50 protein-coding genes and 1 pseudogene (2 of these 51 only partly in view) are annotated in these 56457 nt (G+C 73.0%); 28 read left to right on the top strand and 23 right to left on the bottom strand.

What is annotated here, in order from left to right; genetic code table 11:
• Positions 1–1799, bottom strand: the 5' portion of a protein-coding gene (locus ACIOHP_RS39380; RefSeq protein WP_401895009.1) for a LuxR C-terminal-related transcriptional regulator. Its footprint begins 571 nt before the window's first position; 1799 of the gene's 2370 nt are visible here — the first part of the coding sequence; the start codon lies at positions 1797–1799; the stop codon falls past the left edge of the window.
• Positions 1800–1914: 115 nt separating this feature from the next.
• Here ACIOHP_RS39380 and ACIOHP_RS39375 point away from each other — a divergent pair, with 115 nt between their 5' ends.
• On the top strand, positions 1915–2601 hold the full coding sequence (locus tag ACIOHP_RS39375; protein ID WP_361493188.1) for a triacylglycerol lipase: 687 nt from the start codon (positions 1915–1917) through the stop codon (positions 2599–2601).
• A 72-nt stretch (positions 2602–2673) separates the two neighbouring features.
• Positions 2674–3357 carry a class I SAM-dependent methyltransferase gene (locus ACIOHP_RS39370; RefSeq protein ID WP_401895008.1) on the top strand — a complete coding sequence of 228 codons (684 nt, stop codon included), beginning with the start codon at positions 2674–2676 and terminating at the stop codon, positions 3355–3357.
• On the opposite strand, the gene ACIOHP_RS39365 is transcribed toward ACIOHP_RS39370, so the two are convergent.
• Both ACIOHP_RS39365 and ACIOHP_RS39360 read right to left on the bottom strand, forming a co-directional pair.
• Entirely contained in the window at positions 3358–3732 is a 375-nt protein-coding gene (locus tag ACIOHP_RS39365; protein ID WP_401895007.1) for a fic family toxin-antitoxin system, toxin component, read from the bottom strand.
• 4 nt (positions 3733–3736) lie between these two features.
• The gene (locus tag ACIOHP_RS39360; RefSeq protein WP_401895005.1) at positions 3737–3976 is read right to left on the bottom strand and encodes a toxin-antitoxin system HicB family antitoxin; all 240 of its coding nucleotides are present in this window, start codon (positions 3974–3976) and stop codon (positions 3737–3739) included.
• Positions 3977–4178: 202 nt separating this feature from the next.
• Here ACIOHP_RS39360 and ACIOHP_RS39355 point away from each other — a divergent pair, with 202 nt between their 5' ends.
• The 9 genes from ACIOHP_RS39355 (at position 4179) to mug (ending at position 14510) form a co-directional block, all read left to right on the top strand.
• Positions 4179–5021, top strand: a complete 843-nt coding sequence (locus ACIOHP_RS39355) for an ABC transporter ATP-binding protein (protein WP_401895003.1) — start codon at positions 4179–4181, stop codon at positions 5019–5021.
• Between the two features lie 4 nt (positions 5022–5025).
• Positions 5026–7593 (top strand): ABC transporter permease, encoded by a 2568-nt coding sequence (locus ACIOHP_RS39350; RefSeq protein ID WP_401895002.1) that lies wholly within the window; start codon positions 5026–5028, stop codon positions 7591–7593.
• Between the two features lie 76 nt (positions 7594–7669).
• Positions 7670–8527 (top strand): LLM class F420-dependent oxidoreductase, encoded by an 858-nt coding sequence (locus tag ACIOHP_RS39345; RefSeq protein WP_401895001.1) that lies wholly within the window; start codon positions 7670–7672, stop codon positions 8525–8527.
• Positions 8528–8585: 58 nt separating this feature from the next.
• Positions 8586–9011, top strand: coding sequence for a GNAT family N-acetyltransferase (locus ACIOHP_RS39340; RefSeq protein ID WP_401895000.1), 426 nt, complete (start codon positions 8586–8588; stop codon positions 9009–9011).
• Positions 9012–9182: 171 nt separating this feature from the next.
• Positions 9183–10526, top strand: a complete 1344-nt coding sequence (locus ACIOHP_RS39335; RefSeq protein WP_361547649.1) for a hemolysin family protein — start codon at positions 9183–9185, stop codon at positions 10524–10526.
• Positions 10523–11536, top strand: a complete 1014-nt coding sequence (locus tag ACIOHP_RS39330; protein ID WP_361547646.1) for a hemolysin family protein — start codon at positions 10523–10525, stop codon at positions 11534–11536. Before ACIOHP_RS39335 ends, ACIOHP_RS39330 begins: the two co-directional genes overlap by 4 nt.
• 106 nt (positions 11537–11642) lie before the next feature.
• Positions 11643–12425, top strand: coding sequence for an SGNH/GDSL hydrolase family protein (locus tag ACIOHP_RS39325; protein WP_361547643.1), 783 nt, complete (start codon positions 11643–11645; stop codon positions 12423–12425).
• An 83-nt stretch (positions 12426–12508) separates the two neighbouring features.
• Positions 12509–13951, top strand: a complete 1443-nt coding sequence (purB, locus tag ACIOHP_RS39320; protein WP_401894997.1) for an adenylosuccinate lyase — start codon at positions 12509–12511, stop codon at positions 13949–13951.
• A gap of 13 nt (positions 13952–13964) precedes the next feature.
• Entirely contained in the window at positions 13965–14510 is a 546-nt protein-coding gene (gene mug, locus ACIOHP_RS39315) for a G/U mismatch-specific DNA glycosylase (protein WP_401894996.1), read from the top strand.
• A 4-nt stretch (positions 14511–14514) separates the two neighbouring features.
• Here the strand turns inward: mug and ACIOHP_RS39310 are convergent, their stop codons facing one another.
• The 3 genes from ACIOHP_RS39310 to ACIOHP_RS39300 are packed head-to-tail and all read right to left on the bottom strand — an operon-like array spanning position 14515 to position 16590.
• A complete protein-coding gene (locus ACIOHP_RS39310; RefSeq protein WP_401894993.1) occupies positions 14515–14901 on the bottom strand; it encodes a hypothetical protein in 387 nt (128 codons plus the stop codon).
• Positions 14902–14942: 41 nt separating this feature from the next.
• Positions 14943–15668, bottom strand: a complete 726-nt coding sequence (locus ACIOHP_RS39305; RefSeq protein WP_401894991.1) for an ABC transporter permease — start codon at positions 15666–15668, stop codon at positions 14943–14945.
• A gap of 1 nt (position 15669) precedes the next feature.
• Complete coding sequence (locus tag ACIOHP_RS39300; RefSeq protein ID WP_401894989.1) at positions 15670–16590, bottom strand: ABC transporter ATP-binding protein; 921 nt, start codon at positions 16588–16590, stop codon at positions 15670–15672.
• A 108-nt stretch (positions 16591–16698) separates the two neighbouring features.
• Between ACIOHP_RS39300 and ACIOHP_RS39295 the strand changes: the two genes are divergently transcribed.
• The 3 genes from ACIOHP_RS39295 (at position 16699) to ACIOHP_RS39285 (ending at position 19802) form a co-directional block, all read left to right on the top strand.
• Positions 16699–17868: a sensor histidine kinase gene (locus tag ACIOHP_RS39295; RefSeq protein WP_401894986.1), complete on the top strand. Its 1170-nt coding sequence runs from the start codon at positions 16699–16701 to the stop codon at positions 17866–17868.
• Between the two features lie 14 nt (positions 17869–17882).
• Positions 17883–18545, top strand: a complete 663-nt coding sequence (locus ACIOHP_RS39290) for a response regulator transcription factor (RefSeq protein ID WP_361547622.1) — start codon at positions 17883–17885, stop codon at positions 18543–18545.
• Positions 18546–18644: 99 nt separating this feature from the next.
• Positions 18645–19802 (top strand): ROK family protein, encoded by a 1158-nt coding sequence (locus ACIOHP_RS39285; RefSeq protein WP_361547619.1) that lies wholly within the window; start codon positions 18645–18647, stop codon positions 19800–19802.
• Between the two features lie 190 nt (positions 19803–19992).
• Here ACIOHP_RS39285 and ACIOHP_RS39280 read toward each other — a convergent pair whose 3' ends face one another.
• Positions 19993–20760 carry a GntR family transcriptional regulator gene (locus tag ACIOHP_RS39280; protein WP_401894983.1) on the bottom strand — a complete coding sequence of 256 codons (768 nt, stop codon included), beginning with the start codon at positions 20758–20760 and terminating at the stop codon, positions 19993–19995.
• Positions 20761–20925: 165 nt separating this feature from the next.
• Positions 20926–21807, bottom strand: a complete 882-nt coding sequence (locus ACIOHP_RS39275) for an RNA polymerase sigma-70 factor (RefSeq protein ID WP_361547613.1) — start codon at positions 21805–21807, stop codon at positions 20926–20928.
• A 142-nt stretch (positions 21808–21949) separates the two neighbouring features.
• Between ACIOHP_RS39275 and ACIOHP_RS39270 the strand changes: the two genes are divergently transcribed.
• Complete coding sequence (locus tag ACIOHP_RS39270; RefSeq protein ID WP_361547610.1) at positions 21950–22780, top strand: alpha/beta fold hydrolase; 831 nt, start codon at positions 21950–21952, stop codon at positions 22778–22780.
• Between the two features lie 81 nt (positions 22781–22861).
• Here ACIOHP_RS39270 and ACIOHP_RS39265 read toward each other — a convergent pair.
• A pseudogene (locus ACIOHP_RS39265) lies at positions 22862–23650 on the bottom strand (DMT family transporter); the annotation flags it as partial.
• A gap of 290 nt (positions 23651–23940) precedes the next feature.
• Between ACIOHP_RS39265 and ACIOHP_RS39260 the strand changes: the two are divergent.
• The 5 genes from ACIOHP_RS39260 to ACIOHP_RS39240 all read left to right on the top strand — a co-directional run bounded on the left by ACIOHP_RS39260 (position 23941) and on the right by ACIOHP_RS39240 (position 32775).
• The gene (locus tag ACIOHP_RS39260; RefSeq protein WP_401894981.1) at positions 23941–25320 is read left to right on the top strand and encodes a PLP-dependent aminotransferase family protein; all 1380 of its coding nucleotides are present in this window, start codon (positions 23941–23943) and stop codon (positions 25318–25320) included.
• A 150-nt stretch (positions 25321–25470) separates the two neighbouring features.
• Positions 25471–27042, top strand: a complete 1572-nt coding sequence (locus ACIOHP_RS39255; RefSeq protein WP_401894979.1) for an alkaline phosphatase D family protein — start codon at positions 25471–25473, stop codon at positions 27040–27042.
• Between the two features lie 154 nt (positions 27043–27196).
• A complete protein-coding gene (locus ACIOHP_RS39250) occupies positions 27197–28600 on the top strand; it encodes an SWIM zinc finger family protein (protein ID WP_401894977.1) in 1404 nt (467 codons plus the stop codon).
• Positions 28597–31239, top strand: coding sequence for a DUF6493 family protein (locus tag ACIOHP_RS39245; protein WP_401894975.1), 2643 nt, complete (start codon positions 28597–28599; stop codon positions 31237–31239). The genes ACIOHP_RS39250 and ACIOHP_RS39245 overlap by 4 nt, the downstream gene beginning before the upstream one ends.
• Positions 31240–31380: 141 nt before the next feature.
• The gene (locus ACIOHP_RS39240) at positions 31381–32775 is read left to right on the top strand and encodes a GNAT family N-acetyltransferase (RefSeq protein ID WP_361547598.1); all 1395 of its coding nucleotides are present in this window, start codon (positions 31381–31383) and stop codon (positions 32773–32775) included.
• Positions 32776–32779: 4 nt separating this feature from the next.
• On the opposite strand, the gene ACIOHP_RS39235 is transcribed toward ACIOHP_RS39240, so the two are convergent.
• Positions 32780–33982: a trans-sulfuration enzyme family protein gene (locus tag ACIOHP_RS39235; protein WP_401894973.1), complete on the bottom strand. Its 1203-nt coding sequence runs from the start codon at positions 33980–33982 to the stop codon at positions 32780–32782.
• A gap of 60 nt (positions 33983–34042) precedes the next feature.
• Between ACIOHP_RS39235 and ACIOHP_RS39230 the strand changes: the two genes are divergently transcribed.
• Both ACIOHP_RS39230 and ACIOHP_RS39225 read left to right on the top strand, forming a co-directional pair.
• Positions 34043–34534: an Lrp/AsnC family transcriptional regulator gene (locus tag ACIOHP_RS39230; protein WP_307033663.1), complete on the top strand. Its 492-nt coding sequence runs from the start codon at positions 34043–34045 to the stop codon at positions 34532–34534.
• 33 nt (positions 34535–34567) lie between these two features.
• Complete coding sequence (locus ACIOHP_RS39225) at positions 34568–36256, top strand: DUF885 domain-containing protein (protein WP_401894969.1); 1689 nt, start codon at positions 34568–34570, stop codon at positions 36254–36256.
• A 1-nt stretch (position 36257) separates the two neighbouring features.
• Here the strand turns inward: ACIOHP_RS39225 and ACIOHP_RS39220 are convergent, their stop codons facing one another.
• From ACIOHP_RS39220 to ACIOHP_RS39210, 3 genes are all read right to left on the bottom strand, one after another.
• Complete coding sequence (locus ACIOHP_RS39220; RefSeq protein ID WP_401894966.1) at positions 36258–37091, bottom strand: SDR family oxidoreductase; 834 nt, start codon at positions 37089–37091, stop codon at positions 36258–36260.
• 41 nt (positions 37092–37132) lie between these two features.
• Complete coding sequence (locus ACIOHP_RS39215) at positions 37133–37651, bottom strand: immunity 21 family protein (protein WP_361547587.1); 519 nt, start codon at positions 37649–37651, stop codon at positions 37133–37135.
• A 164-nt stretch (positions 37652–37815) separates the two neighbouring features.
• The gene (locus tag ACIOHP_RS39210; RefSeq protein ID WP_401894963.1) at positions 37816–38298 is read right to left on the bottom strand and encodes a rhodanese-like domain-containing protein; all 483 of its coding nucleotides are present in this window, start codon (positions 38296–38298) and stop codon (positions 37816–37818) included.
• Positions 38299–38433: 135 nt separating this feature from the next.
• Here ACIOHP_RS39210 and ACIOHP_RS39205 point away from each other — a divergent pair, with 135 nt between their 5' ends.
• Positions 38434–38880 (top strand): Lrp/AsnC family transcriptional regulator, encoded by a 447-nt coding sequence (locus ACIOHP_RS39205; RefSeq protein ID WP_361547581.1) that lies wholly within the window; start codon positions 38434–38436, stop codon positions 38878–38880.
• Between the two features lies 1 nt (position 38881).
• Here the strand turns inward: ACIOHP_RS39205 and ACIOHP_RS39200 are convergent, their stop codons facing one another.
• The 6 genes from ACIOHP_RS39200 to ACIOHP_RS39175 all read right to left on the bottom strand — a co-directional run bounded on the left by ACIOHP_RS39200 (position 38882) and on the right by ACIOHP_RS39175 (position 45560).
• Positions 38882–41875: an AAA family ATPase gene (locus ACIOHP_RS39200; RefSeq protein ID WP_401894960.1), complete on the bottom strand. Its 2994-nt coding sequence runs from the start codon at positions 41873–41875 to the stop codon at positions 38882–38884.
• A 34-nt stretch (positions 41876–41909) separates the two neighbouring features.
• Entirely contained in the window at positions 41910–43082 is a 1173-nt protein-coding gene (locus tag ACIOHP_RS39195) for an exonuclease SbcCD subunit D (RefSeq protein ID WP_401894957.1), read from the bottom strand.
• A 51-nt stretch (positions 43083–43133) separates the two neighbouring features.
• Positions 43134–43760: a YigZ family protein gene (locus ACIOHP_RS39190; protein ID WP_401894956.1), complete on the bottom strand. Its 627-nt coding sequence runs from the start codon at positions 43758–43760 to the stop codon at positions 43134–43136.
• 128 nt (positions 43761–43888) lie between these two features.
• Positions 43889–44323: a DUF6210 family protein gene (locus ACIOHP_RS39185; RefSeq protein ID WP_361547569.1), complete on the bottom strand. Its 435-nt coding sequence runs from the start codon at positions 44321–44323 to the stop codon at positions 43889–43891.
• Positions 44320–44862, bottom strand: a complete 543-nt coding sequence (locus ACIOHP_RS39180) for a histidine phosphatase family protein (RefSeq protein WP_361547566.1) — start codon at positions 44860–44862, stop codon at positions 44320–44322. Before ACIOHP_RS39180 ends, ACIOHP_RS39185 begins: the two co-directional genes overlap by 4 nt.
• Positions 44859–45560, bottom strand: coding sequence for a hypothetical protein (locus tag ACIOHP_RS39175; protein ID WP_401894952.1), 702 nt, complete (start codon positions 45558–45560; stop codon positions 44859–44861). The genes ACIOHP_RS39180 and ACIOHP_RS39175 overlap by 4 nt, the downstream gene beginning before the upstream one ends.
• 266 nt (positions 45561–45826) lie before the next feature.
• Here ACIOHP_RS39175 and ACIOHP_RS39170 point away from each other — a divergent pair, with 266 nt between their 5' ends.
• Positions 45827–46234: a CoA-binding protein gene (locus ACIOHP_RS39170; protein WP_401894950.1), complete on the top strand. Its 408-nt coding sequence runs from the start codon at positions 45827–45829 to the stop codon at positions 46232–46234.
• Between the two features lie 17 nt (positions 46235–46251).
• Here ACIOHP_RS39170 and ACIOHP_RS39165 read toward each other — a convergent pair whose 3' ends face one another.
• The 4 genes from ACIOHP_RS39165 to ACIOHP_RS39150 are packed head-to-tail and all read right to left on the bottom strand — an operon-like array spanning position 46252 to position 52114.
• Positions 46252–46830 carry a hypothetical protein gene (locus ACIOHP_RS39165; protein WP_401894947.1) on the bottom strand — a complete coding sequence of 193 codons (579 nt, stop codon included), beginning with the start codon at positions 46828–46830 and terminating at the stop codon, positions 46252–46254.
• Positions 46827–48131, bottom strand: a complete 1305-nt coding sequence (locus tag ACIOHP_RS39160) for a hypothetical protein (RefSeq protein ID WP_401894945.1) — start codon at positions 48129–48131, stop codon at positions 46827–46829. Before ACIOHP_RS39160 ends, ACIOHP_RS39165 begins: the two co-directional genes overlap by 4 nt.
• A gap of 9 nt (positions 48132–48140) precedes the next feature.
• Positions 48141–49994 (bottom strand): hypothetical protein, encoded by a 1854-nt coding sequence (locus ACIOHP_RS39155; RefSeq protein WP_401894943.1) that lies wholly within the window; start codon positions 49992–49994, stop codon positions 48141–48143.
• On the bottom strand, positions 49991–52114 hold the full coding sequence (locus tag ACIOHP_RS39150) for a hypothetical protein (RefSeq protein WP_401894941.1): 2124 nt from the start codon (positions 52112–52114) through the stop codon (positions 49991–49993). The genes ACIOHP_RS39155 and ACIOHP_RS39150 overlap by 4 nt, the downstream gene beginning before the upstream one ends.
• A gap of 204 nt (positions 52115–52318) precedes the next feature.
• Between ACIOHP_RS39150 and ACIOHP_RS39145 the strand changes: the two genes are divergently transcribed.
• The 4 genes in view from ACIOHP_RS39145 to ACIOHP_RS39130 are tightly spaced (each overlapping or abutting the next) and all read left to right on the top strand, a layout consistent with a single transcriptional unit that may run on beyond the window.
• Positions 52319–53212 (top strand): effector-associated domain EAD1-containing protein, encoded by an 894-nt coding sequence (locus ACIOHP_RS39145; protein WP_401894939.1) that lies wholly within the window; start codon positions 52319–52321, stop codon positions 53210–53212.
• A complete protein-coding gene (locus ACIOHP_RS39140) occupies positions 53209–53955 on the top strand; it encodes a hypothetical protein (protein WP_401894936.1) in 747 nt (248 codons plus the stop codon). The genes ACIOHP_RS39145 and ACIOHP_RS39140 overlap by 4 nt, the downstream gene beginning before the upstream one ends.
• The gene (locus ACIOHP_RS39135) at positions 53952–55043 is read left to right on the top strand and encodes a HesA/MoeB/ThiF family protein (protein WP_401894934.1); all 1092 of its coding nucleotides are present in this window, start codon (positions 53952–53954) and stop codon (positions 55041–55043) included. Before ACIOHP_RS39140 ends, ACIOHP_RS39135 begins: the two co-directional genes overlap by 4 nt.
• Positions 55040–56457, top strand: partial view of a ubiquitin-conjugating enzyme E2 gene (locus ACIOHP_RS39130; RefSeq protein ID WP_401894931.1) — the 5' portion only. Its footprint extends 34 nt past the window's final position; 1418 of the gene's 1452 nt are visible here — the first part of the coding sequence; its start codon is at positions 55040–55042; the stop codon falls past the right edge of the window. The genes ACIOHP_RS39135 and ACIOHP_RS39130 overlap by 4 nt, the downstream gene beginning before the upstream one ends.

Genomic DNA, 56457 nt, shown 5'->3' with positions numbered 1-56457 from the left:
TCGGTGCGGACGGCCGCCTCGACGTAGTGCGGGGTGGCCAGGTGGCGGATCGCCCGGTGGCCGTGGCCCGGGCCGAAGCCGGCGAGGGCGCGCAGCCGGGCCGCCGCGGCGGCGAACCGGCCACTGCTGAGGTCGAGGTAGGCGAGCGCCCACTGGGCGAGGGCGGCCGGCAGGCCGAGGCCGTGGGAGCGGGCGTACGACCGTGCGGTGGCGGCGCGTTCCCGGCAGACCTCGGCGTCGCCGGTCAGCGCCGCGAACATGGCGAGGGCGGCCTGCAGATGGCAGGCGCCGTTGTCCTGGCCGGTGGCGTACGCCTGCCGGAGGGCGTCCGTCGCGGCGGCCTCTCCGGCGCGCGGGCGTCCGGTCCAGAAGTCGGCGTAGGCGCGGAACTCCATGGCCTGCGCCACGACGACCGTCGCGCCGCGCATCCGGGCCGAGGCGGCCGCACGGACGGTCGCGGCGGCGGCGAGGGTGTGGTCGCCGAGCAGGAGCGCGGCGATGCCGGCGTGCACGAGGAGGGTGGGGTCGCCACCGGGCCCGCACCGGCCGGCCGCCGCCGCGAGAAGGTCCCGCGCGTCCTCGTACCGCCCCTCGAACGCCGCTGCGAGCCCGCCGAGCGTGCCCGGCGGCACGATCCCCATCCGCCGGGCGACCAGGGCCGCGTCCCGGCATCGACGCAGGTCACCGGTGTAGATGGCGGCCTCGGTGGCGCGGGCGAGGAGATGGAGGGCGGGGTCGGGGACGTCGAGGGTCGTGGTGCGGGGGCGCGGCGCGGGCGAGGGCGTCGGGGCATCGGCGGACGGCGAGGCCGGGACGTTCGCCCGGCTCGGCGTGCGCGGGGGCATCGGGTACGACATCGCGCGAGTGACAGGCCCCGCGCCGCGCAGGAGGGCCTCCCCCGCCCCGGGCTCACCGCCGACCCCGCCCTCTTCCGTCACCACGGCCGTCAGCAGCGCGTCGAACGCCTCCGCCGCGTTGCCGGCCCGCAGCGCGAGCACCCCGGTGAGCGCGTCGCCGTCGGCCGCTGCGGCCAGCCGGCGGGCCCGGTCCCCGTCCCCGGCCTGCCAGGCGTATGCCGCCGCGCGGGCCAGCAACCGGGCCTGTCCGGGGTGGTCGGGGCTCAGCGCGGCGGCGCGTTCGGCGAGGGCGCGGGCCTGGTGGAGGCGGCCCGCGTCGCGGGACCTCGTCGCGGCCGCTCCCAGTTCCGCCGCCAGCCGGGTGCTCGGGCCGAGCGCGCCCGCGCCGCGGTGCCAGGAGCGCAGAGACGTTTCACCACCGGTGCGCAGGACCCGGGCCAGCAGCCGGTGGACATCGCGGCGGTCCGCCGGGGATCCCGACTCGTACGCGGCGATCCTCGTCCATGTGTCGCGGAAGACGACCCCGGTCGCCGAGGCGTGCGCGATCCCGGCCGCCTCCGCGGCCTCCAGGGGCCGGGTGTCGAGCCGGGCGGCGGCGACGGCCCGCAGGAAGGCGTGGGTGGCGACGGGGTACTGATCGGCCGCGGCCAGGAGCAGCAACAGCCGGGTGTCGTCCGGCAGTTCCCTGATCTGCGCACGGTGTGCGCGCAGCAACGCCGGGGCCAGTTCCGCCGGTTCCGTCGGCAGCGGGTCCAGGCCCGCCGACTGACGTGCGCCGAGCAGCCGTACGGCTTCGGCGGCTGCGCGCGGATCGCCGTGCACCGCGCGCAGCAGCCTTACCCGGACGCCCTCCGGGAGTCCGGCGGCCAGGTCCTGCCACGCCTCCGCGAGCCGCGGTGACGACGTGCCCTCGAGGGGCGGTGGGGTTACAGGAGTCAGCACACCTTTGACGTTACTGGCGAGTTAATTGACACGTAAAGACCGGCGAGTTCGCCGATGCGGCGCGCGTAGACCCCGCCTGACACTCCTGGCAACCCCACCCGTTTCAGGAGGCATCATGCAGCGCTCCCGGCGTCGCATCTCAGCGGCCGTCTCGGCCGTCGTCTCATCGCTCCTTCTGGCGCTCCCCCTCTCCGCGGCCCCCGCTCAGGCCGCGACCCACAATCCGATCGTCTTCGTCCACGGCTTGAGCAGTTCCGCGAGCAGCTGGGACGACTGGATCGCCGACTTCAAGGCCGACGGCTACTCCTCCTCCGAGCTGTTCGCCTGGTCGTACGACTGGACGCAGTCGAACGTCACCACCGCCCAGCAACTGTCCGCCAAGATCCAGAGCGTGCTCTCCCAGACCGGCGCCTCGAAGGTCGACCTGGTCGTCCACTCCATGGGCGCGCTCAACTCCCGCTACTACCTCAAGAACCTCGGCGGGACGGCGTACGTGGACGACTTCGTGTCGACCGCGGGCGTCAACCACGGCACGACGACCGCTTCCTGGTGTTCGTGGCTGTACACGTCGTGTTCCCAGATGTACACCGGCAGTTCGTTCCTGACCTCGCTCAACTCCGGTGACGAGACCCCGGGCAGCGTCTCGTACGCCAGCTACTGGTCGAACTGCGACGACGCGCTCACCCCGGACACCACCGCGATCCTGAGCGGTGCGACCAACGTCGAGGTCGGGTGCGTCTCGCACACCGACATGAACAACGACCACGGCGTGTACGAGCAGGTGCGCAACTTCGTCGCGTAGCGCGCGAGCGAGGGTGCGCGGGGCGCATCCGGGGGAGAATCGGGGTGGACCCCGTCCCACCGGGAGGTCGTCATGCCGCTACGGTCCGCCGGTTCCGGCAAGCTGCCGCGCGATCCCGTGCACCACCCGCTCTTCGCCCGCTGTTACGCCCGTGTCAGCGTCGCCGCCGAGACCCGCGTCGGCATGGCCGGCGTGCGGCAACGCCTGCTCGCCGGAGTGTCCGGGCGGGTCATCGAGATCGGCGCGGGCAACGGGTTGAACTTCGCCCACTATCCGCGCACGGTCTCGGAGGTCGTGGCGATCGAACCGGAACGCACGCTGCGCAGGCTGGCGGTGGACGCCGCCCTGCGCTCCGGGGTGCCCGTCGACGTGGTGCCGGGTGCGGCGGAGGCGCTGCCGGTCAAGAGCGAGGCCTTCGACGCCGTCGTGGTCTCGCTGGTGCTGTGCAGCGTGCGGGACCTGCCACGGGCCCTGGCGGAGATACGGCGGGTGCTGCGGCCCGGTGGTGCCGTGCGGTTCTTCGAGCACGGCCGGGGCGGCGGGCAGGCGATGCGTCTCACCCAGCGCGCGCTGGACCGGACCGTGTGGCCGCCCCTGAGCGGGGGCTGCCATCTGTCCCGCGATCCGATCGCGGCTCTGCGGGAGGCCGGCTTCGAACTCGGCCCCTACCGGGAGGTATTGATGCCGGAGAAGGGGCCGAAGCTGCCCTCCTCCTACTGCGTGCTGGGCACCGCGTGGCGCCCCACCGAAAGCTGATCACAGACTCCACTGGCGCAGTTCCTGCGCGATGTCGTGCACGGACGCCTCACCGCGCTTGACCAGTCGGGCCAGTTCCCGGACCTGTTCGGGCGAGGTGACGACCTTGAGGCCGCTCGCCACGAGATAGGCGTAGGCGACGGCGGAGGCGAACAGGGCGTTGGAGCGCTCCAACGCCGGCACGTGGATCAGGAGTTGAAGCAGGGCGGCGGCCCGGGCGTGCGGGCTGTCGTAGACCGGGACGTCGAAGATCTCGGCCTCGTGGCGCGCGACGGCGGCGACGAGGGCGCCCCAGTCGGTGACCTGGGGGTCTCCCGGGGTCTTCTGGTCGGCGAGCATGAGAAGCCAGGCGAGGTCGATCCTGAGGTGGCTCAACGGATCAGCGGCGACCTTCGCGCGTGCCCTCGCGTTCCCCGCCCAGTTCCTCGGCGAAGACGTTCTCGTACTGCTTCATGAAGTCGGCGGCGGCCTCCACGAAGGTGTGGCCGACCTCGCCGGTGTCCTGCTTGACGAGTTCTTCGATGTAGCGGTTGACGCTCATCCCGCGGGCCAGGGCGCGTTCGCGAGCGGCGCGGGCCGTGCCCTCGTCCACTCTCACGTTCAGCTGGGTCTTCGCCATACCTCGACGCTAGCGCCGGAGTGCTAGCAGGGGCAAGGGCGTGTCCGCCGTAGCCCTCCCTTAAGCGTGCCCCTTACACGGAAATCAGGGACCCGACCTGCGATGGAGAGCGACCGGCACCCCAGGGGGATTTCGGATGTGGGGTGGGTCACACTACCCTCGGCCGGGTCCGAGGAGTCGGTACGTCCTTGAGGAGGCGGCCTTGTCCACACCCGCTGCGGAGCACGCCCCGGGCCTTGCGTCGGCCGACGGGATCGCGGCCCGCGCCCACGGTCTGACCAAGGCGTACGGCTCGGGCGAGACATCGGTGATCGCCCTGGACTCGGTGGACGTGGAGATCGCGCGCGGCCGATTCACCGCGGTCATGGGTCCGTCGGGGTCCGGGAAGTCCACGCTGATGCACTGCCTCGCCGGGCTGGACACCGTGTCGGCCGGCCAGGTCTGGCTCGGCGACACCGAGATCACGGGGCTGAAGGAACGTGATCTGACACGGCTGCGCCGGGACCGGATCGGGTTCATGTTCCAGTCGTTCAACCTGATCCCCACCCTGAACGCGGCCGAGAACATCACCCTGCCCATGGACATCGCGGGCAAGAAGCCCGACGAGAAGTGGCTGGACCAGGTCATCGACACCCTGGGACTGCGGGACCGGCTCAAGCACCGGCCCGCCCAGCTCTCCGGCGGCCAGCAGCAGCGTGTGGCGTGTGCCCGGGCGCTGGCCTCCCGGCCCGAGCTGATCTTCGCGGACGAGCCGACCGGCAACCTGGACTCGCGGGCCGGTCTGGAGGTCCTCGGCTTCCTGCGCGAGGCCGTCGACGAACTGGGCCAGACCGTCGTCATGGTCACCCATGACCCGGGCGCCGCCGCCCACTCCGACCTGGTCCTCTTCCTCGGGGACGGGCGGATCGTGGACGAGATGGAGCGGCCCACGGCGGAGGCCGTCCTGGAGCGCATGAAGCGGTTCGACGTGATCCGCGGACACCAGGAGGAGAGCCCGCCGCCGGGAGCCGCGCCCGCGGACGCCCCTTCCCTCGACAAGGACTGAGGCCGTGCTGAAGGCGACGCTCCGCAGCTTCCTCGCCCACAAGGGACGGCTGCTGCTCTCCGCGCTGGCCGTCGTCCTGTCCGTGGCGTTCGTCGCGGGCAGTCTGATCTTCTCGGACACGCTCAGCCGCACCTTCGACCGGCTCTTCGCCTCGACCGCGCCCGATGTCACGGTCAGCCCGCGCGAGGAACTGGACGAGGCCATCCCCTCCGGCATGACGGCCACCCTGCCCGCCTCGCTCCTGGACCGGGTGTCCGGGATCGACGGGGTCGCCGACGCGCGCCTGGAGGCCGAGGTCCAGAACATCACCGTCGCCGACAGCGAGAACGAGGCGGTCGGCTCGACCACCGGCGCCCCCACCATCGGCACCGACTGGAGCCCGGGTCCGCGCAGTCCGGTCGAACTCACCTCGGGGCACGCCCCGCACGGCGCGGGCGAGGCCCTGCTCGACTCGGAGTCCGCCGACCGCAAGAACCTGAAGATCGGTGACGCGCTCAGCGTCATCGGACCGCAGGGCACCTTCAAGGTCCGGCTCGTCGGCATCGCCACCTTCACCACCACCAACCCCGGGGCGACCCTGCTCTTCCTGGACACCCCGACCGCGCAGACCAAGCTGCTGGGCGACGCGGACGCGGCCACCGGCATCTCCGTGGACGCCAAGGACGGTGTGAGCGACGCGCAGTTGAAGCAGCGCGTCGCCGCCGCGATCGGCACCGGCGACTACGAAATCCGGACCGCCGACGAACAGGCCAAGTCCGACGTCGAGTCGCTGGGCGGATTCCTCGACGTCATCAAGTACGTCATGCTCGGTTTCGCGGGCATCGCCGTTCTCGTCGGTGTCTTCCTGATCGTCAACACCTTCTCGATGCTCATCGCCCAACGGACCCGGGAACTGGGCCTGTTGCGGGCGCTGGGCGCCGACCGGCGCCAGGTGCGCCGCTCGGTGCTGACCGAGGCGATGCTGCTCGGTGTGGTCGGCTCGACGCTGGGACTCGCGACCGGGATCGGACTCGCCGCCGGGCTCATCGCGCTGATGAACACCCTCGGCATGAACATCAGGTCGAGCGAGATGGTGATCGGCTGGGGCACCCCGGTCGCCGCGTACGTCGTCGGCGTGGGCGTCACCTTCGTGGCGGCGTACCTTCCCGCCCGGCGCGCGGCCGGTGTCTCGCCCATGGCGGCGCTGGCGGACGCCGAGATCGCGGGCGTGGGGCGTCCGTTGAAGACGCGCGCCCTGGTGGGCGGTGTCGTCTTCGGGGCCGGCGCGGCGGCCCTGCTGGGCTGTGTCCTCTCCTCGGACACCTCGTCGGCGGCGTCCCTGCTGGGCCTCGGTGTCGTCCTGACGCTGATCGGCACCGTGATCGCCGGACCGCTGCTCGTGCGCCCGGTGATCCGTGTCCTCGGCGGGGCGTTCCCCGCCCTGTTCGGCTCGATCGGCCGGATGAGCCAGCGCAACGCCCTGCGCAACCCCCGTCGCACCGGCGCCACCGCGGCCGCGCTGATGGTCGGACTCGCCCTGGTCGGCGGAATGTCCGTCGCCAGCGCCTCCATGACCAAGTCCTTCGACCAGCAGATCGACGACACGCTGGGCGCCGACTTCGTCATCCAGAACAGCAACTTCGTGCCCTTCCCGCAGGAGGTCACCGAGAAGGTCCGCGACACCGACGGCGTGGGGCTCGTGGTCCGCTCGCAGTTCGCCCCGGTCGCCGTACGCCTGCCGGACGGCGACCGCGTCAAGACGACCGCGGCGGCCTACGACCCGCAGCTCGACGACGTCGCCAACATCACGTACGCCCAGGGCGACACCGCGACCGCGCTCGCCGCCGGAAGCATCGCCATGGACGCGGACTTCGCGCGCGACCACGACGTGCGGATCGGCTCCACGATCCCCGTGGAGTTCCAGAGCCGGAAGACGGCCGAACTGACCGTGGGCGCCCTCACCGACCAGGAGTCCGCCGAGGGCTTCGGGACGCAGGGCGGCATCTACTTCGGCCTGGAGACGCTCCAGCGATACGCGCCCGGCGGGCAGGACTCGGGCCTCTACGTGAACGCCGCCTCCGGCACCGGCTCGGACAAGCTGCGCGCCGACCTGGAGAAGACACTCGACCCGTATCCGCAGGTCCAGGTGCGCGACATCGCCGACTACAAGGACCTGGTCCACGACCAGATCGCCGTCCTGCTCTACCTCGTGTACGCACTGCTCGGGCTCGCGATCGTGATCGCGGTGCTCGGCGTGGTCAACACCCTCGCCCTGTCGGTCGTGGAGCGCACCCGGGAGATCGGGCTGCTGCGCGCCATCGGGCTCGCCCGGCGTCAGCTGCGCCGGATGATCCGCCTGGAGTCGGTGGTGATCGCGGTGTTCGGCGCGGTCCTCGGGCTGGCGCTGGGCCTGGTGTGGGGGGTGTGCGTCCAGCAGGTGCTGGCGTTGCAGGGCATGTCGGCGCTGGCGATCCCCTGGGGCACGATCGTCGCGGTCGTGGTCGGCTCGGCGGTGGTGGGTGTCGTGGCGGCGCTGTTGCCGGCGCTGCGGGCGTCGCGGATGAACGTGCTGACGGCCATCGCGCACGAGTGAGGAGCGCGGTGGCGGCCGTCGCCGACGGGTGATGGAATCGGTGTGATCTCAAGTCGCCCGCGAACGAGGAGAGTTCATGCCGCGTCCGTTCCGCTTCGGTGTCAGCTTCATCGACCCCGCGCCCGCCGACGAGTGGCGGGCCAAGTGCCGCCGGGCCGAGGAGCTCGGGTACGACGTGATCCTGGTCCCCGACCATCTGGGCATGCCCGCGCCGTTCCCGGCGCTGGTCGCGGCGGCCGGGGCGACCGAACGGCCGCGGCTGGGCACCTTTGTGCTCAACGCGGGTTTCTGGAACCCGGCGTTGCTGGCGCGCGAGGTGGCCACGACCGACGCGCTGACGGGCGGGCGCCTCGAACTCGGCCTCGGCACCGGGTACGTACAGGCGGAGCACGACGCGGCGGGGCTGCCGTTCGGCTCGCCCCGCGCGCGCGTGGACCATCTTCAGCGCACCGTCGAGGAGTTGGGGCGACTGCTGGACTCGGACGTGCCGCTGATGCTCGGCGGCAACGGCGAGCGGATGCTGGGGCTCGCCGCCGAGCACGCCGACATCGCGGCCTTCACGGGAGCGTCCCTGGTGCCGGGAAGCACCGAGGGGAAGCTGGTGCCGATGGCCAACGCGGACTTCGCGGCACGTCTCGCCCGGTACAAGGAGCTGGCGGCCGGCCGCAAGGAGCCGGCCGAGCTGAACCTCCTCATCCAGATGGTGGCCGTCACCGACGACCGCGCGGCCGCCGTGGCACCGCTCGTGCAACGGGTGCCGGACGCGACCGTGGAGCAGGCGCTGGAGCTGCCCATCCTCCTGGTCGGCACCCTGGAGCAGATCACCGCGCAGGTGCTGGCCCAGCGCGAGACGTACGGCTTCACCTACCTGACCGTCCTGGAGTCGTACATGGAGGCGTTCGCACCGGTCGTCGCCGAGCTGGGCGGCAAGTGAACGTCCGCATGCTGGAATTCGGCGCGTCCCCGTCCGGCGTGCGTGATGGGATCCCCGTATGACGGAACTGCGCCTTCGCACCGCCGCGCCCGCGGACCTCGACGCCGTACTGGCCTTCTGGAAGACCGCCGCCGAGGGCACGAGCATCAGCGACGACCGGGACGGCGTGGAGCGGCTCGTGGCACGTGACCCCGAGGCGCTGATCCTGGCCGAGCGGGACGGGGAGCTGGTCGGCACGGTGATCGCGGGCTTCGACGGCTGGCGCTGCCATCTGTACCGGCTGGCGGTGCACCCGGAGCGGCGCCGCCAGGGCATCGGCTCGGCGCTGCTCACGGCCGCGGAGGAGCGGTTCGTCCGGCTCGGCGGGCGCCGCGCGGACGCGATGGTGCTGGTGCGCAACGAGACGGGGCAGCATGCGTGGCGGGCCGCCGGGTACGCGCCCGAGGAGAAGTGGAGGCGCTGGGTGAAGCACCTCACCGACTGATCGGGGAAGCACCTCACCGTACGGCCCCCCTTTGCCGGTCCTTTAACATTGGGGGACCACTCGGCCCTCGATTGAAAGGTGTGAGCGTCCGCCCATGGGCGAGCCTCCCAGTAGTACGCGAGATCGCGCGATCCCCCGCACCCTGTCCGATCATGGGACGGAGGTGACCCGATGACCGAAGTGCTCCTCCTGCTCGTGGCGATCCTGCTCTCGCTGGCCTGCGGTGCCTTCGTCGCCGCCGAGTTCTCGCTGACCACGGTCGAGCGCGGCGCCCTGGAGAAGGCCGCGGAGCGCGGCGAGCGGGGCGCGTCGGGCGCCCTGAAGGCCGTGCGCAACCTGACCTTCCAGCTCTCCGGGGCACAGCTCGGCATCACCGTCACCAACCTGGTGGTCGGCATGCTCGCCGAGCCGTCGATCGCCAAACTGATCGCCGGGCCGCTGGAGTCGCTGGGCCTCTCCGGCTCCACGGCCTCGTCGGTCGCGCTGGTGCTCGGTACGGCGCTGTCGACCGTCGTCCTGATGGTCGTCGGCGAGCTGGTGCCGAAGAACTGGGCGATCTCCTCCCCGCTGGCCGTGGCCAAGCGGGTGGGCAACGCACAGCGCTGGTTCAGCGCGGCGTTCCGGCCCTTCATCACCCACCTCAACAACACGGCGAACCGCATCGTCCGTCTCTTCGGCGTGGAGCCGACGGAGGAACTGGCCGCCGCGCGCGGGCCGCAGGAGCTCGCCGCCCTGGCCCGGCACTCCGCCAAGGAAGGCGCGCTGGAGGCCGACACCGCCGAACTCTTCGTACGCACCCTGAACCTCTCCGACCTGACCGCGGAGAACGTGATGACACCGCGCGTCCAGGTCATCGCCCTGGACGCCCAGGCGACCTGCGAGGACGTCGCGAACGCCACGCGCGCGACGGGCCTGTCCCGGTTCCCCGTCTACCGCGGCAACCTCGACTCGGTCGTGGGCACCGCGCACATCAAGGACGTCCTGGCGGTCCCGGCCGAGCGCCGGGCCCGGGTCCCCGTCTCCGAGCTGATGCGCGAGCCGCTGCTCGTCCCCGAGTCGCTGACCGTGGACCGGCTGCTCGACCGGCTGTCCGGCAAGCGCACGATGGCCGTGGTGATCGACGAGTACGGCGGTACGGCCGGGGTGGCCACGCTGGAGGACATCGTCGAGGAGGTCGTCGGCGAGGTCCGCGACGAGCACGACCCGCACGAGACACCCGACCTGGCCGCGGCCGGGACCGACGACGAGGGCCGCGTCCTGTACTCGGCCGACGGCTCGGCACGCATCGACCACCTCGCGCGCGTGGGCCTGAGGGCGCCCGAGGGGCCGTACGAGACCCTGGCCGGCCTGGTCGCGACCGAGCTCGGCCGTATCCCGGTCGTCGGCGACACCGCGGAGGTCGTCGGCTGGCGGCTGGACGTGGTGGACGCCTCCGGGCGCAGGGCCGCGCGCGTGCTGCTGCACGCTCCGCTCGACGACACGTCGGAATCCATCGAAGGGGAGGCCCGGAAGTGACCGCGATCCAGTTGCTGATCGGTCTGGCGACCCTCGTCGTCAACGCCTTCTTCGTGGGCGCCGAGTTCGCTCTGATCTCCGTACGGCGCTCGCAGATCGAGCCGCACGCCGAGGAGGGCGACCGGCGCGCCAAGAGCGTGCTGTGGGGTCTGGAGCATGTGTCCGCGCTGATGGCTGCGGCGCAGCTCGGCATCACCCTGTGCACGCTGATCCTCGGTGTGGTCGCCGAACCGGCGATCGCGCACCTGCTGGAGCCCGTGTTCCACGCGCTCGGTGTACCGACGGGCGCCGGACACGCGGTGTCGTTCGTGATCGCGCTCGCCGCGGCGACATATCTGCACATGCTGCTCGGCGAGATGGTGCCGAAGAACATCGCGCTGGCGGAGCCGGTGCGCAGCGCGCTGGTGCTCGGCCCGCCGCTGGTCACCCTGTCCCGGGGCCTGCGCCCGGTGATCTTCGCGATCAACGCCTTCGCCAACGCCCTGCTGAAGCTGTTGCGGGTGGAGACCAAGGACGAGGTCACGGCGACCTTCTCGGACGCCGAGCTGGCCCGGCTGGTCAGGGACTCCGACGAGGCGGGCCTGATCGACGACCGGACCCGGGAGCGGCTGCACGACGCCCTGGAACTGGGCCGCCGGCCGGTGCGCGATGTCGTCCTCCCGCTGGAACGGGTCGTCTACGCGCGCGTGGGCGTCACCCCGGAGCAGTTGGAACGGCTGTCGGCCGAGTCCGGGTTCTCCCGGTTCCCGGTGGTGGACGACGGGCGGCGCATCCTCGGCTATCTGCATGTGAAGGACGCGTTGGACGCCTCCCCGCGGGATCTGGCGTTCCAGGTCCGGGACATGCGGCCCATCGCGCGCGTGCGGGAGAGCACGCCGCTGGACGACGTCCTGACGGCGATGCGGGGCAGCCGTACGCATGTCGCGGCGGTGCTGGGGGGCGACGGGCGGCTGGCGGGGCTGGTGACCATGGAGGACGTGCTGCGGGAGCTGTTCGGACAGCGGGCGTGAGGGCCCGGCCCCGGGGGTCCGGCCGGAGGTCTGGGCGGGCCCGGTCGGTGGTCCGGGGAGGCTGACCGACCGCCGGGTATGTGAACGGGTTAGCATTTTCTCCGCCATGCAGAAGAACCCCACACACACCAGCCTCGTCGCCCTCGGCGACTCCTTCACCGAGGGCATGTCGGACCTGCTCCCGAACGGCTCCTACCGGGGCTGGGCCGATGTCCTGGCCGGCCGGATGGCCGCGGTGACACCCGGCTTCCGGTACGCCAACCTCGCGGTGCGCGGCAAGCTCATCCAGCAGATCGTCGAGGAGCAGGTCGATGTGGCCGTGGCCATGCGGCCCGACGTGATCACGCTGGTGGGCGGGTTGAACGACACCCTGCGGCCCAAGTGCGACATGGGGCGGGTCCGCGCGCTGCTGACCGAGGCCGTGGAGCGGCTCGCCCCGTCCTGCGAGCAGCTCGTCCTGATGCGCAGCCCGGGCCGCCAGGGACCGGTCCTGGCGCGCTTCCGGCCACGCATGGAGGAGCTCTTCGAGTGCGTCGACGAGCTGGCCGAGAAGCACGGCGCGATCGTCGTCGACCTGTACGGGGCGCCCTCCCTCGGTGATCCTCGCCTGTGGGACGTGGACCGGCTGCACCTCACGGCCGAGGGCCACCGGCGCGTCGCCGAGGCGGTCTGGCAGACCCTGGGCTACGACCCCGAGGACACCGAGTGGCGTACGCCGATGCCGGCCACGCTGCCGCCGGGGTGGGCCGCGCGACGGGTCGCGGACGCCCGGTTCGCCCGGCAGTACCTGCTCCCCTGGATCGGCCGCCGCCTCACGGGCCGCTCCTCGGGCGACGGCCTGCCGGCGAAGCGGCCCGACCTGCTGCCGTACGAGGGTCCGACGGCGTAACGCGGCGTGACGCGGGTCTCGTAGGTTCCACCGAAGACATCCCTGGCGCTGGCCTGCACGAATCGCCAGTAGAATCCGTACACGTGACTTCCGCTCCCGCCAAGCCCCGCATCCCGAACGTCCTCGCCGGACGCTACGCCTCCGCCGAGCTCGCCACGCTCTGGTCGCCCGAGCAGAAGGTGAAGCTGGAGCGGCAGCTCTGGCTCGCCGTGCTGCGGGCCCAGAAGGACCTCGGCATCGAGGTGCCGGACGAGGCGATCGCCGACTACGAGCGTGTCCTGGACACCGTCGACCTGGCCTCCATCGCCGAGCGCGAGAAGGTCACGCGGCACGACGTGAAGGCGCGGATCGAGGAGTTCAACGACCTCGCCGGGCACGAGCACGTCCACAAGGGCATGACCTCGCGCGACCTCACCGAGAACGTCGAGCAGCTCCAGATCCGGCTCTCGCTGGAGCTGATGCGCGACCGTACGGTGGCCGTCCTGGCGCGTCTGGCCAAGCTGGCCGGCGAGTACGGCGAGCTGGTCGTGGCCGGCCGCTCGCACAACGTCGCCGCGCAGGCTACGACCCTCGGCAAGCGGTTCGCGACGGCCGCCGACGAGCTGCTCGTCGCCCTCGGCCGGGTCGAGGAGCTGCTCGGCCGCTACCCGCTGCGCGGCATCAAGGGCCCGGTCGGCACCGCGCAGGACATGCTCGACCTGCTCGGCGGCGACGCGGCGAAGCTGGCCGACCTGGAGCAGCGGATCGCCCGGCACCTGGGCTTCTCGCAGGCGTTCACCTCGGTCGGCCAGGTCTACCCGCGCTCCCTGGACTACGAGGTCGTGACCGCGCTGGTGCAGCTGGCGGCGGCGCCGTCCTCGCTGGCCAAGACGGTCCGGCTGATGGCCGGGCACGAGCTGGTGACCGAGGGCTTCAAGCCGGGCCAGGTCGGCTCCTCCGCGATGCCGCACAAGATGAACACCCGGTCCTGCGAGCGCGTCAACGGCCTCATGGTCATCCTGCGCGGCTACGCCTCCATGACCGGTGAACTGGCGGGCGACCAGTGGAACGAGGGCGACGTGTCCTGCTCGGTGGTGCGCCGGGTCGCGCTGCCGGACGCGTTCTTCGCGCTCGACGGTCTGCTGGAGACGTTCCTGACGGTCCTCGACGAGTTCGGCGCCTTCCCGGCGGTCGTCGCCCGCGAGCTGGACCGCTACCTGCCGTTCCTCGCCACCACCAAGGTGCTCATGGGCGCGGTGCGTGCCGGCGTCGGCCGTGAGGTCGCGCACGAGGCGATCAAGGAGAACGCCGTCGCCTCCGCGCTCGCGATGCGCGAGCAGGGCGCCGAGCGCAACGAGCTCCTCGACAAGCTGGCCGCGGACGAGCGCATCCCGCTCGACCGGGCGCAGCTGGACGCGCTGATGGCCGACAAGCTGTCCTTCACGGGCGCCGCGGCCGACCAGGTCGGTGCGGTCGTCGGCCGGATCGAGGAGATCGTGAAGCAGCACCCGGAGGCCGCCGGTTACACGCCCGGCGCGATCCTCTGATCCGGCGCACGGCATGACGCGCTTCACCCCCGCGGAGCTGGAGGCCGCCCGCGACCGTCTGGTACCGGACGTCGTCGCGGACGGTCTGCATGTGCTGTTCTGCGGGATCAACCCGGGTCTGATGACCGCCGCCACGGGCCATCACTTCGCCCGTCCCGGCAACCGCTTCTGGCCGGTCCTGCACCTGTCCGGGTTCACGCCTCGTCTGATGAAGCCGTCGGAGCAGGAGGAGTTGCTGTCCTACGGGCTCGGCATCACGAACGTCGTGGCGCGGGCGACCGCGCGGGCGGACGAGCTGAGCGCGGAGGAGTATCGCCAGGGCGGGCGGCAACTGGCGCTCAAGGTGGCGCGGTTGCGGCCCCGCTGGCTGGCGGTGGTCGGCGTCACCGCGTACCGGGCGGCGTTCGACGACAAGAAGGCCCGGGTGGGCCCGCAGGAGCGGATCTTCGGGGACACGCGTGTGTGGGTGCTGCCGAATCCGAGCGGGCTGAACGCGCACTGGACGACGGCGACGATGGCGGAGGAGTTCGGGCGGTTGCGGGTGGCGGCGCAGGCCTGACGGGTCACGGGGGGTCGATGTCGGTGACGAACACCCGGAGTCGAGGCTGGTCCTCCCCGTTCCGGTCGGCCACCGCCAGGACGGCCCGGCGGTCGCCGCCGGGTATGTCCCACGCACGCAGGTCGACCGCCAGGGCGGCGAGCACCGCCCAGGGCTCGGGTATGACCTCACCCCGCGCGATGCGCTCCTGGAGGGTGACCGTCCCCCAGCGCGACGGCTCTCCCCACCTGTCCGTCAACCGTTCGGCGACAGCCGCCTCGTAGGCGTAGCAATCACTCGCGTCCGGCCAGTCCCCGGGCCCTAACCACGCGGCGTGGTAGCCACTGTCCCCCGCGGGAAAGGCCCGGACGCACAGCGCCTCGATCAGGGCGAGGTCCTTCGCGATGTCCATGTGATCCAGTAAACCGGGTCCCACTGACAACTGGCGTGCCGTCAGGCGTCCCTGTGCCGCACGCTCCACGCGCCCGCCACCAGTACCGCCGCCGTCCACAGCGCGGTCACCCCCAGCCCCGCCCACGGCCCCAACCGGCCGTCGTAGGACTCGTACAGGACCACCTGCCCCGCCCGGTCCGGCAGGAAGTCCGTCGCGCCGCCCACCGCGTCCCCGATCACGAACGAGACGACGAGGACGAACGGGATCAGCAGGGAGAGCGCGCCCACCCCGCTGCGCAGCAGGGCCGTGAGGCCGGCCGCGAGCAGCGCCATCAGCATGAGGTAGAGGCCGCAGCCCACCACACCGCGTGCCTGCTCACCCGCGGTCAGACCGCTCGCCGCGTCGCCCAGGCCCGCCTTCGCGACCAGGAGCGCGGCGAGGGCGGTGAGCTGCCCGACGACCAGGGCCGGTACGGCGATCGCGGTCAGCTTGGCCGCGTACCACCGTCCGCGCCGCGGCACCGCGGCGAGCGAGAGGCGCAGCGCACCCCCGTGGAACTCCGAGGACACGGCCATGGCGCCGAAGGAGATCGCGGCGATCTGACCGGGCGCGACCCCGGACAACGCCGTGAACAGCGGGTCGAAGTCAGGGTCGGACGTCTCGGAGACACCGGCGAGCGCGGAGAACGCCGTGGTCGCCGCGAACAGCGCCGCCAGCGCTCCGAGGAGCGAGCGCAGCGTACGGATCTTCAGCCACTCGGCGTGCAGACCGGGCGCGTAGGACATGTCAGGCCTCCTGCGGCTGTGCGGTGAACTCGGCCTCGGTGGCGGTGAGATCCAGATAGGCCTGCTCCAACGTGCCCTCCTGCGCGCTCAGTTCGAGGATCGGGATACCCGCGGCGGACGCGAGGCGGCCGACGTCGTCCACGCGCGCGTGGTGCACGGTCCAGTGCCCGTCCTCGTGCTCGACGCCGTCGAGGCCGTGTTCGGCCAGGACGGCCTTGAGGGCGGTGGGGTCCGTGGTGCGGATCCGTACCCGCGGCCGCACGCGTGCGTGGATGAACCCGCGCATCGCGGTGTCGGCGAGGAGCCTGCCCCTGCCGAGGACCACGAGGTGGTCGGCGAAGGACGCGGTCTCGTTCATGAGGTGGCTGGAGACCAGGACGGTGCGCCCCTCCCCCGCGAGCCGGCGCAGCAGCCCGCGGATCCAGATGATGCCTTCGGGGTCCAGACCGTTGGAGGGCTCGTCGAGCATGACCACCTCGGGGTCGCCGAGCAGCGCGGCCGCGATGCCGAGCCGCTGGCGCATGCCCAGGGAGTATGTCTTCACCCGGCGCCGGGCCACCGGGGCGAGGCCGGTCTCCTCCAGGAGTTCGTCGACGCGGCGGTCCGGGATGCGGTTGCTCGCGGCCAGTGTGCGCAGGTGGTCGCGGCCGGTGCGGGAGCCGTGCGCGGCCTGCGCGTCGAGCAGGGCGCCGACATGGCGCAGCGGTTCGCCGAGGCTTCGGTAGGCGCGGCCGCCGATCGTGGCGGTGCCGGACGTCGGCCGGTCGAGACCGAGCACGAGCCGCATGGTGGTGGACTTTCCGGCTCCGTTGGGGCCGAGGAAGCCGGTGACGCGGCCGGGGAGGACGGTGAAGGTGAGGTCGTCCACGGCTCGTCGGGTGCCGAACTCCTTGGTCAGGTTCTGGACTTCGATGCTGGTCATGGGAGCAGCCTGGCCGGTGGGGCGGGGTCGGGGCCTCCCCCGCGGGTGGAGATCGCCTCCCCCGTGCGGGGGAGGCTCGCTGTCAGTGGCGGCTGGCACGATGACGCAATGGTCCGTTTGCTGCGCCCGTTCGGCCGGGCGGTGACGTACACACGGTTGCTGCATCTGTTCATCGCGATCGTGTGGCCGAGCATGTGGCTGTTCGTCCAGGAGGCGTGGTGGACCTGGGTGATGGCCGCCGTGGTCCTCGCGCCCGTCGGGCTGGTCCCCGCGATGCGCACCGTGGAGGGCCTGCAGGCACGGCTGCTGCTGACCGGTCACCGGCATGACAGCGCGGGCACCGACATCGTCGTGACGCCGTCCGCCACCTGGGGCGACCGGGGGCGGGTCGTCGTATGGCTGGAGGCGCGGCTGCTGATCGGCTGCGTGACCTCGGTGTTCGCCGTCCAGCTGCTCATCGCCTCCGTCGACCTGGTGGCGTCGGCGTTCGGCCGCGACGCCGGGGAGGGCCTGCTGGCCCCGCTCCACGGCCACGCCTGGTGGCACGTCCTGCTCGTGCCCCCGACACTGATCACACTGGCGGCGACGGTGGTCGGCCCGGGCCGGCTCATCACCGCACTCGCCCACCGTCTCCTCGGCCCCTCGCCGGCCGATCGCATGGCCGCCATGGAGGAACGCACCGAGCAGCTCCTGGAGCGCACCCGCATCGCCCGCGAGCTCCACGACTCCATCGGCCACGCGCTGACCGTGGCCGTCGTCCAGGCGGGCGCCGCCCGCGCGGCCGGTGATCCCGCCTTCACCGACCGTGCCCTGGGCGCCATCGAGGAGACCGGCCGGGCGGCCCTGGAGGATCTGGAACGGGTCCTCGGGGTCCTGCGCGAGTCCGAGCGGCCGGTCAGCGGCCGGCCGACGCTGACGGACTGCGACCGGCTGCTGGAGTCCGCCCGCGCCTCCGGCGCGAAGGTCGACGCCGAGGTGACCGGGCCCGTCGACACGCTGCCCGGACCGGTCTCCCGCGAGGGGTACCGCATCCTCCAGGAGTCGCTGACCAACGTGCTGCGGCACGCGGGGGCCGTCCCCGTCCGGGTGCGCATCGCGGTCGTGGCGGACAGCCTCGCCCTGGAGGTCCGCAATCCACTGTCGGCCGACATACCCGGCCCGGGCCGGGGCAGCGGTCTGCGCGGCATCCGCGAGCGCGCGGCCCTGCTGGGCGGCAGCGCGCACACCGGCCCCGACCGGGGTGACTGGCAGGTGCGGGTGGAGCTGCCGCTGCGCTGATCTACGCTGGCCGGATGCCGGTCACCGTTCTCCTCGTCGACGACGAACCCCTCGTACGCGCGGGTCTGCGGGCCGTGTTGGAGGCGCAGCCCGACATCGAGGTCGTCGGGGAGGCGGCGGACGGGGCCGCGGTGATCCCGCTGGTGCGGCGATTGCGGCCCGACGTGGTCGCCATGGACGTACGGATGCCGCTGCTGGACGGGATCGAGGCCACGCGCGCGGTGCTGCGGACGATCGACAAGCCGCCGAAGATCCTGGTGGTGACGACGTTCGAGAACGACGAGTACGTGTACGAGGCGCTGCGGGCCGGGGCCGACGGGTTCCTGCTGAAGCGGGCCCGGCCGGCCGAGATCGTGCACGCGGTGCGGCTGGTCGCCGAGGGCGAGTCGCTGCTGTTCCCGGCGTCGGTGCGGCAGCTCGCCGCCGAGTACGGCGAGGAGGGCGGGAATCGTGCGGCCCGGGCGGCGATGGAGCGGGCCCAGCTGACCGAGCGGGAGGCCGAGGTGCTGCGGCTGATGGCCCGCGGGCTGTCCAACGCGGAGATCGCCGAGCGGCTGATCGTCGGGACGGAGACGGTCAAGTCCCACGTCAGCGGCGTACTGGCGAAGCTCGGGGCGCGCGATCGCACGCAGGCCGTGATCGCGGCGTACGAGTCGGGGTTCGTGGCGCCCGGCTGACCGGGACCGGCACACGATCTCCCGGGTCCCCGCACTCGCCCGGCTCCGTCCCTACGAGTACGATCCGGCCAACACGCGCACGAGCTGGGAGGACGGACGTTGGGGCGGCTGACCGGCGGGGATCCCTCGCTGCTGCGAAGGATCAATTCCGCGGTGGTGCTGCACGCGCTGCGTGCCACGGACTGCGCGACGCTGACCGAGATCACGCGGGTGACCGGGCTGTCCCGGCCGACCGTCGAGGGCGTGGTCGAGGGGCTCATCGAGGCGGGGTACGTCGTCGAGAAGGCGGCCGACGAGAGTGTCGTACGACGGCAGGGGCGGCCCGCGCGGCGGTTCAGGTTCCGGGCCGAGGCCGGGCATCTGCTGGGCCTCGACATCGGGCCGCACCGGGTCGCCGCGCTCCTGTCGGACCTGGACGGCCGGGTGCTCGGCGCCGTCGCCAAGGACGTCTCCGAGACGGCGTCGGCCGACGAGCGCCTGGAGCGGCTGCGCACCGCGGTGGCCGACCTGCTGCGCCGGGCCGGCGTCGCGCGCGAGTCGCTGCGGGCGGTGGGGGCCGCCTCGCCCGGGATCGTCGAGGCGGACGGCACCGTGCGGCTGTGCGCCGCGCTGCCCCAGTGGACGGGGCTGCGTCTCGGTGAGCGGCTGAGCCGTTCCTTCAAGTGCCCGGTCCTGGTGGAGAACGACGCCAACGCCGCGGCGGTCGCCGAGCACTGGAAGGGTGCCGCCACCGAGTCCGACGACGTCGTGTTCGTGCTGGCGGGGCTGAGTCCGGGCGCGGGGGCGTTGATCGGCGGGCGCCTGCACCGGGGGTACGGCGGGGCGGCGGGCGAGATCGGCGCGCTGCATCTGCTCGGCCGCGAGGTCACGCCGGAGAAGCTGCTGTCCACCACGGACGAGCCGCTGCACCCGCTCGACGAGCAGGCCGTCGCCGAGGTCTTCGCGCAGGCACGCGAGGGCGACCAGCGGGCCCGGGCGGCCGTCGACCGTTTCATCCAGCGGCTCGTCCACGACGTGGCCGCCCTGTCCCTCGCCCTCGACCCCGAGCTGGTCGTCATCGGCGGCTGGGCGACGGGAATCGTCGACGTACTGGAGCCGCTGCGGCTGGAGTTGGCGCGCTACTGTCTGCGGCCGCCGAAGGTGACCCTGTCGCTCCTCGGCGAGGCCGCCGTGGCGACGGGGGCGCTGCGGCTGGCGCTGGACCATGTGGAGGAACAGCTCTTCGCGGTGGAGGGCACGGTGACGGCGCGGCGCTGAGCGCTCCGCGCGGGGTGCCGGGAGCTGCGGTCGTCCGTCCGCGGCGCCTTCGTGGCCGGTCGCGTCGGCGCGGCGGAGCCACATATCGATCACTGCCCGGCGCTCCTTCAGGGCGCTCCGGCCGGCTGTCGTCGAAACGCCTCGCGCCCCGGAGTCGCTCCGGGGCGCGAGGCGTCGGGCGCTACGGCGGTCAGGACGCCCGGCGCTCCGGGTCCTCGTGGATCTCCACGCCGCCGGAGTCGCCGAAGGTCAGCCGGCAGGTGTCGGCGCGGTAGGTGGCGACGGACAGCGCGGCGGTGCGGCCCTGCGAGAAGAAGCGGGTCGTCACCACCAGGACGGGTGCCCCGGGCAGCCGGTCCAGCTGCTTGGCGTCGTCGGCGCGGGCCGAGCCCAGTTCCACGGCGCTGTCCTGCCCCTCAAGACCCAGGCGCTGGAGCTCGCGCAGTACGGCACGCGCGCGGGCCGCACCGGACGGGGCGTCTATGGCGGAGAGGTCGGGCACCGAGGACTGCGGGATGTAGAGCAGTTCCGCGGCGACGGGCTGACCGTGCGTCATACGGGAGCGGCGGACGATGTGCACGGGTTCGTCGTGGCCGGTTTCCAGTGCCCCGGCGACGGCTGCCGACGGGACCTCCAGGGTGCTGTCGACGGGCTGCCAGTCGTCCGTGGCGGTGGCCGTGCCCGGCCAGACATGGTGTTCCGTGCCGACGGCGACACCCACGCGGGGCGGGGCGACGGTCGTACCGACACCGCGGCGGCGCTGCAGCCGGCCTTCCAGCTCGAGCTGCTCCAGGGCCTGGCGGAGCGTGGCGCGCGCGACGCCGAACCGGGCGGCGAGGTCACGCTCGTTGGGCAGGATCTCGCCCACCGAGAACTCGGAGTCCAGCGCCTCAGTGAGCACGGTCTTGAGGTGCCAGTATTTCGGTTCCGGCACCGTTTCCAGCTGCGTGGTCCCCACCCTGTCCTCCGCAATCGCCGTGGTCCGGCGGCTTTTTAGCGCCCTTGTTTATTAAAGGTTGTTTCACTTCTCTGCGACCATAGGGCGGCCCCCACCCTTGGTCAAGACCAATGCCCGATGACGACGAAGCCCCCGTCGCGGACGGGGGCTTGGCGCTGCGGTTCACTACGCGGTGAGCGACTGCAGTTTGTCGGGGTTGCGTACGACGTAGACCGACTGGATCCGGCCGTCGACGACGTCCAGTTGGAAGACCGAGTCGGGCTTGTCGCCCGACAGGAGCAGCAACGCGGGACCGCCGTTGAGCTCCAGGAAGCGGAAGGACATGTCCGGGACACCCTTGCGTGCGGCGCCGACGAGGAAACGGCCCACCTTGTCCGCCGTCTCGATGACGCGCAGCGGCGCCCTGGACTTGCCGCCGCTGTCGCCGACGAGGCGGACGTCGGGCGCCAGCATCGACATGAGCCCCTGGAGGTCGCCCTCCGCGGCGGCGGCGAGGAAGCGCTCGGTGAGATCCCGGCGCTGGGCGGGGTCGACGTCGTAGCGGGGCCGTCGTTCCTCGACGTGCTTGCGGGCCCGCCCGGAGAGCTGGCGCACGGCCGCTTCACCGCGGTCGAGCATGGTCGCGATCTCCGCGTACGGGTAGCCGAAGGCCTCCCTCAGCACGAACACCGCCCGCTCCAGCGGCGACAGGGACTCCATGACGACAAGGACGGCGAGGGAGACCGAGTCGGCGAGGACGGCGCGCTCCGCGGTGTCCGGGACCAGGTCCCCGAAGTCCGTGACGTACGGCTCCGGCAGCCACGGGCCGACGTACGCCTCGTTGCGCGCCTTGACCTGGCGCAGCCGGTCGATGGCCAGGCGGGTCGTGACACGCACCAGATAGCCGCGCGGTTCGCGCACCTCGCTGCGGTCCGCGCCGGACCAGCGCAGCCAGGCCTCCTGGACGACGTCCTCCGCGTCGGCCACCCGGCCCAGCATGCGGTAGGCGACGCCCACCAGGACGGGGCGGTGCTCTTCGAATACGTCGGTCACGGTGTCGGTGCTCACGACACCATCCCAGCCGACGTCCCGCGTGCTGTCCAGGCGAGTCCGGCACGTGCCACACGAAGGGGCTACCCGCCGGTAGCAATTGCTGACAAGCTGTCTACACGCCGTCCGGCTGCGAGTCCCAGACGAGGAGCACACGTACATGGCCGCCACTGTCTCGTTCAAGGTCCCTTCCCCGCACGGCCCGCGGACCGTGACCGTCGACCACACGCGCGTGGGCAGCGGCGAACCGCTGCTCCTGCTGCACGGCATCGGCCACCACCGGCAGGCCTGGGACCCGGTCGTGGACATCCTGGCGACCGAGCGCGAGGTCATCGCCGTGGACCTGCCCGGCTTCGGGGCGTCCCCGGGGCTGCCGGACGGACTGACCTACGACCTCGCCACCACGACCGCCGTGTTCGGCGCCTTCTGCGAGGCGTTGGAGCTCGACCGGCCGCATGTCGCGGGCAACTCGCTCGGCGGCCTGCTCGCCCTGGAACTCGGCCGGGAGAAGCTCGTACGGTCCGTCACCGCCCTCTCCCCCGCGGGGTTCTGGTCGGAGGCGGAGCGGCGTTACGCCTTCGCCGTGCTGCTCACGATGCGCGGCATAGCCCTGCGGATGCCGCGGCCGATGGTCGAGCGGCTGTCCCGCTCGGCGGCCGGCCGCACCGCGCTCACCAGCACCATCTACGCCCGCCCGGCCCGGCGTTCACCGGAGGCCGTCGTCGCCGAGACGCTCGCGCTGGTGAACGCGACCGGGTTCACCGAGACCCTCCGCGCGGGCGGCTCCGTGCAGTTCGTCGACGACATCCCCGGTGTTCCGGTCACCGTGGCCTGGGGCAGCAAGGACCGTCTGCTCCTGCGCCGGCAGGGGGTCCGCGCCAAGCAGATCATCCCCAAGGCCCGCCTCGTGCGGCTGCCCGGCTGCGGCCACTGCCCGATGAACGACGACCCGGCGCTCGTCGCGCGGGTGATCCTCGACGGCAGCCGCTGACCTCTTCGACGCACGGGACCCGAGGGCGACTCCGGCACCGACGACGGCGCTCCCGACGGCCTGGGCCACGCCGTAGGAGCCCGTTCCGACGAGCGGGGCGGTGCAGGCGGCGGCGACCGGGATGAGACCGGAGAACAGCGTGGCGCGCTCCGCGCCGATCCGCTGCATGCCCATGTACCAGCACACGAACCCGACGACCGTGACGACCGCCGCCTGCCACAGCAGCGCGGCGGCCTCGGTCCGGTCGGGCGGGCGCAGCCACGCCGTGCCGTCCACGACCAGTCCGATCGCCAGGGACTCGAGCGCGGCGATCCCGCACACCGTCGCCGACAGCAGCCGTGGCCCCAAAGGCCGCAGCACGGGCACGGCGAGAACCGCGAAACCGACCTCTCCGGCCAGCGCGCACACGGAGAACGCCAGGCCCACGCCGTCCGTCCGCCCCCAGCCCTGGACCGTGAATGCACCCAGGGCCACGAGCAACGCCCCGTACAGGACGGCACGTTGGGGACGGCGGCCGTCCAGGAGGGGGACGACAACGGCCACCACGACCGGCGCGCAGCCGACGAGGACACCGGGGACGGCGGGCTCGGCCGTCCGTTCCGCCGCGATGACGGCCATGTTGAAGCCGACCATGCCGACGGCCGCGAGCAGCGCGAGACGGGCCCAGCGGCCGGGCGCGAGCATCCGCAGCCGGGCCGCCGCGCCGCGCCCCACCAGCGGCACGAGCAGCAGGCAGGCGAGGCCGTAACGCAGGAACTGGCCGCCCGCGTACGGGTAGTCGCCCAGCACGCTGTTGGCGGTGAAGGACGCGCCGACGAGGACGCAGGCGAGCGCGGCGAGGAGCGTTCCGCGGGTGGTGGTGGCGTTCATGGGAACGACGCTAGGGAGCGGGGTGGCCCGCATTAAGGTCCATTCCCATGACGTCATCGGAGACCAATCGGAAGCGCGCCAGGACGTCGGGCGAGGGGGCAGGCTCGGCGCCGGAGGATCGGAGCGGCTCCGCGCCCGGCGGTCGGAGGGCGTCCGCGTCGGAGGACGGGACCGGCACCGCGTCGGGCAATCGGGGGACGTCCGCGCCGGCGTCGCGGGCAGGCTCCGCGTCCGGCGATCGGAGGGCGGCGCTCGCCTCGGATGATCGGGCCGGCTCCGCTGCCTGGGAGTTGTTGCTCCCCCTCGGCTCCGCGCCCGCACGCACGCGTGGACGTTCGCTGCAGGCGGCCCTGCGGGAGGCGGTCCGGTCGGGGAAGCTCCCGCCGGGGACCCGGTTGCCGTCGAGCCGGGACCTGGCCGGTGACCTCGGTGTGTCGCGCGGGCTCGTGACGGAGGCGTACGAGCAGCTGACGGCCGAGGGGTATCTGCGCAGCGGGCGGGGGGCGGGGACCTGGGTGGGCGGTGCCGTGCGTTCCGCCGAGCCACGCGCGCGTGATCTCGCGCCGCGTCCCCCCGGCGCCCGCGCGGACTTCGTGCCCGGCACGCCCGACCTGTCCCTGTTCCCGCGCGCCGCCTGGGCCGCGGCACAGCGCGGGGTGCTGGCGGAGCTGCCGCACCACGAGCTCGGCTATCCCGATCCGCGCGGACTGCCCCGGCTGCGCACCGCCCTGGCCGAACTCCTCGCCCGCCGCCGTGGCGTGGTGGCCGACCCGGAGCGGATCGTGGTGGTGTCCGGGGTGGCCCAGGCGTCGACCCTGCTCGGCTTCGCCCTCCACGCGCGCGGGCTGCGCGAGGTGGGCGTGGAGGACCCCGGCAGTCCGCAGCACGACGGCCTGTACGCCGCGGCGGGCGTCACCACGGTGCCCGTGCCGCTGGACGAGGACGGGCTGGCCCTCGAACCCCTGCGGGATTCGGGCGTGCGGGCCGTCGTGACCACACCCGCCCACCAGTACCCCACCGGGATCGCGTACTCCGCGCGCCGCCGTGCCGAACTGCTCGACTGGGCGCGGTCCGTGGACGGGTTCGTCCTGGAGGACGACTACGACGGCGACTTCCGCTACGACCGTGCCCCGGTCGGCGCGCTCCAGGGTCTCGATCCCGACCGCGTGGCGTACGCGGGCTCCGTCAGCAAGTCCCTCGCCCCGGGGCTGCGGCTGGGCTGGCTGCTCGTACCGGAGTCGCTCGCCGACGAGGTGATCGAACGCAAACGGACCATGGACCTCGGCCATCCCGCCCTCGACCAGGCGCTGTTCGCCCGCTTCGTGGAGCGCGGCGACTACGACCGTCAGCTGCGCCGCTGCCAGCGCGCCTACCGCGAGCGGCGCGACGCACTCGTAGCCGCTCTGGAGGAGTACTTCCCCGGCGCGAGGGTGTCCGGGATCGCCGCGGGGCTGCACGTCATCGCCACGCTGCCGGAGCGCTACGGGCCCGAGGAGCGCTTCCTCGCGCGCGTTGCCGCGGCCGGGGTGGCGGTCCGTCCGTTGTCGGACTGCACGCACGCGCGCGCCGAGGGCTCGGCGGAGACCCGGCTCGTGGTCGGATACGCGCATCTGTCCCCCGCGCGGATCCGTTCGGGCGTACGGCTGATGGCCGAGACGGGCTCCGGGTGAGGGACGCCGTACCTCACCGCGGCCGCGAATCGCACACCGGTTCCCTTACGCCCGCGGTCAGTTGTTCACTTGTGGTTTGCGTGTGCGCTGCGGCGCACGAGTAGTTGTGGCATCGCACACTGGCCGGATCCCGTCCTTGGAGGCGCATCCATGTCACATCGTCCGCTCCCCGACCGCCGCACCGTCCTGCGCGGCTCCCTGGTCGCGTCGGCGGCCCTGGCCCTGCCCGCCGCCGGTTCGGCACCGGCGTTCGCCCGGTCCGGGCGCCCCGAGGCGGGGTGGGGTGTGCAGACGGGCGACGTGACCTCGGACTCGGGGCTCGTGTGGGTGCGGTCCGACCGTCCGGCGCGCATGATCGTCGAGACGTCCGCGACCGAGTCGTTCCGCAACCCGCGCCGATGGCACGGCCCACTGCTCGGCGCCGACACCGACTTCACCGGCACGACCCGGCTGCACGGCCTCCCGCCCGGCGAACAGATCCACTACCGCGTACGGCTGGCCGACCCCGACGACCCGCGCCGTACCGGCGAGCCGGTCGCCGGCACGTTCCGCACGGCCTCGGCCAGAAGGCGCGACGGCGTGCGTTTCGTCTGGTCGGGCGACCTGGCCGGGCAGGGCTGGGGCATCAACCCGGACCTCGGCGGATACCGGATCTACGACGCGATGGCCGCCCTGGACCCCGACTTCTTCGTCTGCAGCGGCGACAACATCTACGCCGACGGCCCGCTCGCGGCGTCCGTCACCCTGCCCGACGGCAGCACCTGGCGCAATGTCACCACCGAGGAGAAGTCCAAGGTCGCCGAGACGCTGGCCGAGTTCCGCGGCAACTTCCGCTACAACCTGCTCGACGACAACCTCCGGCGGTTCAACGCCCAGGTCCCCTCGATCGTCCAGTGGGACGACCACGAGGTGACCAACAACTGGTTCCCCGGCGAGATCCTCGCCGACTCCCGCTACACCGAGAAGAACATCGACGTGCTGGCCGCGCGCGCCCGCCAGGCGTTCTCCGAGTACTTCCCGATCTCGACCCTGCGCCGCCCCGACGGCCGGGTCTACCGGGTGGTCCACCACGGCCCGCTCCTCGACGTGTTCGTGCTGGACATGCGCACCTACCGCAACGCCAACTCGCCGGACGACCAGAGCACCGACCCGCAGGGCATCCTCGGCGCCGAGCAGCTGGCCTGGCTCAAGCGGGAACTGGCCCGCTCCCGGGCCGTGTGGAAGGTGATCGCCTCGGACATGCCGCTCGGACTGGTCGTGCCGGACGGCACGGACGGCAAACCCCACATCGAAGCCGTCGCCCAGGGCGACCCGGGTGCCCCGCTCGGGCGTGAGCTGCAGATCGCGGAGCTGCTGCGGTTCATCAAGCACCGGCGGATCACCGGCACGGTGTGGCTGACCGCCGACGTCCACTACACCTCGGCCCAGCACTACCAGCCGTCCCGGGCCGCCTTCACCGACTTCGAACCGTTCTGGGAGTTCGTGTCGGGCCCGCTCAACGCCGGCGCCTTCCAGGCCAACACGCTGGACGGCACCTTCGGCCCGGAGCGGGTGTTCGTCAAGGCACCGCCGACCGCGAACGTCTCCCCCGCCGGCGGCTACCAGTTCTTCGGCGAGGTCGACATCGACGGCGGCAGCGGGGAGCTGACGGTCCGGCTGCGGGAGTCGGACGGCACCGTGCTGTTCACACAGGTGCTCCAGCCTGGCCGTGTGGGCCAGTGACTCCCGTACGCTCATAGGCGGGCCGCGTCCCGGCGTCATCCCCCGGTGCGCGGCCTGCGCTTTCGCCCTGCCGCTGGTCCTGCGAACTCCCGCTCACTCAGGGCGTTTTCGCAGGTCAGGGCCGATTGTCAGTGGTCGCCCCTACGGTTTTTCCATGACGCGATCTCTGCAGGCCGTGGCCTATCGCCGACCCTCCGTACTGGAGTCCGCAGCGGGCTCACAGCGCCTGGGGCTGGAGACCTCACGAGGTGCGACGCCCTCGGGCGCCGAGGACCATCCGCGGTTCTTCGCGGGCTTCCTGACGTCCCCTCAGGTGGCTTCCGCCGGACTGCTCGCGGTGGCCGACGTCGCGGCCGCACGCTACTTCCAGCCGCAGCTGCGCGCCTCGCTGGACCCGGTGGTGACGGGCAACGGCGACCGGCTGCGTTTCGAGTCCTTCTCCGGCTGCGGCGGGGTCTACGCCCGCCTCGACGTGCTGGCGCCCGGCCTGGACGGCGGCGAGGTGGGACACGGCACCACGAACGTCGACGTCAACAACCCGCTGCGCGAGGCGCTCTCGCGGATCGGCGCGGACGACCCGCTCCATCTGCGGGTCGGCCCCGAGGAACTGGCCGTGACCACGCTCGACGGCCCGGTCGTGGAGAAGAAGGTGCCGCTCCCCGACCGCTGGCTGCGCGGCTTCGCGGAGGCCCAGGTGATCGCGGCCGGCTTCGACCTGCGGGCCGAGGTGCCCGCCGCCGAGGCCGTGCGGTTCCTGCGGGCGCTGCCTCGCGGCGGAGGACGGGGCGCCCCGCGTTGGGTGGTGCCGGCGGGCGGCACGCTGCGGCCGACCACCCGCGCGGTGCCGGGTGCGGTGTGCCTGCCGGGGCCGGAGCGGCTGGGCGCGCTCCAGCGGGTGCTGCGGCACGCGACGGCCCTGCGGGTGTACGGCCCGGCGGTCGCCCCGCGCTCCGGCAGCGCGGCCACGGCCGGCGCCTGGGAGGCCGTCCTGCCGGGCATGCGGCTCACCCTGACGCTGTCGCCCGACGCCTCACGCGGGTTCTCCGGCGAAGGCGGTGTCCTCGACGCGCTCGCGACCGACGAGGCCGCGGAGGACGCCGAGCTGATCTCGGTGCTCCTGGCATGGGAACCCCGCGTCGACGTCGCCGACCTCGCCGCCGCGGCGGGCCTCACCGCGGAGCGGGTCCGGGCGGCACTGGTCCGCCTGGGCACCTCGGGCCGCGTCGGGTACGACACGGCGGAGGCGGCCTACTTCCACCGGGAGCTGCCCTACGACGCCGGGCGCGTCGAGCGCCACAACCCGCGGCTGCGGTCGGCCCGGGCCCTGGTGGCGGCGGGCGCGGTCGCCCTGGACGGCACGGGCGGCACGGTCACGGCCGAGGACGGACATGTGCACCGGGTGCGGGACGAGGCGGGGGTGCTCAGCTGCAGTTGCCTGTGGTGGGCGAAGTACCGGGGTGGGCGCGGTCCGTGCAAGCACGCGCTGGCGGTGCGCATGACGCGGCGGGGTGCCGCGGTGGAGCAGAAGACGGTTCGGGTCGACGGGGGTGTGCGATGAGCGAGCTCATCGATGCGGTGCGGGGCGGGCGGACGGCCGAGGTGCTGGGTCTGCTGGACGGTATGACGGACACGGAACGGCAGGCGGTCTTCCCCGCGTTGAAGGAGCTGCGCAAGGAGCTGCGGGCGGATCGCTGGGGCGCGGCCGCGCGGCGCGCGCACCCCGCCCTGCACGTGGCGGGCGCGGCCTGCCAGACCGGTGCGGCGGCGGTGGCGAGCTGGCTCGGGGCCTCCGACATGAGCTGGTGGCAGGCGCAGCCGACGGTGCTGCTCGATGTGCTGGGCGACCGTGATCCCGCATGGCTGGCGGACGTGGCGCACCGGCTGGCACAGCGTCCGGCCGGTGCCGACGTGTCGTACGAGCTGATGTCCGGCCTGGTGCGTCTCTCGGGCTGTCCGGTGCCGACGACGGACGCGTACGTCCGGGGTTGGCTGCTCCACATCGGCACCACCTGGCCTCGTGAGGGCACCGTGCAGGACCGGCTGCGCCGGGAGCCGCATCTCGCGGAGCTGGTGGCCGCCGTGTTCGAGACGGACGACATGGGCTCCCTGCTGGGGTGGTTGTCTGGCGACGGGCCGAACAGCTGGACCGGGGCCCTGGCCGGACTCACGGCCGAGGGGGCGCTCGGCCGTCGGACGATGGTCGACGCGTGTGTCGCCCGGCTCCTGCGGGGCGGTCGGCCCGCCGATCACCGGCTGTTCCTCCGCCTCCTCAAGACACTGGACCTCACGCGCGACGAAGAGCGCGAACGGACGGCGGACTGGCTGGCCCTCGCCTCGGACGCCGCGTCGACGGTGGCCTCGCACGCACAGTCGGTGCTGGGCTCCCTGGCCCTGGACGGCGACCTGCCCGTGCGCCGGCTTGCCGAGATGTCGGCCGCCGTGCTGTTCCGTACGGAGAAGAAGCTGGTACGGGCCCAGCTCGCCTTGTTGGGCAAGGTGCTCGCACGGGACGCCGGCACGGTCGACGAGCTGCTGCCGGCCGCCGCCCACGCGTTCGGCCACGAGGACTCGGATGTGCAGGAGCGGGCACTGAAGCTGGTCGAGCGGCATGCCGGGAAGGCCGGCGCCGGGGTGCGGGACGAACTGGGCGTCGCGGCGGACCAGTTGATCCCGGCGTTGCGCGCCCGGGCGGTCGGTGTGCTGGGTGCGGCACCGGCGGCATCGCAGACCGTGGTGCACGAGGAGGTGCTGCCACCGGCCCCGGAGCCGGTGCGTCTGGCGCCCGTGCCCGGGTCGGCCGCCGAACTCGCCGAGGAGGTGGGGGCGTTGCTGGCGTCCGGCGGGGATGTGGCGACGTTCGAGCGCACCCTGGACGGGCTCGTGCGCCGTGCCCACCAGGACCGGGACTCCCTGATCGAGGCGCTCGGTCCGGTGGTGGCGCGCCTGTGGTGGGTCGTCGGCGAGCCCGAGCAGGAGCGGCAGTACGCCTTCGGTGGCCGTCTGTCCTCCCTCGAGGTGGTGCTGGCGACGCTGCTGGGCAGGGTGCGTACCGACTCGCTCCACAGCGCGGTCCAGCACGGAACGTCGGCGCACGCCTGCGTACACAGCCCGCTGGCACAGGCCTTCGACGCCCGCGTCGCGGAGGTCGCGTACCGGCTCGCCACCGATCCGCTGCCGTTCCTGCTGTCCACACCCACCTGGACCACGGGGCTGCTGGAGCCCGACGAGCTGGTGGCCCGCCTCGACGAGTACCGGCGCCTCGGTGCGCGGGTGTCGGCAGCGGACTTCGACCAGGCGCTGCTCCGCGTGCGCCGCACGGACAAGGCGGCGTCCGCGGCGGCGGCCGAGAAGGCGGCGGCGCTCGGCACACCGGAGGGGAAGCGCCTGGCCCGATGGCTCGCCTCAGGGCCACCGGCGCTGCCCACGTACCGGCGGCGGACCGCGGGAGCGCGCCTGGTGGTGGAGCTCGGTGAACTCCCTGAGTTGCAGGAGGACTTCGGCCGCGAGTTCCGTCATCTGGGCCGGCCGGTGAGTGTGTACGGGGACCGCTGGCACTGCTACCACTGGGACGGCACCGCTCGTCAGCACTGGCTCGCTCTCCTCCCCGAGCGCCGCGAACTCATCGCGGCCCGCGTCCTGCGCGACGTCTCGACCGTCGCCGTGGACGACGCCCGGGGAGCCGCCGCCGTACTTCCGCTGCTCGCCGAGTCCGGCGGCGAGGCGGGCGACGCCGTGCATCTGTGCCTGGCCTACGGGCTCGGGGCCCGGCACGAGGAGGATCGACTCGCGGCCGTGGACGCCCTGCTGGTGCTCGCGGCGCGGGGACAGCTCGATGTGGCGTTGCTGGGCGCGGACCTCGGACAGCTGGTGCGACGCGGGGCCGTGAAGCCGCTGCGGCTGGCTGAGTCGGTGCGTGCGGCGGCGGCGACCGGGGCGAACGCCACCATCTGGGGGCTGCTGCGGCACACCCTGCCCGTGCTGCTCGCCGACCTCGCCACCGGCGGTCCGGACGGACAGGCCGCGAAGGTCCGGGGCCTGGGTGAACTGCTCGCCGTGGCCGCGGAGTGCGCCGAGCGGTCCGGGGCGCGGGGCGAGCTGCCGCATCTGACACGGGTCGCGGACCGGCGCGGCTCGTCCCGACTGGTGACGCAGGCCCGGCGGTTGCACGGTGCGCTGGCTCCGGAGGTGGCCGCTTGACGGTCGCCGCCCTGCACCGTCCACCTCAATGCAAACGTAAGAACAACCACAAATGGTGCAGATCCAGTCTTTACCGCCCGGTCACAAAGCGTTCGTGATCACGCAACACCGTTCCTTCACAGTGGCTGTATGAAACGAGAAATGTCTGATGTGACGCGTGCGAGGCATGGCCGTCCGGTCCACCACTGGCGGCGGGACGTCATCGAACTCGCCGCACTCTTCACGGCGGTCGCGGTGGCGGACGCCGTCGCGAATCTGGTCGGGCACGGCCCCGACGGTCCGGCGCTGCTGTTGATCTCGGCGGTCGCTCTGGTCGCCACGGCGGCGTTCCACACATGGTGGGCACGACACCACGGTCACGCACCGCCGATCGGCGGCACCGATATCGACGCCCGGCCGCTCTCCCCGGAGCAGGCCGGGCCGTCCGAGCAGTCGCCGGCCGAGGCCGGGGCCAGCACGCTGTGGCGGATGCGGACGACGGTGAAGGACGAGCCGGGGTCGCTGGCCGCGCTGTGCACGGCACTCGCCGGCCACCGGGTCGACATCCTCAGCCTGCAGACGCATCCGCTGGCCGAGGGCACGGTGGACGAGTTCCTGCTGCGGGCGCCCGGTGCGCTGGAGGCGTCCGCCATCACGCGGGCGGTCTCGCTGGCCGGCGGTGCCGGTACCTGGATCGAGCGGGCCGACGCCCATGACCTGGTCGACGCACCGACCCGGGTCCTCGGCCTCGCGACCCGCACCGCGCTGGACGCGGCGGAACTGCCGCTGACGCTGCGGCAGTTGCTGGGCCGGTGCACGATCCGGCAGTCGCCCGCGGGTCCGGGGCCCGAGACCCTGTCCACCGAGGGCGCGCTCGAGGAGACCGTGATGCGGCTGCGGGCGCCGGAAGGCGGAGTGATCACCGTGGAGCGGCCCTATCTGCCCTTCACCCCGACCGAGTTCGCGCGGGCGCGGGCCCTGGTGGAGCTGGACGCGGTGCTCGGCCCCCGGGTGCCGCGCAGCGAGGACGTACTGACGCTGCCCGAGGGCAACGACATCACCGTGCGCCGGGCCGACGTCGGCGACCTGGACGCGGCGAAGGCGATGCACGAGCGCTGCTCGCAGCGGACGTTGTCGCTGCGCTATCACGGGCCGGTGGGCGACGCGGACCGGTACCTGAACCACCTGCTCAGTCCGCGCTTCGGGCGGACCGTCGCCGTTCAGACGACGTCGGGCCGGCTGGTCGGGCTGGGCCATCTGCTCTGGGACGGGGACGAGACGGAGGTCGCGCTGCTCGTCGAGGACGAGTGGCAGCGCCGCGGTATCGGTGCGGAGTTGCTCCGCAGGTTGGTGGGGATGGCCCTGGAGGCCGGGTGCGAAAGTGTGTACGCCGTGACGCAGGCGTCCAACACGGGGATGGTCGCGGCGATGCGGGGGCTGGGTCTCCCCCTCGACTATCAGATCGAGGAGGGGACCCTGGTGATCACTGCACGGCTGGACGGGGTCGCCGCGCCGGCGGAGGGTATGGCCGGCGTGACGAACGCGGAAGCGCTGTAACGGATCAGGGGGCGCTGGCGACTGCGGGTACGTGGTGGCTGGTCGCGCAGTTCCCCGCGCCCCTGGGCGACGTGCTGCCGAGCGCGTTGTCCAGATCCGCCCACAAGTCCTCTACGTCCTCCAGGCCCACCGACATGCGCAGCAGGCCGTCACTCACCCCGGCGTTCCGTCGGTCGCCCTCGTTCACGATGCGGTGGCTGATGGACGCCGGGTGCTGGATCAGTGTGTCCACGCTGCCCAGGCTCACCGCCGGGGTGATCAGGCGAACGCCCGCGATCACCTCGTGCGGGTCGCCGTGGACCTCGAAGGCGATCATCGCGCCGCCGATGCGCGGGTAGTGGACACGGGCGATCCGGGGGTCGGCGGCGAGGCGGCGGGCCAGTTCGGCGGCGTTGGCGGAGGCGGCGCGGACGCGGACCGGCAGGGTGGAGAGGCCGCGCAGCAGCAGATATCCGGCCAGGGGGTGCAGTACGCCGCCCGTGGCGAAGCGGACCTGCCGCAGCCGTCCGGCGAACTCCTCGTCGCAGGCCACCACCCCCGCCATCACGTCACCGTGCCCGCCGAGGTACTTGGTGGCGCTGTGCAGCACCAGCCGTGCGCCCTGCTCCACAGGGCGCTGGAGCACGGGCGTGGCGAAGGTGTTGTCCGCGAGCAGCGGGACCGAGCCGCAGGCATGGGCCACCGCCCGCAGGTCCACCTCGGCCAGGGTGGGGTTCGCCGGGGACTCCACCATGACCAGGCCGGTGTCGGGTCGCAGCGCGTCCGCGATGCCCGCCGGGTCGGTCCAGGTCACCTCGGAGCCGAGGAGTCCGGCGGTGAGCAGGTGGTCGCTGCATCCGTACAGGGGGCGGACGGCGACGACATGGCGCAGGCCGAGGGAGGCCCGTACGAGAAGGACCGCGCTCAGCGCGGCCATGCCGCTGGCGAAGGCCACGGCGGACTCGGTGCCCTCCAGACGGGCCAGGGCCGTCTCGAAGCGGGCGACGGTCGGGTTGCCCAGACGGCCGTAGACGGGCGGGCCCTCCGGGTCGGCGCCGGTGGTGGCGAAGGCGTCGATACGGGCGGCCTCGCCTCGGCTGTCGTACGAGGGGTAGGTGGTCGACAGGTCGATGGGCGGGGCGTGCAGTCCCTGCCGGGCGAGGTCGTCGCGGCCGGCGTGAACGGCTTCGGTGGCCAGGGCTCTCATGGGCGCAGGCGTCGTCTCCATGCGGGCAAGAGTGAACACCGACCGGGGTAGGGGATGCGAACGCCGTGTTACGTTCGGCCAATGGCCGAATCTGTCGTACTGGATCCGGTGGACCTTCATCTTCTGCGGCTGCTGCAGAACGACGCCCGGACCACCTATCGCGACCTCGCCGCCCAGGTGGGGGTCGCGGCGTCGACCTGTCTGGACCGGGTGACCCGGCTGCGGCGCGCCGGCGTGATCCTCGGCCATCAGCTGCGGCTGGACCCGACGAAGCTGGGGCGCGGCCTGGAAGCACTGCTGTCCGTGCAGGTCAGGCCGCATCGGCGGGAGTTGGTGGGGCCGTTCGTGGAGCGCATCCGGGCGCTTCCGGAGTCGCGGACCGTCTTCCATCTGACCGGCCCGGACGACTATCTGGTCCATGTCGCGGTCGCGGACATGACGGACCTGCAGCGGCTGGTCCTGGACGAGTTCACCGCCCATCGTGAAGTGGCCCGGGTGGAGACGCGTCTGATCTTCCAGCAATGGGACTGCGGACCGCTCCTGCCGCCTACGCCCTCGGCTCAATCCGCGTGACGTGCGCGGCCCCCTCGTATGAGGATGGACCGCATGTCAGAGACCAAGAGCCCGCTGCCCCGTGAGGTCGCCGACACCTACGTCGACGACCTCATCGCCCTCGATCCGATCACCGGTACGTACCTCGGCGTGAAGGAGAGTTCGAGCAGGCTGCCCGACACGTCACCGGCGGGCCAGGAGGCGCTCGCGCGATTGCAGCGGGCCACGCTCGCCACGCTCGACGAGGCCGAGCGGCAGCCCGGTGCGGACAGTGACATCGAGCGCCGCTGCGCCCGGCTGCTGCGCGAGCGGCTCACCGCGGAGCTCGCCGTGCACCAGGCGGACGAAGGGCTGCGCTCGGTCGGCAACATGGCGACGGCGGCGCACTCGGTGCGCGAGGTGTTCACCGTGACGCCGGCCGGGACCGAGGAGGAGTGGGCGGCGATCGCCGAGCGGCTGCGGGCCGTGCCGGCCGCGTACGCCGGGTACCGCGAGTCCCTCGCGCTCGGTCTGGAGCGAAAGCTGTACGCGTCCCCCCGCCCCACGGCCACCTTCGTCGAGCAGCTCACCGAGTGGGCGGACACAGGTGAGGGGCGCGGCTGGTTCGAGGACTTCGCGGCGGACGGTCCCGAGGCCCTGCGCGCCGATCTCGACGAGGCCGCCCGCGCCGCGACCGCCTCCGTCGCCGAGCTGCGGGACTGGATGCGGGACGTGTACGTGCCGGCGATCGAGGGCGCGCCGAACACGGTGGGCCGTGAGCGCTACGCCCACTGGTCGCGTTACTTCAACGGCACGGACCTCGACCTGGACGAGGCGTACGCGTACGGCTGGTCCGAGTACCACCGCCTCCTCGCCGAGATGAGGAAGGAGGCCGAGAAGATCCTCCCCGGCGCCGAGACGCCGTGGGTGGCGCTCGCGCACCTCGACGAGCACGGCAAGCACATCGAGGGCGTCGACGAGGTCCGGGACTGGCTCCAGGGTCTGATGAGCCAGGCGATGGACTCACTGGACGGCACCCACTTCGAACTCGCCGAGCGGGTACGGAAGGTGGAGTCCTGCATCGCGCCGCCCGGCGGCGCGGCGGCCCCGTACTACACGCCCCCGTCGGAGGACTTCTCCCGCCCGGGCCGCACCTGGCTGCCGACGATGGGCCAGACCCGCTTCCCGGCGTACGACCTGGTGTCGACCTGGTACCACGAGGGCGTCCCGGGCCATCACCTCCAGCTCGCGCAGTGGGTGCACGTCGCCGACAGCCTCTCCCGCTACCAGGCCACGGTCGGCATCGTCAGTGCCAACGCCGAGGGCTGGGCGCTGTACGCGGAGCGGCTGATGGACGAGCTCGGGTTCCTCACGGACGCCGAGCAGCGGCTCGGCTATCTCGACGCGCAGATGATGCGGGCCGCGCGGGTCATCGTGGACATCGGCATGCATCTGGAGCTGGAGATCCCGGCCGACTCGCCGTTCCACCCGGGCGAGCGGTGGACGCCGGATCTGGCGCAGGAGTTCTTCGGGGCGCACAGCAGCCGTCCGGCGGACTTCGTGGAGAGCGAGCTGACCCGCTATCTGACGATCCCGGGGCAGGCGATCGGCTACAAGCTGGGCGAGCGGGCCTGGCTGCTGGGCCGGGAGAACGCGCGGAGCCGCCACGGCGACGCCTTCGACCTCAAGGCGTGGCACATGGCGGCGCTCTCGCAGGGCTCCCTCGGCCTCGACGACCTGGTGGACGAGCTCTCCGCGCTCTGAGTCAGCGCCGGAATCCGCCCTCCGAGTCGATCACCTGCCCGGTGACCCAGCCCGCCTCGTCCGTCGCCAGCCAGGCGATGAGGCGGGCGGGGTCGTCCGGCATGCCCCAGCGGCCGGCGGGGAAGCGGGCCGCGACGGCCTCGTACGCCTCGCCGGTGAGGTAATCGGTGTCCACGGGGCCGGGGTTGACGGTGTTCACCGTGATCGCCTGCTCGGCGAGCGTGGTCGAGAGCGAGCGGGTGACGGAGGCCAGGGCGCCCTTCTGGAGGGCGTAGGCGATCTCGCCCGGCATCCCGCCGGCGATGTCCTGGCCGGAGGTCATCATCACGATCCGGCCCCCCGGGGTGTCCGAGCGGCGGCGGGCGTAGGCCTGCACGAGCAGCAGCACCGAGCGGGTGTCGACCGCCCAGTGCGCGTCGAGCATGGTCGCGTCGATCTCGTCGAGGGTGCCGTCACTGCCGCTGAGGGCGTGGTTGGCGATCAGGATGTCGAGGCGGCCGCCGAGCGCGGAGACCGCGGTGTCGATCAGTTCGGCGGGGGCGGCCGGGTCGGACAGGTCGCCCGGCCCCGCCGCGATCCGGGCCTGTGGATCGCCTTGTGCCGCGCGCACGGAGGCGAGCACGTCCTCGGGACGGTCGGCGCCCCACGGCTGGGCGGCGTCGTGCGGCACATGGTGGTGCAGATAGACGCTCGCCCCGTACGCGGCGAGCCGACGGGCCACCGCGTGCCCGATGCCGCCGCGTCTGCTGGCGCCGGTGACCAGGGCGGTGCGACCACGCAGGGGCAGCGGGTCACGGCGGAGCGATTCGGGTGCGGGGTGCGGAAGTCGGGGCATGGGCGACCATGATGGTCAGGGCGCTTCTGTGGCGCACGTGATTATTCGTGCGCCAGCGGCCTCAGTTGTACGAGTCCCAGCCACGTCTCCGGACCGGGCCGCACATGCGCCGCACGCACCGCGTAACGGCCGGGGTCCAGGGCGATCCACACATGATCGGTGCGCAGCGAGTCGTTCCCGGGCCACGCGGCGTCGAACAGCAGCACCGGTCCCGGCACGTTCCAGGCGACCTCGGGCCCCCACACGGCGGTGTCGAGCGCCGTCGGCACCTCGGCCAGCAGCCGCTCCTCGGACTCCCCCGCGGACCACCGTACGAAGATGCCGTGGTCCGGCAGATACGTGGTGGAGGCGGGCTCGTCGCCGAGCACGAGCGCGGCGCTGTCCCCGACGGGCAGCAGGCCGACGTATCCGTCCACCTCGCAGGCCCGGTCGTAGTCCGAGGCCAGTTCGTCGCCGTCGGCGCCCGCCCAGAACGGAAGCACCGTCTCGGGCACCGCTATCAGCGGCCCGCCGCCCGACTCGACCCATTCCGCCGCGCCCGGCTCCGCGTATCGCACCATGGCGCGGAATCTACCGCGTGCATGACAGCGCGCGTCGGCGGATACCAAAAAGCGGAACATCGGATTCAGCTATCGCGCCGGCTCGCGGAGCCTCCGGTTCAGCAGCACGGACCCACGGCGTAACGCCAGGCGCACCAGCATGACCCTGCGGCGCAGCACCAGGCTCAGCACCCGCAGTTCTCCGCGCCCACCGGCGCCGTCAGCGGGTCAGCGTCCCGGCGCTCCGCGCCCTCCCAGGTCTCGAACGCGAAGCCCTCGCGCGCCCAGTACTCGAAGCCGCCGAGCATCTCCTTGACCTGGTAGCCGAGTTCGGCGAGGGCGAGGGCCGAGCGGGTGGCGCCGTTACAGCCCGGGCCCCAGCAGTACGTCACGACCGGCACGTTCTTGTCGAGGAGCTGCTCGGCCTGCTCGGGGATGAGCGCGGTCGGCAGGTGGACGGCGCCCGGGATGTGTCCCTGGTCCCAGGCCTCGGTGGAACGGGAGTCGAGGACGACGAAGCCGGGGTCGCCGTCGAGGGCGAGGGCGGCGGCGACGTCGGACACGTCGGCATGGAAGACGAGGCTCGCACGGAAGTAGGCGGCGGCCTCGGCCGGAGCCGCGGGGGCGACCCGCAGGACGGGGTTGACGACGGCGGTGCTGGTGCTCATGCTCTGGCCTTTCCCTGGCGGTTCTCGTGGTGTGGCTCCACGACCAGAAATCTACGGCCGGTGATCATGATTCAGAACTGTCGATCCCCGGCCTTCGGCTTGATCGGCCGGTGATTCCCCTGCTATCTCTCGGGCATGACCGCGTTTTCCCCGGACGCCACCGACTGGCGCATTCTCGATGTCCTCCAGCGGGAGGGCCGGGCCAGCTTCGCCGAGCTCGCCCGTGCCGTCTCCATGTCCCCGAGCGCGGTGACCGAGCGGGTGCGTCGGCTGGAGGAGGCGGGGGTGATCCAGGGGTACTCCGCGGTGGTCGACCCGGAGCGGCTGGGGCTGCCCATCCTGGCGTTCGTGCGGCTGCGGTACCCGAACGGGAACTACAAGCCCTTCCACGACCTCGTCGAGGTGACGCCGGAGATCCTGGAGGCGCACCACGTCACCGGTGACGACTGTTTCGTCATCAAGGTCGCCGCCCGTTCGATGCGGCACCTGGAGGAGGTCTCGGGCAAGATCGGCTCGCTGGGCTCGGTGACCACGAGCATCGTCTACTCCTCGCCGCTCCCCCGCCGCCCGCTGGGCCGCTGACTCACCCGGCGCCGCGCTGCCGCAGCGCCGACCCCGCACGCCCCTTCACCACCTCCAGCTGCGCGTGGATGCGGCGCCGCAGATCCGCGACATGGCTCACGATGCCGACGCTGCGGTCGCGTTCGCGCAAGGAGTCGAGGACGTCCAGGACCTCGTCGAGGGTCTGGTCGTCGAGGCTGCCGAACCCTTCGTCGATGAAGAGGGTGTCCAGGCGGACCCCGCCCGCCTCGTCGGTGACGACGTCCGCGAGCCCGAGGGCGAGGGCGAGCGAGGCGAAGAACGTCTCACCGCCGGACAGCGTGGCGGTGTCCCGCTCACGGCCGGTCCAGGCGTCGACGACATGCAGCCCGAGCCCGCTGCGGCCGCGTCCCGCCCGGTCGTCGGAGTGGACGAGGGTGTAGCGGCCGGAGGACATCCGCAGCAGCCGCACGGTCGCGGCTGCGGCGACCTGCTCCAGACGGGCCGCCAGGACGTACGACTCCAGGCGCATCTTGCGCTCGTTGTCCGCCGAGGTGCCCGCGGCGAGGGAGGCGAGGCGGGCGACGCGGTCGTACTCCTCGCGCAGCGGGGCGAGCCGGCGGACGGAGCCGGCCGCGCGTGCGGAGAGCCGGTCCAGGTCGGCGCAGCGCCGGGCCGCGGCGTCGCGCGCGGAGGCGGCGTCGCGCACCCGCCGGTCCGCGAGGGCGGCTCCCCGCTCCGCCGACGCGAGGTCGGCGGGCGGCTGCTGGGCGGCCGTCGCGGTCTCGGGCTCCGCGAGGACGGCCCGCACGGCGGCCTCCTCGGACTGCCAGGCGTCGAGCCGCCGTTGCAGGTCGCGGTGGGCATCGTCGTCGAGAAGGGCGTCCGCCGCCGCTTGCGGTGTGTCGAAGCCGGCCCGGAAGGCGGCGTCGGCGAGCCGGGCGTCGGCGTCCTTGAGTCGCTGGGCGGTGTCCTCGGCGGCGCGGGCGGCGTCGGCGGCGTCGGTGAGCAGGGCAGTCTGCCGCTCCAGCTGCGCGGCCCGCGCGGCCACGCTGTCGGCGGAGCCGCGCGCCTGGATCAACTCCTCCTCCAGCAGGACCCGTTCCCGGTCCAACCGCTCCCGGTGCCCCACCCGCGAGGCCGCCCGGACCTCGGCCTGCTGCCGTGCGGTGGTCCGCTGCTCGTGCTCGGCCTCGGCACGGCGGAGCTCCTCGCGCGCGGGGTGCAGGTCCGAGGCGTCCCGGTGGGCCTGGGCGTACAGCCGCTCCAGCTCCTCGAACTTCGAGGTGAGTTGCCCGGTGGGGGTGTCCCCCGCCTCCGCCGTGGCGGCGGCCAGCGCCTCTCGTACGGTGCCCAGGCGCCGTTCCTGCTCGATGTGCCGTTCGTCCGCCTGCTGGTAGGCGGCCAGCGCGCGCTCCTCGGCCTCCCGGTCGACGTGCCCGGCGTCCTTGCGGGCCGGGGCCGGGTGGTCGGCCGAACCGCAGACGGCACAGGGTTCACCGTCCGTGAGCTGCGCGGCGAGCTCGGCGGCGATGCCGTTCAGGCGCTGTTCCTTGACGTCGAGCCAGTGCGCCTTGGCCGCGAGCGCCTCCTCCTGGGCGAGGCGGACGCGATCGGCGATCGTGTCCGTGTCGCCGGCCAGCTGGTCCCGCATCCGTGCGGCGTTGAGCCGCTTCTGCGCGGGCTCGCGCTGCACGCCGAGCTGCTCGGCCCGCGTCGCGGCCTCCTGCGCGGAGTCGATGCGGGACTGAAGCCCGGCGCGGATCGTCTCCCACCCGGCGAGCCACGCCTCCGCCTCCTGGAGAACGTCCTCGTCCGCACGCTCCTGACGGTCCAGCCCCGCCCGCTCGGCGACGAGTTCCGCCAGCCGCTGCTCGCCGCGGCGCGCCGACTCCAGCCCGCCCAGTTCCTCCGCGGCCCGGCGGGCGGCGGCCGCGAGCCCGGCCGCACCGGCGCCCGCGAAGGTGTCCGGCAGCAGGGCACGCGCGCGTGACTGTGCGACGTCCGCTCTGCCGTGCTCGGCGTCGGCGGCCTCCCGCAGCTCCAGCGCGGGCGCCACGGCCTCCGCCTTGCGGGCCCGCTCCATACGGGCCTGCGCCTGCCGGTAGCCGTCGGAGCGCTCCTCCATCAGGACGGCCCGGTCCCGCGCCTGGGTGAACCGCTGTTGCAGTCGCGCCAGTTCGCGTACGTCGGCCAGCGTGTGGTCGGCGGCGGCCTGGGCGGATTCGGCGGCCGTGAGGCGGCTGTGGGCGATGGTCAGCTGTTCACGGGCGGTGCTGCGGGCGATCGCGGCGGCGCCCATGACGGCGTCGGCGAGGCCCGGTTCGCCCGGTGCGGCGTCGGGGAGCCGCATGGCGTCGCCGGCCGCCTGCTGCATGCGGTGGGCGTCGGCGAGGAGTTCGGCGTCGCCGTCGCGTACCTGGGTCTCGGTGGCGCGGCGGCGTTCGGCGAGGCGCTTCTCGACCTCGGCGAAGCGGTGGGTGTCGAAGAGCCGGCCCAGCAGCCGGCCGCGCGCCTCGGCGTCGGCGCGCAGGAAGCGGGCGAAGTCGCCCTGGGGCAACAGCACGACCTGGCAGAACTGCTCGCGGCTCATGCCCAGGAGCTGAGTGATCTCCTCGCCGATCTCCTGGTGGGAGCGGCTGAGGTCCTTCCAGGTGCCGGCCCGGGCGTCGTACTCGCGCAGCCAGCTCTGGGCCTTGTCGAGGGTGCTGCCCGAACCGCGCTTCTTGGGGCGCTCCCACGGCGGCTGGCGGGTGATCTCCAACCTGCGTTCCGCGACGGTCAGTTCGAGACGGACCTCGGTGCGGGTGCCGGCAGCGGCGTGGTCGCTGCGCAGGGTCATGCCCTGGCCGGACTGACGGGCGCCCGGGACGGAGCCGTAGAGCGCGTAGCAGACGGCGTCGAGGACGGAGGTCTTGCCCGCGCCGGTCGGTCCGTGCAGAAGGAAGAGACCGGCGGTCGACAGTGCGTCGAAGTCCACGGTCTGGGAGCCGCCGAAAGGCCCGAACGCGGTGATGTCCAGACGGTGCAGCCTCACCGGGCACCCTCCCCTGTCTGCGTCGAGCGCGGCGTCACCGCGCCACCTCCCGTACCGTCTCGTCCGCCCGGACCGCGTCGAACGCGTCCCGCAGCACACCCTGTTCGTGTTCGTCGGGACCCGCGCCGCGCACATGGGCCACGAAGTCCTCGGCGATCTCCTGGTCGCTGCGGTCCGCGAGCCGCTGGGCGTAGGACACGTCGGGGTCGTCCGGGGCCCGCTCGGGATCGAAGGCGAGGCTGAGGGTGTGCGGGAAACGCTCGTTGAGCCGGGCCATGGGGTCGGCGGGGCGGACCGCGTCGGTGAGGGTCGCCTCGACCCACGCCTCCTCGTGGCGCGTGAGGTCAGGGTCGGCGAGCAGGTCCTCCAGCGTTCCGCGGATGCGGGCCAGCGCGCGGGGCACCGGGCAGTCGACGCGCTCGGCGCTCACCGCGCCCTCGGCGTCCAGGTCGATCAGCCACATGCTCTTGCGGTGGTCGGCCTCCGAGAAGGAGTACGGCAGCGGGGAGCCGGAGTAGCGCACGCGCTCGGTGATGGTCTGGCAGCCGTGCAGATGTCCCAGCGCCGCGTAGTCGACGCCGTCGAAGACGCCGGCCGGTACGGCGGCCACTCCGCCGACGGTGATGTCCCGCTCGCTGTCGCTGGCCTCGCCGCCGGTGACGAAGGCGTGGGCGAGGACGACGGACCGCGTCTTCCCCTGTCCACGCCCGCGTGCCGCGAGGTCGGCGCGGACGCGGTCCATGGCGGCGGCGAGCACGGCCTCGTGACCGGCCTTGTCCACGCCGAACTCGTCCTTCACCAGGGCCGGTTCCAGATACGGCAGCCCGTAGAAGGCCACGTCCCCGTGGGTGTCCGCGAGCACCACCGGTGTCCCGCATGCCGCGGGCTCGGTCCGCAGGTGGATGCCCGCGCGGTCGATGAGGCCTGCGCCCACGCCCAGTCGACGGGCGGAGTCGTGGTTCCCGGAGATCATCACCGTGGGCACACCGAGGTCGGCCAGCCGGTGCAGGGCGTCGTCGAACAGCTCGACCGCGGCGAGCGGCGGCACCGCCCGGTCGTACACGTCTCCCGACACGACCACGGCGTCCACGCCGTGCTCACGCACGGTGGTGACGAGATGGCCGATGAACTCGGCCTGCGCCCCGAGCATGTTGACGCGGTGGAACGCCCGGCCGAGATGCCAGTCGGAAGTGTGCAGCAGTCGCATGATCCCCGAGACTAACGGCCGGGTCTGACATCACGGGCGGTTACCGGCCTTTCAGGCATCGCCATAGGCCTCTCCACCCAGTTCGAACCCGGCCGTCCCGGCGGTGACATCGGCGAGCCAGGCCTCGAAGGCCGGGACGTCCGCGTCCGGCAGACCGATCTCGATCGTGACCGCCTCGGCATAGCGCACGTCGCGTACCTCGCGGCCGGTCGAGCGGAGGTCGTTCTGGACCTTGCCCGCGCGCTGGTGGTCGACGGTGACCGTGGCGAGGCGGAAGCGGCGGCGGGTGATCGTGCCGAGGACGTCCAGGGCCTCGCCGACCGCACCGCCGTACGCGCGGATGAGTCCGCCCGCACCGAGCTTGACGCCGCCGTAGTAGCGGGTGACGACGGCGACGGCGTACCGCATGTCGCGGCGCAGCAGCATCTGGAGCATGGGGACGCCCGCGGTGCCGCCGGGTTCGCCGTCGTCGCTCGCCTTCTGGATCGCGGCGTCGGCGCCGATGACGTAGGCGAAGCAGTTGTGGGTGGCGTCGGCATGCTCCTTGCGGACGGACGCGATGAAGTCCTGCGCCTCCCGCTCCGTGGCCGCGGGGGCGAGGGCGCACAGGAAGCGCGAGCGGTTGACCTCGGTCTCGTGCACTCCCCCGTGGGCGACTGTGCGGTACTCGTCCGGCATCCGACCACTCTATGCGGACCGTCCCGGTCGGCCCGCCCCGGAGGTGCGGGCGGCGATGTGGTGTGGATCGCGTCGGCGAGGTGCTGAGGCGGGCCGGGCCCGGAGCGACGGCCGCGGGTGCGCGTCGGCTAGTCGGAGTTCTCCCAGGCCAGGAAGCCGGGGCCGTCGGGGGTGAGTACCGGGACCCATGCCTCGTCGGCCTCGGCGAGGCGGGACTCGTCCAGGACGAGGGGGCTGGGCCAGGTGTCGTCGCGGTCGGCGGAGGCGTAGAGGTGGACGGCGACCGCCTTCCTGAGCCGGGCCAGGAGCTCCTCCGGCCAGTCCAGGCCGCGCGAACCCCATCCCTTCAGCTCCCGCACGAAGATCTGCTTCAGCTCGTGGTCGAGGTCCCGTCCGAACACGGGGATCAGATAGCCCTCCTGCTCGTAGGGCAGACAGCCGTGACCTCCGCCCTGGGTCTGGTAGACCACGCCGGTCGGCGCCGCGACGACCACGAACATCCAGCCCTGATCGGTTCCGGTGCCGTCGGGGTCGAGGAAGACGTACCGCTTGGCCGCGCTCACTCCTTCTTGCCCCTGGCCACCGTCACCGCGGTCAGCAGTGCCGTGCCGGGGAGCAGGGCCTCCCACCCGGTGCCGCGCCAGGTCAGCACGGCGATGGCCGCGGTCGGGAACTTCACGTGGACCCGCTCCAGGGTGTCGTCCAGGCCGTCGCCCGCCAGACCGAGGACGAGTTCCTCCAGACCGGGGTTGTGGCCGACCAGCAGCAGCGTCTCGACCTCGGCGGGCACCTCGTGCACGACGTCCAGCAGTTCGGCCGCGTCGGCACCGTAGAGGCGCTCGTCGTGCCGGACCGGCGGCGGGGTGCCCCACTGGGCGGAGGCGAGGTCCCAGGTCTGACGGGCGCGGACGGCGGTGGAACACAGCGCGAGGTCGGGCAGGAAGTCGGCCTCGACGAGCGCGCGGCCCGCGGCGGGTGCGTCCCGGCGGCCGCGCGGGGCCAGTGGACGCCGGTGGTCGGGGACGCCCTCGGGCCAGGCGGACTTCGCGTGCCGCAGCACGACCAGGCGGCGCAGCGGGCCCGCTCCGGCGCGCGCGATCACGCGAAGGTCCCCAGGTCGCGGGTCAGTTCCAGACCGAGGAGCCGGTCGGCGTAGGCGTACGTCTCGAAGCGGGCGCCGTCCGGGAGGTCGGAGGCCTCGACCCGGCGCAGGACGCGCAGCACCGCGGGGACGTCCAGATCGTCCTCCCAGGCGGTACGCAGCTCTCCGCGGACGTCCTCGGGGACCGGCTTCGACGGTGTGCGCGCCCATGCGGCGACGGCTCGGCGCCAGCGTACGAGTGTGTCGTGGGCCTCCGACACGGCGGCCGCGTCGAGCCGCACGGGCAGGCCACGCCGGTGGGACAGCAACGCCAGCCGGAGCACACCGGGGTCGGTCTCCTCCGGGGAACCCGCGACCGGCGCGACGGCGACCCGCACTCCGTCGGGTGTCGCCCCGCCCTCGCCGACCACATGGATGACCTGCGGCCCGCCCGTGCCCGGGCCGCTGTCCCGGCCGTCCTCGAAGGGCCGGATGCCGAGGGCCGCGGCGCCCGCCCGTAGCTCCGCCCGGTCCCCTTCGGCGCTGAGCACGGACCAGACCGGTGTGCCGCCGATCTCCAGGGCGCGGGCGAGGACGTCGGCGACGAGCAGCACGCGCAGGGCGGTGCCGTCGTAGCCCGGCACATGTGCCTCGACGCGGGTCGGGCCACGGCGGGCAGGGACGGGGTCGCCGGTTCGGGCGTCGATGATGTGCAGCACGGAGTGAGCGTAGGCGGGGTCGGGGCCGTGCGCAGGCAGGTGGCGCGGATTCCGGTCAGGGTGGCGGAGTCCGACGGCAGATACGACGCGCGGGACATACCCGGACATCGGCCGCCCCCTGCGTGCGGACTGCCCGCACGGTACGTCGCGACCGGTCGCCCGAACAGGCGTCCGGAACGGCGTCCGGAGGAACCGTGGGAATCCCGGTGCCCGGCCCGCTGTTGTCGCGCACATCAGCCCTGGCAGGACTTTCAAGGAGGCCGAGCGTGTACGGCGACCCAGCAACGATCCGCAAGATCCTCACCGAGAGCGGCGACACCTGGGCGATCGTGGGCCTGTCGTCGAACCAGCGGCGCGCGGCCTACGGCGTCGCGGACGTGCTCCAGCGCTACGGCAAGCGGATCGTGCCCGTGCACCCCAAGGCGGAGGCGGTCCACGGCGAGCAGGGCTACCCCTCGCTGGAGGCGATCCCCTTCCACGTCGACGTCGTGGACGTGTTCGTCAACAGCGACCTCGCCGGTGCCGTCGCCGACGAGGCCGTCGCGAAGGGCGCCAAGGCCGTCTGGTACCAGCTCGGAGTGATCGACGAGACCGCGTACGAGCGCACCCGGGCCGCCGGTCTGGAGATGGTCATGGACCGCTGCCCGGCCATCGAGATCCCCCGGCACGGCTGACCGGCCGGAGTTCCCGACTACCCCTGCCCCTCGCACGCGTTGATGTAGTACAGCTCGATCTCCACCCGGTCCGCCGAACCCCCGGACCAGAACGGTCGCGTGCCGACGTTCCCCCCGCAGAAGGCCTGTGGGCGCTCGGACTTCAGGATGCGGTTCACGTCCTCGGCGAGGTCCGTCGCCGCTCCCAGCTGAGCCTGCGGGGCCACTCCGAAGGTGATGACCATGCCGATGCGGCGGTCGTCGCCGCTCTTGCGGATCTCCTGATCCAGGGCCGCGACGACCTTCTTGCGGTCGGCCGCGTTCAGGGTGCCCCTGCCGGCGGCGCGTCCGGTCGCTCCCGAGGACAGGGACACGGCGAAGGTGTGCCGCTTGGGGTCGAGTCCGAGCGGGCCCTTGGCGGTCCGGGACGGGGAGGGCGAGGCGCCGGTGGGTGAGGCGGACGGCTCGGGGCTCTTGCCGGTGCCGGACGCCTCGTCCGTGCCGTCGGAGGCGACCATACCGAGCACGACGAGGAACAGCACCAGGAACAGGTCCGCGAAGAGCCAGCCCGCGAGGTGGCGCGGGGCGACGCCGGTGCCCGTCGGGCGCCGCTTCATCCCTGGTCCTGTCCGTACCAGTCGTCGCCGGGGCGGCGCGGCGGCGGTGTCCCGGCCCCGCCGTCCGGCCGGGGGGTCTCGGGCGGGGGCTGCGGGCTGCCGCCGCCATGGCCGTTCCCCCGTCCGCCGTTGTGGGAGCCGTTGGACAGGCCGTCGGAGTTCGACATCGGCAGCGGGCCGTAGGCGCCCGGCCGGTCGTTCTGGAGCAGGGCGAGCACCCGTTCCAGGGCGTCCATGTAGGAGTACATCCGCTCGCTGTTGTCATTCAGGAGCTGCATGGCGACGCCGACCTTGCGGGTGGTCTCGGAGACCTCGTCGGCGACCGTGGCGTGCACCCGGTTGGCCTCCTGGGAGCTGCCGGCCGCCCTGCGCAGTTCGGCGAGCAGCCGGGTGAGGGCCTCCCGGGTCGCCGTCTCGTCGGCGCGCAGGTCCTCGCGCATCCGGGCGAAGTCGCGCAGCAGCTGGTGCGGCACGGTCAGGGAGCGGCCCATCGCGCCCAACTCGCCGGCCGACTCGGTCCACTTGTCGATCGCGGTGACGAACCTGCTCTCCGGGCCGGGCTCGAAGATCTTCTCCATCCGGTCGGCGCTGTCCGACATCGTGCGGGAGAGTTCCGCGGTGCTGCGGGTGATGTCCCGTGCGATGCCGACGAGTTGGCCCGCGGGCACGGCCTGCGCCTCCAGCACCGCGTACTTGGCGAGCTCCATGGTGAGGACGGCCAGCTGTCCGGCGACCTGACCGCGCAGCCGCTCGCGGGAGGCGTCGCGCTCGGCCGCCCATTCGAGGCGTTGCAGCCACAGGGTCGCGAGGACCACCCCGCCGATGAGGACGACGACGAGGAGCACCGCGGTACCGCCGAGGCCCGAGGACCACAGCGTCAGGAAGTTGGTGCCCTTCGGGGCGTCCTCGAAGTCCCGGAACGCGAACCACAGGGACAGCCACGTCAGGACGATGGGCAGGAAGACCGCCACGTCCCGGAGCGTGGACACGATGGCGATGAGCCCGTTCTTGCTCGCCGGTTCGTCCGGCACCAGTGTGCCGGGCGGATAGGCGTGCAGCAGATCGACGCCGGACAGGGCTCGTCCGCCGGCCCGGGCGTCATCGGCGATCCAGGCCAGCACCGAGCGCCCGGCGCTGCCCTCGGGGCACTCGCGGGCCAGGTCCGCCAGCCGGTCGGCGGCCGCACGCAGGGTGTCCGAGGGGTCGGGGGCGGGCGGCGCGGGTTCCGGGGCGGGGGGATCGGGCGAGGGCTCCGGGACGGGTGGCGCGGGCTGGTGCCGGGTGGGTTTCCTGCTGGCCAAAACCTCTCCTCAGTACCAGGTGTCTCGGCGTGACGCATCGCGGTCGTGCCCGTCGTCCGGCCGGGCGGGCAGATGTTCCCGGAAGTACTGCTGGACGACGGCGGCGAAGACGGTGTCCTGTGCCTTGCCCCGGCGGCAGCTGTCCGCCAGGGCCTGGAGCAGATACGGCGACGGCGTGCGGCCCGCCGCGTCCAGGACGTCCAGCACCTCGCGCTGGCCCACCGACTCCCCCACCGTGCACAGCAGCAGGAGCCGGTACAGATGCACCGCCCGCCAGGGGCTCTGGGGTGCCATCCGGTCCACGGCCTCGGCGAGGAACCCCGTGCGGCGCAGTACGTCGAAGGGGTCGCGGCGTTCCCGGCCGGCGTCGCGGCGCCGGACGCAGTTCTCCAGCAGGGTGCGGGCCTGGTCCGGCGCGACCCGGCTGATCCGTTCGACCTCGCTGAGCAGGTCGGCCATCGCGAAGCGCTCCACCATCACCCTCATCAGGTCGTCCAGCGCCGTCCGGGAGACGCCGATCTGCTGGGCGGTGCGCAGCAGGGGCAGCACGTCGAAGCTGACGCGGCGGTGCGCGGCGCGCTCCATCCGTTCGTGCAGCACGCGGAGCACCACCTCGTCCTCGGGCGGCCGCACGGCCAGCTCGCGCACCAGGTCGGGGGCGCCGCCGTGGGCTCCCGCGTCGAGGCAGCGGTGCAGTGCCCAGGTGTGGATCTCGGGCCTCAGGTGCCGGTAGGGCCCTCCTTCGAGGGTGTCCGTCCGCCACAGGGCCACCAGATGGGCCAGCCGGCCCTCGGTCAACCGGTCCAGTTCCAGCTGCACCCGCGGCAGCGAGGTCGGGCTGCGCAGATACGCGTCCTCCTTCTGCGTCAGGTCGCCGCGCGGGGCGGCCTCCAGCAGACTCGTGACGTCGCTCATCAGTCCGGGGGCCACCTGGTGTCCCGCCGCCCAGTCGCGGATCTGCGCGGAGGTGCCCATCGGCTGCGCGGGCGCCAGCCGGGTCAGCGCGTCCGCGCCGCGGCGCCGATGGAAGGCGACCAGCCGCGCGGCCTGGTCCCGCAGGGGTCCGCCAGGTCCCGGGGCGGCCTCGGCGTCGATGCGGCGCCGCGCCGACTGGAGGGAGCCGGCACCGTCACGTCGTACGAAGACGAACTGGGGCAGGTCCTTGGCCCCGTCGTTCTCCTCGCGGGTGGCGAAGCTCCAGCTGCCCGCGACGACCCGGCCCAGCAGCCCGGCCAGCACATGGACGACGACCTCGCCGTCGACGGGTGAGCCGAGCACGGTCAGGGGCGCTCCGGGTTCCTCCATCAGCGCCTCGGCGAGCCGGAGGAGGAACTCGTCGGGGAGGTCGGCGGCGGCCGTGTCGAGAGCGTCGAGGAGCCGCTTCTCCTCCAGGAGCAGTCGGCGGACCAGGTCCAGGGGGACCCGCTGCGGTGGCTCCGAGGCGGTCTCCCGCGGTGCTGTCCCGTCGAGGAGGGCGTCCTGGCGGACCTGCGGGGGCAGCCAGTCGTCCCAGTCGCTGCGGCACGCGGCGAGCGCGAGGTGGAGGTCGATGCCGGTGGCCGGGCCGGTCAGGACGTGGGTGAGGGTGGAGCCGGCGCGGCCGTGCGGGTCACGCACCGGGACCTTGCGCAGGACGGCCGCCTCGGGGCCGTAGCGCAGGTAGACGAAGCCGGGGGCGGTGTCCCCGGGGTGCTCCTGGGTGGCCCACACCATGTTCTCTATACGGCTGTTCCAGCGCAGCAGCGCCTCGCGGTCGAGGGAGGTGGTGACCGGGCCGACGTCGCCACGTCCGGTCAGGGAGCGCTCGGACCAGCGGTAGACGGTGATGTCGGCGCGCGGACCGCCGCGTGGGGGCGGGCTCATGTGCCGTGGCCCCCTCCGCGCAGCAGGGCGTCCGCGGCCGGTCCGGTCATGACGCCCTTCATCGCGAACAGCGCCAACAGCGGTCGCAGAACCCGGTGTTGGCGGAACATCGTCTCGTCGAAGCGGCGCGCGGCCGCCCGGTCGCCCTGGTCTCGGGGTCCGGTGCCGGTGGCGGAGGCGAGGTGCAGGGTGGAGCCGAGGCATTCGCCGGCGAGTTGCAGCCAGTCGCCGCCCCCGCGGGCGGCGAGGAAGGCGTACACGTCCTCGCTCTCCTGCTGGACGGTGCTCAAGTCGCCTTCGGAGTCCGGCTTTTCGTGCAGCCAGTCGTCGATCTCCCGGTATCCGCGAAAGCGCAGCAGATCGCTCTTGGTCACGGCCAGCGCGCACGGGACCGGCAGGAAGGGGACGGCGGGGTCGGCCTGCTGGCGCAGCCGCTGGCGGACGTGCTCGAACGCCGGGTCGCGGCCGGTCACCCCGCCGTGCGAGGTCAGTCCGGGGATGCGGGTGGGGTCGACGACGCACAGCAGGGCGCTGAGCCGGTTGAGGAAGTCCGCCTCCCGGCCGGGGCGTTCCAGCCGGCCGCCGGCCACGTCGAAGAAGATCACGCTGTGCGATCTGCCGGAGTGTTCGTCGGTGACGACGAGGCCGGTGGCGTAGCGCAGTTCGGGCCGGTCGGCGGTGGCGCGGAGCTCCTCTCGGCGGTCGATGAAGGGCGCGACGACCTCGTTGAGGTAGTGGTGGTAGCGCTGGGGGTCCAGCGCCTCGACGCGCAGCCCGTACCGTCGCATGACGGTGGTCTTGCGGGCCTGGTCGATGATGGCGGCGAGCAGGTGGGACTTGCCGGTGGAGGAGGCGCCGACCAGCCCGATGCGTACCGGCTCGGTGCCGAACATCGGGTAGCGGTCGGGGAGTTCGTGCTGCGGTACGTCGTCGTTGCCGGGGCAGACCACATAGGTGCGGGCGAGCTGGGCGTTGCGCTCGGCGTCCGAGTGGACGGGCAGATCCCGCTCGGGCACCATCTCGCCGGACGCGTCGAGGACCACCCGCTCGGCCGTGTCCCAGTTCAGCGCTCGCAGGCACATCGGGCATTCGACGGCGCCGAGGGCGAGGAGCGGGCGGTCCGGCAGGATCCGCAGACGCTGCCCCACCCGGCGCCACCACACCGGGGGTACCACCCCGGCGGTGGCATGCCGTTTGGCCCGCAGGGTCCCGGCGCCACTTGCCTGCCGGGCGCGCAGGGCGCGGAACTCCTCGCGGGCCTGGGCCTCGCGCGCCCGCTCCCGCTCAGCGAGCGGCCGCTCCAGCAGTCCTTGCGGGGCGGCGTCTTCGGCCAGTCTGCGGGCCAGTTCGCGGGCGGGCGGGGTGACCGTGGAGCCGAGCGGGAACGCCGAGCGGAGCAGGTCCTGGAGCCACTCCTCGTGGCCCTGCGCGACCAGGTTGTGGACGCGCGGGTTGGAGATGCCGCGCGGCAGGGTCTCGCCGGTGGCCATCCAGAACGCCACCAGCGCGGCGCTGAGCACGTCCTGGTCGGCGGCGGCGAGCAGCCCGGGCCGGAAGCCGGGCGCGTCCCAGTCGGTGACCGGCCGGTCGGGCAGGGGTTCGGTGGCGTACACCGCGCCCTCCAGTCCGGCCAGTTGGATGCCCTCGGCCTCGTCCCACCACAGGTGTTCGGGGCTGATCCGGCCGTGCACGAGGCGGGCCTTGTGCAGCACGGCGACGGCCTCGAAGAGGTCCTGGACGACCCGGCGCAGTCTCGGTCCGTGCAGCCGGTCCGGGGAGGCGAAGCCGGCCAGGCGTTCACCGCGGCAGTCGAGGATCAGCTTGTGCGGGCGCTCGGAGGGGTCGTAGGCGAGGACATGGGCGAGCTGCCGGGGCACCTGCGAGCCGTGGAAGTCGACCACGCTGCCGAAGAGTTCGGCGTGGCGGCGCATCAGCCGCTCGGCGTCGGGCCCGATCGCCTCCTGCACCATGACCGGATGCCGGCCGGGCATCCGGCGGTAGCGCCGCACCCGGAAGGGAGGCAGGTCGAACCGGGCGTGTTCCCCCGTCTCCGCCTCGAGGTCGAAGACCGCCTCTTCTCCGTCTCCGGAGCCGGGCCGTCGCCCCCGGAACTCCACCACCCCCGCGTCTCCTCCCCGTCGAACCGCGTGGAAGACCAACTATCACAGAACGCTGCCCGGCCGGGCCCCGCTTCAGGCAGACCATCTGGATGAGTGCACTCGCCCTCCACATCCTCCTGACGGCTGATCAACTTCGCTTGGTGGAAGCCGAGTCGGAGATCGCGCCCGGCCGGTACAGTCGAGGCACGACGGGAGGGGGCGCCCATGGCGGCACTGACGGCTGTGCGGTTGCACCGCGACGGAGTGCTGCGTGTCGTCGCCACCCTCTACGAGGACGCCACCGACGCCAAACAGCTCCTGTACCGCCTGGGCGCGGACCCGTCGCGGCTGCCGCAGTTCGGGGGAGCCCAGGCGCCGCTCAGCACCTGGTTCGCGGTCTGCCGGCTGATCGAGAACGGGGCGTTCGGGTTCACCCTGGAGGACCTGCTCGCGGAAGCCGCCCAGGACTATCCGGGCAACCCGGTCCTGCGCTCGGTGACGGCCGGTCCCGGTGCCCCGCCGGACGAGCCGGCCCTCCTCGCCCCGCCGGACGAACTCACGGTCCTCTGCCTGCTCGCGGGGCCGAAGGAGGCCTCGCGGCTCCAACTGCGCCTGGAATACCGCACCATCGAGGAGGCCGCCCGCCGGGGCAGCCGACGTGCCCTCGACATCCGGCTGTCGGCGGCGACCCGGCGCCAGGACGTGATCCCGGCGCTCACCGAACACAGGCCGGACGTCCTGCACTTCGGCGGACACGGCGCGCCGAGCGGCCATCTGCTCCTCGAGGAGGACGACGGCTCGGTCGCCCCGGTCGGCGCCGAGGCCCTGGCCGCGGTCCTGGACGCCGTGGGCGGGGTGACCGTGGTCGTGCTCAACGCCTGTCATCTGGGCCGCTACGCGAAGGTGCTCGCCCCGCACGCGCAGGAGGTCATCGGCTCCCCGGAGCGGCTCGCGGACCAGGACGCGCTGGCCTTCTGCCGGGACTACTACGCGGCCCTGGCCCTCGGCGCGTCCTGGGAGGGCGCCTTCGACCGGGGCCGGGCGGGCGTCGGCCTGGGCCCGCGCGGACTGCCGGACCTGCGGCGCGAGGTGCGAGCCCGGGAGGGCGACACGGTATGACGGACCCGCGGCCCCGCACCGTGAGCGTGCACGTCCCCCAGGGCGTGAACGTGGCCGAGCGGCGCCGCCGCAGCCAGGAACGGGAGCGTGCCCAGACGCGGGAGGAGACCGTCGGCGGACCGAGCCCGGCGGCGTACGACTTCCTGCTGGGCCAGGCGGGCGGGAGCCGCGAGTCGGACACCCTGCCGGGCTGGGACGACGACGCGCCCGGCGAGGAGGTCTCCGTCGTCACCTCGCAGCTGCTGCGCAAACTCGGCTCGGCGGGCACCACCTGCCCCGTCTGCCACCACTCCTTCCGGCTGGGCGAGCAGATCTCCATCGAGCGGGCGGAGACCGGCCCCGGGGTCGTGCTCAAGCACCGCAGCCGACTGCTCGACTGCCTCAACCCCGAGACCGGCGCGCGGACTTCCGCGACGGCCGCGCTGTTCCACTCGGGGCTCGACGAGGCCAACCCGCCGCCACCGGAGCTGTCCACCGTACGGCTGCAGGGCGACCACCCCCTGCTGCGTCTCCACCCCGGTCCGGGCGACGGGGCGCCCACCCGCCACCGGTGCTGGGTGTGCGGCCACACCTTCCGCCCGGACGAGGTGGTCATCCACTGCACCTGTTCGCCGCACGCGCCGACCTGCGCCAGCGCCGTCCACCGCGATCCCGACCACGGCCTGGTCTGCTACGACGACTGGAAGGCGCAGCATCCGGGGGTGCCCTGTCTGATGCTCAACTCCCTGCGGGACACCCGGTGACCGGGGACCGGTTCGCGCGGCACGCCCTGATCCCCGGCTGGGACCAGAAGCGGCTCGCCGGGGCGACGGTCGTGCTGGCGGGCGCCGGGGCGCTGGGCAACACGGTGGCTCAGACGCTCGCCCTGTCCGGTCTGGGCCGACTCGTGGTGTGCGACCCGGACACCGTCGCCGTCAGCAACCTCAGCCGCTGTCCGCTGTTCCGCGGGGCGGACGTGGGCCGGCCCAAGGCGCGCGTCCTCGCGCGGGCGCTGACGGACCTGGCGCCCGACACGGTGGTGGACGCACGCGAGGCGCCGCATGTCTCGGGTGCCGGGCTGGCCGAACTGCGCGCGGCCGACCTGGTGGTGGGCGCGCTGGACAGCCGGGCGGCCCGGATCGCGCTGGCCGGGCGGTGCACGCTCGCCGGGACGGGCATGCTCGACGGCGGCACGCACGCGTGGGGCGGCGAGGTCTCCTGGTTCCCGCCCGGCGGACGCTGCTGGGCGTGCGGTCTCGGGCCGGCCGAGCGGGCGGTGCAGGACGACCCCTGGTCGTGCGCGGCACCGGGTCCGGCCGGTGCGGTGGGCGCCTCGGCGCCGGTGTCCGCGCTGGTCGGCACCTGGCTGGCCGACTTCGCCGTACGACTGCTGCTCGGGCTGTCCGTGCCGGACGCGCCGCTGCGGATCGACGCCGCCGGTCTCGCCGTACCACTGTCCGGGACCGCGCCGCGCGACCGGCCCGACCCCGGCTGCCCGCTGCACGAACGGCTTCCCGACGAGGTCCCGGTGCTGCCGCTGGACCACGGGGCCACGGTGGCCGAGCTGCTGGACCACGTGGACATGCGCGAAGAGCCTCTCACCTGGGCAGGATTCAGCAGGCCGGTGCGGCGGCGGGCGGCGGTGCCCGCCGCCACCTCCCGGCTGCGGTCCGCGCCCGCCTCGGCGCGGCTGAGCGCACTGGGGGTGGCGCCGCGGGAGGTGCTGCCCGTGGCCCGGAGGGACGGATCGGGGCTGCGGTACGTCGAGTTGGCCGCGACAGCGGCCGAACCGGTGGGTGCACCGGGCGAGTCGGCCCAGGAACACCGCGCGACAACGGAGGGTGCCCGGTGAGGGACGAGCTGTACAACGAGCTGGAGCGGGTGATCAACCCCCGGGAGGGCGAGATCATCCTGCGGACCATCGGCTTCCCGGAGAGCCGGCTGCCGTCGGTGGACGCGACGTCACGGGTCTACTGGTCCGAGGCGCGCCGTCTGATCGACGCGGGCGTGCTCGTGGACGGCGAGGCCCAGCTGGCCAGCGCGGTGCACAACGAGTACCCGGGCAACGCCCTGTTCCGGGCCTCGGTCGAGGCGCTGGAGCCGGTCACCGAGCCGCCGACACCGCCCCGCGCCGAGCCGCACGCCACGCACCCGGGCTCGGCGGGCGCCTCGGGTGCGGAGCGGTATCCCACGCTGGTCTTCGTGTGCAGCACACACCACGCGGCGTTCATCCATGAGGTGCGCGAAGTCGACCCCCAGGCCGAGATGTTCTTCGTCAGCCAGGGCGAGGAGGCCCAGGTCGGACAGATCGCGATGTCGCTGACGTACGAACTGGCGCCCGGTCAGATCGATGCGCTGCGCGGGCGGTTGGTCGACGCGGGTGCCCCGGCGGACCTGGAACTTCTCCAGGAGGTGTACGACCACCGCCCCTATCTGCTGGAGGCGCTCCGGGTCAACGGTCCCGACCAGCAGCCCTACGACCTGGCGGGCGTGCCCTCGATCACGCCGGTGCGGGACATCGCCGCCGCCGTACTCGCCCACTACGAGGGCCGGATGGGGCGCCGCCCGCGTACCGTCGTCGACCACCAGCAGCCGGACGGCAGCTTCCGCCGCCTCGACCCGGCGCAGTCCCTGCACGAAGCGGGGGTGCGCGAGGGCGAGACCCTCAACGTCTACCCCGAAGCCACCGCCGGCAACGCCCAGTTGCGGATGCAGGCGATCATCCGGGTCCGCGAGGAGATGCAGCGCTACGCGGACCAGCACGCGGACTTCGAGATCGTCGACACGGACGACCCGGAGTTCCCCACCGACTACGAGATCCGCTTCCAGGGATCCGGTCTGCGCCTGCCCGACCAGCAGAGCCCGAACACCTTCCCGCGCCCGGAACTGCAGGACCGGCACAACGCGCTGATCCTGCTGGGCCCGGACTTCCCGCTGGTCGCCCCGGCCGTCTTCTGGCTGAGTCCGATCTTCCACCCGAACATCAAGGGGCCCGATCCGCAGTACCCCCAGGCCGAAGGGGCCGTGTGTCTGGGCGTGCTGGCGCACTCCTGGCGTCCGGCCCTGGACTTCGGCCAGCTGTGCCAGATGCTCGTGGACATGGCTGGGTATCGTAACTACGAGATCACGGACAGTTTCAACCCGATCGCGGCATATTGGGCCCAGACCGAGGAAGGTGCGGCCATGATCGAGGCCATCGGGGGCAAGCCGCCGGTGGCGGCCCCGCCTCCCGAGGACGGTGCCCTGCGCGTCGGCGCCCTGCGGAT

The organism is Streptomyces sp. NPDC087859, assembly GCF_044742595.1.
GTDB classification, from domain to species: Bacteria; Actinomycetota; Actinomycetes; order Streptomycetales; family Streptomycetaceae; genus Streptomyces; species Streptomyces canus_F.
Note: the sequence above shows the minus strand (reverse complement) of the source record. Positions and strands in the feature narration are given on the sequence as shown.

Coding starts and splice junctions, on each gene's coding strand:
- ACIOHP_RS39375 (WP_361493188.1), top strand. CDS start 1,915: ATGCAGCGCTCCCGGCGTCGCATCTCAGCGGCCGTCTCGGCCGTCGTC.
- ACIOHP_RS39370 (WP_401895008.1), top strand. CDS start 2,674: ATGCCGCTACGGTCCGCCGGTTCCGGCAAGCTGCCGCGCGATCCCGTG.
- ACIOHP_RS39360 (WP_401895005.1), bottom strand. CDS start 3,976: ATGGCGAAGACCCAGCTGAACGTGAGAGTGGACGAGGGCACGGCCCGC.
- ACIOHP_RS39345 (WP_401895001.1), top strand. CDS start 7,670: ATGCCGCGTCCGTTCCGCTTCGGTGTCAGCTTCATCGACCCCGCGCCC.
- ACIOHP_RS39340 (WP_401895000.1), top strand. CDS start 8,586: ATGACGGAACTGCGCCTTCGCACCGCCGCGCCCGCGGACCTCGACGCC.
- ACIOHP_RS39335 (WP_361547649.1), top strand. CDS start 9,183: ATGACCGAAGTGCTCCTCCTGCTCGTGGCGATCCTGCTCTCGCTGGCC.
- ACIOHP_RS39325 (WP_361547643.1), top strand. CDS start 11,643: ATGCAGAAGAACCCCACACACACCAGCCTCGTCGCCCTCGGCGACTCC.
- mug (WP_401894996.1), top strand. CDS start 13,965: ATGACGCGCTTCACCCCCGCGGAGCTGGAGGCCGCCCGCGACCGTCTG.
- ACIOHP_RS39310 (WP_401894993.1), bottom strand. CDS start 14,901: ATGGACATCGCGAAGGACCTCGCCCTGATCGAGGCGCTGTGCGTCCGG.
- ACIOHP_RS39305 (WP_401894991.1), bottom strand. CDS start 15,668: ATGTCCTACGCGCCCGGTCTGCACGCCGAGTGGCTGAAGATCCGTACG.
- ACIOHP_RS39300 (WP_401894989.1), bottom strand. CDS start 16,590: ATGACCAGCATCGAAGTCCAGAACCTGACCAAGGAGTTCGGCACCCGA.
- ACIOHP_RS39295 (WP_401894986.1), top strand. CDS start 16,699: ATGGTCCGTTTGCTGCGCCCGTTCGGCCGGGCGGTGACGTACACACGG.
- ACIOHP_RS39290 (WP_361547622.1), top strand. CDS start 17,883: ATGCCGGTCACCGTTCTCCTCGTCGACGACGAACCCCTCGTACGCGCG.
- ACIOHP_RS39270 (WP_361547610.1), top strand. CDS start 21,950: ATGGCCGCCACTGTCTCGTTCAAGGTCCCTTCCCCGCACGGCCCGCGG.
- ACIOHP_RS39255 (WP_401894979.1), top strand. CDS start 25,471: ATGTCACATCGTCCGCTCCCCGACCGCCGCACCGTCCTGCGCGGCTCC.
- ACIOHP_RS39250 (WP_401894977.1), top strand. CDS start 27,197: ATGACGCGATCTCTGCAGGCCGTGGCCTATCGCCGACCCTCCGTACTG.
- ACIOHP_RS39245 (WP_401894975.1), top strand. CDS start 28,597: ATGAGCGAGCTCATCGATGCGGTGCGGGGCGGGCGGACGGCCGAGGTG.
- ACIOHP_RS39240 (WP_361547598.1), top strand. CDS start 31,381: ATGTCTGATGTGACGCGTGCGAGGCATGGCCGTCCGGTCCACCACTGG.
- ACIOHP_RS39235 (WP_401894973.1), bottom strand. CDS start 33,982: ATGGAGACGACGCCTGCGCCCATGAGAGCCCTGGCCACCGAAGCCGTT.
- ACIOHP_RS39230 (WP_307033663.1), top strand. CDS start 34,043: ATGGCCGAATCTGTCGTACTGGATCCGGTGGACCTTCATCTTCTGCGG.
- ACIOHP_RS39225 (WP_401894969.1), top strand. CDS start 34,568: ATGTCAGAGACCAAGAGCCCGCTGCCCCGTGAGGTCGCCGACACCTAC.
- ACIOHP_RS39220 (WP_401894966.1), bottom strand. CDS start 37,091: ATGCCCCGACTTCCGCACCCCGCACCCGAATCGCTCCGCCGTGACCCG.
- ACIOHP_RS39215 (WP_361547587.1), bottom strand. CDS start 37,651: ATGGTGCGATACGCGGAGCCGGGCGCGGCGGAATGGGTCGAGTCGGGC.
- ACIOHP_RS39210 (WP_401894963.1), bottom strand. CDS start 38,298: ATGAGCACCAGCACCGCCGTCGTCAACCCCGTCCTGCGGGTCGCCCCC.
- ACIOHP_RS39205 (WP_361547581.1), top strand. CDS start 38,434: ATGACCGCGTTTTCCCCGGACGCCACCGACTGGCGCATTCTCGATGTC.
- ACIOHP_RS39195 (WP_401894957.1), bottom strand. CDS start 43,082: ATGCGACTGCTGCACACTTCCGACTGGCATCTCGGCCGGGCGTTCCAC.
- ACIOHP_RS39190 (WP_401894956.1), bottom strand. CDS start 43,760: ATGCCGGACGAGTACCGCACAGTCGCCCACGGGGGAGTGCACGAGACC.
- ACIOHP_RS39165 (WP_401894947.1), bottom strand. CDS start 46,830: ATGAAGCGGCGCCCGACGGGCACCGGCGTCGCCCCGCGCCACCTCGCG.
- ACIOHP_RS39155 (WP_401894943.1), bottom strand. CDS start 49,994: ATGAGCCCGCCCCCACGCGGCGGTCCGCGCGCCGACATCACCGTCTAC.
- ACIOHP_RS39145 (WP_401894939.1), top strand. CDS start 52,319: ATGGCGGCACTGACGGCTGTGCGGTTGCACCGCGACGGAGTGCTGCGT.
- ACIOHP_RS39140 (WP_401894936.1), top strand. CDS start 53,209: ATGACGGACCCGCGGCCCCGCACCGTGAGCGTGCACGTCCCCCAGGGC.